The organism is Klebsiella sp. GG_Kp173, assembly GCF_040062415.1.
Lineage (GTDB): Bacteria > Pseudomonadota > Gammaproteobacteria > Enterobacterales > Enterobacteriaceae > Klebsiella > Klebsiella quasipneumoniae.
The window spans coordinates 1-56,291 of sequence record NZ_JBEAFZ010000084.1; the positions used below are offsets into that span (position 1 = coordinate 1).

The following is a 56,291-nucleotide window of genomic DNA, read 5'->3' on the forward strand; positions in this document are numbered from 1 at the left end:
TCTGATAAATTGTTAAAGAGCAGTTGCGACGCGCTTTAGCGCTCTGTCGCGAGGTCCCGTATAATACGTTTTCCTCATTCAGAGTCAAGCGCTTATTTTGCTTTTCTCTGTCGGCTTCAACGTTATTTTTCGCCGTTGAATCCTGCCGCCCCGGCGGCTTGCTTGCCGTTGTTCCGTGTCAGTGGAGGCGCATTATAGGGGGTAATTCTGAAGTGACAAGGATAAATTCAAAAAAAGAATTCAATCGCTCACTTTTCAACCAAATCAGGTATTAAGCTTTAATTCTTGCCTGGTTTTTAAACAAAAACGAGCCCGCTGGGCCCGTTTTTGTCGTTTTGTGACTTACTGCACTGCCACGATGCGGTCGTCTTTCACTACCAGCTCGACGGTTTTACCCGGAATCAGCTCACCGGAAAGGATCTGCTGGGCCAACGGGTTCTCAATCTGCTGCTGAATAGCGCGTTTCAGTGGCCGCGCGCCGTATACCGGATCGTATCCGTTGGCGCTGAGCAACTTCAGCGCCTCATCGGACATCCGCACTTCATATCCGCGCTCTTCCAGACGTTTATACAGACGCTGCAGCTGGATCTGGGCAATAGAAGCAATGTGTTTCTCACCCAGCGGATGGAAGACCACCACTTCATCGATACGGTTGATGAACTCCGGACGGAAGTTCTGGCTGACAACCCCCAGCACCAGGTCCTTCATATGTCCGTAATCCAGCTCGCCGAACCGTTCCTGAATCAAATCGGAACCGAGGTTCGAGGTCATGATGACCACCGTGTTACGGAAGTCGACCGTTCTCCCCTGGCCATCGGTGAGGCGCCCGTCGTCGAGTACCTGCAGCAGAATGTTGAACACATCCGGGTGCGCTTTTTCCACTTCATCCAACAGGATGACGGAATAAGGACGACGGCGCACCGCCTCGGTCAGGTAACCGCCCTCTTCATAACCGACGTATCCCGGAGGCGCACCGACCAGACGCGAGACGGAGTGTTTCTCCATAAACTCGGACATATCGATACGCACCATTGCGTCGTCGCTGTCGAACATAAAGTTAGCCAGCGTTTTACACAGCTCGGTTTTACCGACCCCGGTCGGACCGAGGAACAGGAATGAACCAATCGGCCGGTTCGGATCGGACAGCCCGGCACGGCTACGGCGAATAGCGTTAGATACTGCTTCAACCGCCTCATCCTGACCAATCACCCGATGATGCAGTTCCTGCTCCATACGCAGCAGTTTGTCACGCTCGCTTTCCATCATCCGGGAGACCGGGATACCGGTCCAGCGGGCCAGCACTTCGGCGATTTCAGCATCCGTTACTTTATTACGCAGCAGACGCATGGTTTTCCCTTCGGACTGAGTGGCTGCCGCCAGCTGTTTCTCCAGTTCCGGAATTTTGCCGTACTGCAGCTCGGACATCCGCGCCAGGTCACCGACGCGACGCGCCTGTTCGATGGCTATTTTCGCCTGCTCCAGCTCGGCTTTGATGGTCTGGGTGCCGGAGAGGGACGCTTTTTCCGCTTTCCACTCTTCTTCCAGCACCGAGTACTGCCGTTCTTTATCCGCCAGCTCCTCGTTGAGCATATCAAGACGCTTCAGACTCGCCTCATCAGACTCTTTCTTCAGCGCCTGCTGCTCCAGTTTCAACTGGATGATACGGCGATCGAGACGGTCCAGCTCTTCCGGCTTTGAGTCGATCTGCATACGGATGCTGGACGCCGCCTCATCGATAAGGTCGATGGCTTTATCCGGCAGCTGACGGTCGGCAATGTAGCGATGCGACAAGGTCGCCGCCGCCACGATAGCCGGGTCGGTGATCTGCACATGGTGGTGCAGTTCATAACGTTCTTTCAGACCGCGCAGAATAGCGATGGTATCTTCTACCGACGGCTCGGCGACGAACACCTTCTGGAAGCGGCGCTCCAGCGCAGCGTCTTTTTCAATGTACTGACGGTATTCGTCGAGCGTCGTCGCCCCGACGCAGTGCAGTTCACCACGCGCCAGCGCCGGCTTCAGCATGTTGCCCGCGTCCATCGCGCCGTCGGCTTTACCAGCGCCAACCATGGTATGCAGTTCGTCGATAAACAGAATGACGTTGCCTTCCTGTTTCGACAGGTCGGTCAGCACGCCTTTCAGACGCTCTTCAAACTCACCGCGGTATTTCGCCCCGGCCACCAGCGCGCCCATATCCAGCGCCAGTACCCGGCGGCCTTTCAGCCCTTCCGGCACTTCGCCGTTGACGATACGCTGCGCCAGGCCTTCGACGATAGCGGTTTTACCCACCCCGGGTTCACCAATCAGCACCGGATTGTTTTTGGTACGGCGCTGCAGTACCTGAATGGTACGGCGGATCTCTTCATCACGGCCGATAACCGGGTCCAGTTTGCCCTGTTCGGCCCGCTCGGTGAGATCGACGGTAAATTTCTTCAATGCCTGACGTTGGTCTTCGGCACCCTGATCGTTCACGCTTTCACCTCCGCGCATTTGTTCAATCGCCTGAGTCACGTTGGCGGTTGTTGCTCCGGCGGATTTTAAAAGGTCGGTCAGCGTACCGCGTGATTCAAGCGCCGCCAGAACAAACAGTTCTGACGATATAAAGTTGTCCTTTTTCTTTTGCGCCAGCTTGTCGCAAAGGTTCAGGATCCGCACTAAATCCTGAGAAGGTTGCACATCGCCGCCGGTGCCTTCCACCTGCGGTAAACGGCTCAGAGCCTGTTCGATGTCAGTGCGCAGTTTCCCGGCATTCACGCCCGCCGAGGTTAATAAAGGACGTACCGATCCCCCTTCCTGATTCAGCAAGGCGCTCATTAAATGAAGAGGTTCGATGAATTGGTTGTCGTGCCCGAGTGCAAGCGACTGGGCATCGGCAAGAGCAAGCTGGAATTTATTGGTAAGACGATCCAGACGCATAACTCCTCCCATAACAGGTCAAATTTGCTACTGGAGATTAAATGAGGTCATCCCTCAATTATTCAAGGTTAAAGACCTGAACTATGCGAAAAATAAGTTTGCCTTCTGGATCGTCTTGATTCTCTAGGTTATATCAGCCAAATGAAACTTGCCATACGACCGGTGGTCTTGTCGCGCCGGTAAGAGAAAAAATCATCCTTTTCGATTAGCGTGCAGCGATCGCCGCCGAAAATCTGCTCAACGCCGACGTTTGCCAGGCGCTGCCGAGCCAGCTGGTAGATATCAGCAAAATATTTTTCGCCTGCCGGACGAAAAGCCTGATGCGCATTCTCATCCTTAGCCATAAAAGCGTCGCGAACTTCTGGGCCCACCTCAAACGCCTGCGGACCGATGGCGGGTCCCAGCCACGCCATAATGTTTTCGGCTTTATCGGCGAAACGGGCGACCGTCTCTTCCAGAACCCCTTCGCATAAGCCGCGCCATCCCGCATGCGCCGCGGCGACTTCAGTACCGGCGCGGTTACAGAACAGGACCGGCAGGCAGTCAGCGGTCATCACCGCGCAGACAGTCCCTGGCGTACGGCTATAAGAGGCATCCGCGCGTTTCGACGGATAGGGTCCGCCGTCCAGCGTGAGCACATCGGTACCATGAACCTGCTCCAGCCAAACCGGGTAAGACGGTAAGCCGCCGGCGGCAAACATCCTCCGCCGGTTTTCTTCGACATGCTGCAGATTGTCGCCGCAATGGGCGCCCAGGTTGAGCGAGTCATAGGGCGGCAGACTCACGCCGCCGATGCGGGTAGAACTACAGGCCGCCACGCTGCCGGGCATTGGCCACTGCGGTACAATCAGTTTAGTCATAACCAGTCAATATCGTCCTTATGGGCTTCAAAATCGGCGCGCATCGCCTCGATGAGCTCGACCATATCTTGTGGGATGGGCGCGTGCCACTCCATTTCAATGCCGGTAATCGGGTGGTACAGACGTAGCATGGTGGCGTGCAGCGCCTGGCGGTCGAATTTACGCAGCGCGGTGATGAACTCCTCCGACGCGCCCTTCGGCGGACGCGGGCGGCCGCCATACACCTGGTCGCCTACCAGCGGATGGGTGATATGCGACATATGCACGCGGATCTGATGCGTACGACCGGTTTCCAGACGCAGGCGCAGGCGGGTATGGATGCGGAAATGTTCCATAATACGGTAGTGGGTCACCGCCGGTTTGCCCATCGGGTGCACCGCCATATGGGTACGCTTGGTCGGATGACGGCTGATCGGTTCTTCAACCGTACCGCCGGCGGTCATATGACCGATCGCCACCGCTTCGTATTCACGGGTGATCTCGCGCAGCTGCAGCGACTCCACCAGCCGGGTTTGCGCTGGAATGGTTTTCGCCACCACCATCAGACCGGTGGTGTCTTTATCCAGACGATGGACGATCCCCGCACGCGGCACATCGGCAATAGGCGGATAGTAGTGCAGCAGCGCATTCAGCACAGTACCGTCAGGGTTGCCCGCGCCAGGATGTACAACCAGATCGCGCGGTTTGTTGATCACGATGATGTCATCATCTTCGTAAACGATATTGAGCGGAATATCCTGCGGCTGGAAGCGCGCCTCTTCTTCGATTTCCACATCGATAGCGATGCGTTCTCCCCCCAGCACTTTTTCTTTCGGTTTATCGCCAATGGTGCCATTGACTAATACGCGTTGGTCGAGGATCCATTCTTTTATCCGCGATCGCGAATAATCAGGGAACAATTCGGCCAAAGCCTGATCTAAGCGTTGACCGAGTTGATTTTCGGTCACCGTTGCGGTGAGTTGTACTCGTTGTGCCATATACAGCTTCTTCGTTTAACGTTGGGTTTTACGGCTTTGCCGTTTAATATAGTGTGCTATTGTAGCTGGTCTTAATCGGGAGCAGGAACAGAGATTCTCCCGCATAAACATTTTGAGGAAGTCAAAACGTCATGACGCGCATGAAATACCTGGTGGCAGCCGCCACACTGAGCCTGGCTTTGGTGGGTTGCTCCGGCTCTAAGGAAGAGGTGCCTGATAATCCGCCGAATGAAATCTACGCGACCGCCCAGCAAAAACTGCAGGACGGTAACTGGAAACAGGCGATAACGCAACTGGAAGCGTTGGATAACCGTTATCCATTCGGCCCTTATTCCCAACAGGTACAGCTGGATCTGATTTATGCGTATTACAAAAACGCTGATCTGCCGCTGGCTCAAGCGGCCATCGATCGCTTCATGCGCTTGAATCCCACCCATCCGAACATCGACTACGTCATCTATATGCGCGGCCTGACCAACATGGCTCTGGATGACAGCGCCCTGCAGGGCTTCTTCGGCGTCGATCGTTCCGACCGCGATCCGCAGCACGCGCGCGATGCCTTCAATGACTTCTCCAAACTGGTACGCGGCTACCCGAACAGCCAGTATGCCACGGATGCCTATAAGCGCATGGTATTCCTGAAAGATCGCCTGGCGAAGTATGAGCTGTCGGTGGTGGATTACTATACCGACCGCGGCGCATGGGTTGCCGTCGTTAACCGCGTGGAAGGTATGATGCGTAACTATCCGGATACCCAGGCCACCCGCGATGCCCTGCCGAAGATGGAAAATGCCTATCGTCAAATGCAGATGAATGCTCAGGCGGACAAAGTCGCGAAGATTATCGCCGCGAACAGTAAGAACACCTGAGCCTGACTCATGGATCGCAAACGGCAGCCACTGGCTGCCGTTTTTTTATTCGTTATCCTGGTTAGCTGAAGCGGTTTAGCGTCGAGTTAACTCATCAAATATGGCCTGCTTTGGCAGGTTCGACAAGTAAAATCTCACTTCTTCCTGCCCTGTCTCACAAAATGAATTCGTTGACAAAAAGTGACAATAAAACGTGATTTAGATCACACATTTTGACATTAGGAAAGGTATGCTGGATTCACCAAGACGGGAAAGACAAGAGGTAAAATTTATGACAATGAACATTACCAGTAAACAAATGGAAATTACTCCGGCAATCCGCCAGCATGTCGCAGACCGTCTCGCCAAACTGGATAAGTGGCAAACTCATTTAATTAACCCGCACATCATTCTGTCTAAGGAGCCGCAGGGTTTTATCGCTGATGCAACCATCAACACGCCAAACGGCCATCTGGTTGCCAGTGCGCGTCATGAAGATATGTACGCCGCCATTAACGAATTGATCAACAAGCTGGAACGGCAGCTCAATAAAGTGCAACACAAAGGGGAAGCCCGCCGCGCCGCGACGTCGGTGAAAGAGGCAGGCTTTGTGGAAGAAGAAGAGTAATCCTTAACTTAAGTTGTGTCATGCCACGCGCCTTCGGGCGCGTTTTTTATTGACAGAGTGAAAACAGTACAGGTACTGTAATCCCCACTACTTAAAGGAATTCATCATGAAACTCGTCCCGTTCTTCTTCGCATTCTTTTTTACCTTCCCCTGACCGGGAGGCAATTCGTCGTATAAGAAAGAATGCGAAGACGAACAATAAGGCCTCCCACCCGGGAGGCCTTTTTTATTGGATAACAACAAAGGCAACATCTATGACCGAGGAAAACCCATTACTGGCGCTGCGCGACAAGATAAGCGCGCTGGATGAGAAACTGCTTGCTCTGCTGGCGGAGCGTCGCGGGCTGGCTGTTGAGGTTGGTAAAGCCAAACTGGCTTCCCATCGCCCGGTGCGTGATATTGACCGCGAACGCGATCTGCTGGAGCGTCTGATGACCCTCGGCAAGCGCCATAATCTGGACGCTCATTACATCACCCGCCTGTTCCAGCTGATTATCGAAGACTCTGTACTGACCCAGCAAACCCTGCTGCAGCAGCATTTGAATAAAATTAACCCGCATTCGGCTCGCGTGGCGTTCCTCGGTCCCAAAGGCTCTTATTCGCATCTGGCGGCGCGTCAGTACGCCGCTCGCCACTTTGAGCAGTTTATTGAAAGCGGCTGCGCGAAGTTCGCCGATATTTTTAATCAGGTGGAAACCGGCCAGGCCGATTACGCCGTAGTGCCGATTGAAAACACCAGCTCCGGCGGGATCAACGATGTCTACGATCTGCTGCAGCACACCAGCCTGTCGATCGTAGGCGAGCTGACGATCCCTATCGATCATTGCGTCCTGGTCAGCACCTCGACGGATGCCGATAAAATTCAGACCGTCTACAGCCATCCGCAACCGTTCCAGCAGTGTAGCCAGTATCTGAGTCGCTACCCGCACTGGAAGATTGAATATACCGAGAGCACCTCAGCGGCGATGGAAAAAGTCGCGCAGGCGAACGCCCCGACCGTCGCGGCGCTGGGCAGCGAAGCGGGCGGCGCTCTGTACGGTCTGCAGGTGCTGGAGCACTGCCAGGCCAACCAGACGCAGAATATTACGCGCTTCCTCGTTCTGGCGCGCAAAGCGGTGAACGTCTCCGATCAGGTTCCGGCGAAGACCACGCTGTTAATGGCGACCGGTCAGCAGGCGGGTGCCCTGGTGGAAGCCTTACTGGTGCTGCGCAATCACAATCTGATCATGACCAAACTGGAATCTCGCCCCATCCATGGCAATCCGTGGGAAGAGATGTTTTATCTCGATATTCAGGCAAACCTGGACTCGCTGCCCATGCGCAAGGCGCTGAAGGAGCTGGCGGAGATCACCCGCTCCATGAAGGTTCTCGGTTGCTACCCCAGCGAAAACGTCGTGCCGGTGGATCCGGTTTAACGTTCGCGGAACGGTAATTTCTTCATCCCTGCCACCGCCACCGGCAGGGTGAAGATGGCGCCGGACAGCGGATACTGCGCCAGCTCATCGTCCTCCATGTTTTCCCGGGTGGTGGTGATATAGAGCGTTTGCATATCCGCCCCGCCAAAGCAGACCATCGTCGGGCAACGTACCGGCATCGGGTAGGACTCCAGCTCCTCACCCTGTGGAGAGAAACGGGCGATCCGCCAGCCGTCAAACATTGCGCTCCAGTAACACCCCTCCACGTCAATCGCCGCCCCGTCCGGTATCCCTTCGCCAGGCTGAAAACGGCGAAAGACTTCGCGCCGGCCAGGCTCACCCTGCTCATCCAGCGGCGTACGGTAGATCACGGCGTTCGGCGTATCGGAGGTATACATCCAGCGCCGGTCGGCGCTAAACGCCAGACCGTTGGCGCCATGGATGTCACACTGGATCACCGTCGGCTTCAGGTCGTTATCGACCCGCATCAGCAGCGCGCCGTTATAATCCCCCGGGCCCCAGAAGGTGCCGGCATAAAAGCGCCCATCGCGATCGGTCCCGCCATCGTTAAACCGCGCCAGTTCCGGATTGCTCGGGTTATCGCAGACTTTACGCCGTAGCAGACCGTGGGCGTCGGTCAGCCAGATACCGCTGCGCAATGCAACGATAAACCCGCCCTTCTCGCGCAAGGAAAAACAGCCGACCTCCTCCGGAAATTGCAGCACCTGGTGTTCGCCGCTGCGGGTATCGTAGCGGTGAATTTCACATTCCATAATATCGGCCCAGTAGAGGGCCTGCTCTGCCTCGCTCCAGGTCGGGCATTCCGGCAGGTATCCGGTGTAGTCAAACAGCGGTTGTGGTTCAGCCATCGTTGTCATCCCTATAAAAAAAGCCAGCGGTCGCTGGCTTTATTGTATACACCTTTTTCGCTTTACTGCCGATTATCGTTCGCCTGACGCAGCAGCGTGCGGCTCTCGCTCTGGAAACGCTGGGCGTAATCGCCAAACCAGTGTTCGACTTTACGGAAGCTATCGATAAACGCCTGCTTATCGCCCTGCTCCAGCAGACCGATCGCCTCGCCAAACCGCTGGTAGTAGCGCTTAATCAGCGCCAGGTTGTTTTCCGAAGACATAATAATGTCGGCGTAGAGCTGCGGATCCTGGGCAAACAGACGGCCCACCATCGCCAGCTCCAGCCGGTAAATGGGTGACGAGAGCGCCAGCAACTGCTCAAGGCGCACATTCTCTTCCGCCAGGTGCAGCCCATAGGCGAAGGTGGCAAAGTGGCGCAACGCCTGAATAAAGGCCATGTTCTGATCGTGCTCCACCGCGCTGATGCGATGCAGGCGCGCGCCCCAGACCTGAATTTGCTCGAGGAACCACTGATAGGCCTCTGGCTGGCGGCCATCGCAGTAGACCACCACCTGCTTGGCAAGGCTGCCGCTATCCGGACCGAACATCGGGTGCAGGCCGAGTACCGGGCCCTGATGCGCCGCCAGCATCGCCTGCAGCGGCTCTGCTTTAACCGAGGCAAGGTCGACCAGAATGCAATCCGCCGGCAGCGGCGGCAGCCTGGCGATCGTCTCCACGGTGGTGTGAATCGGCACGCTGACAATGACCATGCCGGCATCGGCGACGATATCCGTCGCCCGCGCCCAGTCCTCTTTTTCCAGAATGCGCACCTGATAGCCGGACAGCGTTAACATCTTCTCAAACAGACGCCCCATCTGCCCGCCGCCGCCGACGATCACTACCGGCCGCAGATTCGGATAAAGGGTTTTGAAGCCTTTGTCGTTTTCGCTGGAATAGGATTCGCGCATCACGCGACGCAGAACGTCCTCGATCAGATCCGGCGGAACGCCGAGCGCAGCCGCCTCTTCTCGCCGGGAGGCGAGCATCGCCGCCTCGCGTTCCGGGACGTAAATCGGCAGGCCATACTGGCTCTTCACCTCGCCGACTTCGGCCACCAGTTCCAGGCGCTTAGCCAGCAGGCTAAGCAACGCTTTATCTACTTCATCAATTTGATCGCGTAACGCGGTCAGTTCAGCAACCATACTTTCCTCTTACACCAAACGGGCCGCCAGGTGGCCGCGGAGATCCTTATCCAGTTCACGCAGTAGCGCATCGGTGGTTTCCCAGCTGATGCAGGCATCCGTTACCGAAACGCCGTATTTCATCGCCTCACGCGGCTGTTCAGAGGACTGATTGCCCTCGTGGATATTACTCTCGATCATCAGGCCGATAATGGAGCGATTTCCATCTTTAATCTGCGCGACAACGGATTCAGCCACGGCCGGCTGGCGGCGGAAATCTTTATTGGAGTTCCCATGACTGCAATCTACCATCAGCGACGGCTTCAGTCCCGCCTGCGCCATCTCTTTTTCGCATTTCGCCACATCGTCCGGACCGTAGTTTGGCGCCTTACCGCCGCGGAGGATCACATGGCCGTTCGGGTTACCCTGCGTTTGCAGCAGGCAGACCTGCCCGGCCTGGTTGATACCGACGAAACGGTGCGGCATCGCCGCGGCGCGCATGGCGTTGATGGCCGTGGCCAGGCTGCCGTCGGTGCCATTTTTAAAGCCTACCGGCATGGAAAGACCAGAGGCCATTTCGCGGTGCGTCTGAGATTCCGTGGTTCGCGCGCCGATGGCGGACCAGCTGAATAGATCCCCAAGGTACTGCGGGCTGTTGGGATCCAGCGCTTCCGTCGCCAGCGGCAGTCCCATATTCACGAGCTCGACCAGCAGACGACGCGCAATCTTCAGGCCGCCTTCAACATCAAACGAACCATCCATATGCGGGTCGTTAATCAGCCCCTTCCAGCCGACGGTAGTACGGGGTTTTTCAAAATAGACGCGCATCACCAGGTAGAGGCTATCGCTGACCTCTGCGGCAAGGGCTTTAAACCGACGAGCATATTCGATCGCAGCTTCCGGATCGTGAATGGAGCAAGGACCGCAAACCACCAGCAGGCGCGGATCGCGGCCGGCGATGATATCGGAGATGGTTTCACGGGCGTGCGCGATCTGCGCTTCCTGTTCAACGCTCAGGGGGAATTCCGCCTTCAGTTGCTCCGGGGTCATTAACACATGTTCGTCGGTAATATGTACGTTATTCAGCGCGTCTTTTTGCATGATTGCGATCCTGTGTAGCTCGTTTGCGATAGGGGTTGCCTCAGCGGGCATGACGTAACGATACCATACAAAGTAAAGAATTCAATCCATATTCCGTAAATTTTACTTTACACTAATAAATTAATTGGCACTTACCACGGCATTAAACGTACAAAAATATTTACACATAGCGAAATCGCGCCAAAATTGCTCATCAGAGCCATCGGCATTACGAAAAATCCTGGTGAGATTTGTCCCAAAGCAAAGGGCGCATCTAATGACGGGTTTTGCTATCAGTGATATTCTTCGCCGGGCATCGGCAGCGGCTTTTCCCGCGCAGCGGCTTTTCCCGCGCCAGGGCGAATTTGACGGAAGCGTTAATGACAGTATTACACCGTCTTTTATTGACTGTATTTTTTCTCATCGCGGTATCTCCTGTTTTTGCTGCCGGACCTTCAGAACATGTTCGCGCGATTGTTTCCGGGATCGTGACCTATACCCGTTGGCCGTCATTAACAGGGGCGCCGAAGCTGTGCATTTTTGCCTCATCACGCTTCACCCATAGCCTGGCTCATGAAGATCCGGATGCATTGCCCTATCAACCGGTGATAGTACGTAATAGTGAAGAAGCGTTAAAAACAACCTGCGATGGTTTTTATTTTGGCAGCGAATCGCCGACCCAACAGTCGGAATTAACTCGCCGCTATGGCTCGAGGCCGCTGTTACTCATCGCAGAACAAAATACGGATTGCTCAATTGGTAGCGCGTTTTGCCTGATCATCAACGACGACAGGGTCCGCTTCTCCGTTAATCTGGACGTTCTGACGCACAGCGGGGTTCGGGTTAACCCGGACGTCCTGATGCTTGCCCGGAAGAAACCACATGAATAAGGACTTTTCACAGACATCGCGCCCGACGTTCAAACGCGCGCTGCGTCGCATTAGCGTGATAAGCGTGGTGATTTCCATGACGCTGGTCTGGCTGCTGCTGAGCACGGCCTCTATCTTCACGCTCAAGCAGTACGCGCAGAAAAACCTTGAGCTCACTGCCGCGACCATGGGCCGCAGTCTCGAAGCCGCCCTGGTGTTTGGCGACAGCGCGGCAGCAGAGGAGACCCTCGCTTCGCTGGGGAAGCAAGGGCAGATTTCCCAGGCAATCGTGCTCAACGGCCAGAAGCAGCCCTTCGCCGCATGGCGCCACGAACCGCTGGCCAACAAAGAACAAGTGAGCGGCCTTATCAGTAAATGGCTGTTTCCGGAGCCCACGGTGCAGCCCATCTGGCACCAGGGTAAACAAATCGGCGAGCTGCGACTAACCGCGCTTGATGAACTGATTAGCCACTTTCTGGGCATCTCGATTCTGGTACTGACAGGCAGCATTCTGCTCGCCTCGTTTATCGGCCTGCTGCTGACCCACTCCCTGCACCGGGGGATCGTCGCCGCCCTGCAGAGCATCACCGAGGTCGTGCATGATATTCGCGAAAACCGCCACTTCTCCCGGCGGGTGCCGGAGGAGCGTATCGAGGAGTTCCATCTGTTTGCCCAGGACTTTAACAGTCTGCTGGGGGAGATGGAGGACTGGCAGCGCCAGCTGCAGGCCAAAAATGCTCAGCTGTTGCGCAGCTCGTTACACGATCCGTTGACCGGACTGGCTAACCGCGCCGCCTTTCGCAACGCGCTTGCCGAGCTGATGAAAAATGAAGTGGATCACCAGACCTCAGCGTTACTGTTTCTCGATGGCGATAACTTCAAATTGATCAATGACAACTGGGGACATGCGGCGGGCGATAAAGTGCTGATGGAAGTCGCCAGCCGCCTGATGACTTTCGCCGGTAAACGCCATCTGGCGTGGCGTCTCGGCGGCGATGAGTTTGCCGTTCTGCTGCGCGAGGTGCGCTCGGAAGCAGAAGTCCAGGCCCTGTGCCAGGCGCTGTCTGAACAATTTCTTCCGCCATTCAATCTGCACAATGGCCATAGCGCCACGCTCTCGCTGAGCGTCGGTTATGCACTGGCGTGGGAGCACGCCACTGCGGAATCACTGCAAGAACTTGCCGATCAGAATATGTATCGGATGAAAAACCAACGTATCCAGCAGACGCTGAAATAATAAAGGACGCATTATGATCACGAAATATTTCGCCCCCGCCCTGATGGCGGCGGCGCTTTTGACAGGTTGCCAGGCTCCTCAGGGAAAATTTACCCCCGAGCAGGTGGCGGCGATGAAATCTTACGGCTTCACTGAAAGCAACGGCGATTGGTCCCTGGGCTTATCCGATAGCATCCTGTTTGACAAGAATGACTACCGACTACGTCCCGACAGCCGCCAGCAGATCACCCAAATGGCCTCGCGGCTGGCGACAACCGGGATAACGCATAGCCGCCTTGAAGGCCACACCGATAATTATGGTGAGGATAGCTATAACGAAGCCCTGTCGCTTAAGCGGGCCAACAGCGTAGCCGATGCCTGGGCGGAAGGCGCCCATATCCCGCGCAGTAATTTAGTCACCCGCGGCCTTGGCAAAAAATACCCGATCGCCAGCAACGACACCGCGGCCGGGCGCGCTGAAAACCGCCGGGTTACGGTGGTCATCAGCACGCCGTAAACGTCCGCTTAATCGCTGGACTTCGCCATCCTCATTGCCGTTGCCGCGCGCCAGCGCAGGTAGTCAACGGCAATGAACAACACCAGGCTGATGCCCATCAACGGCATGGCCAGACCCAGGGCTAACGCTATCCCCAGCACCAGCCCACGGGCAGGCCAGGCGAGCGACAGCCACGCCCGCAGCAGCGAATGCGCCGGATCCCAGACGGCCTGAGGCGGACGGCGCATCCACCACAGCCGGTACCCCACGGCGATGGTTACGCACAGCGCACAGCCAAACCCCACCAGCAGCAGTTGATTCGCCAGACCGAAGAGGATCCCCATATGGAAATCGACGCCCCAGCGGGTAAGTTTCGCCATCAGAGGAAAGTCGGCAAAATGGGTGCGATCCACCACCTCCATCGTGGCGCCATCGATCGCTACCGCATCCACCTGCGTCGGCCAGCGGCGGTCGATCTCATTCACCGTCCAGGCGCGTCCGTCTGATACCGGGGGACGGATCTCCAGCCGGCTGGCGTTCAGCCCCGCCTGACGGGCCACCGCCAGTGCCCGGTCAAACTGCGCTGGTTGATGCTGGGTCATGGCCATCGCCTCCCTGTGATGCCCGGCATGGGGATCGTGTGCCATCGGTGCCTCACCGTGCAGCAGGGTATTGACCTGCGGCGTCCACCAGCCGAAAGCCGCCCGCATTTTATCCACATTGCCGCCGGCCCATTGCGACCAGGTCAGGCCGGTGGCGGAGAAGAGCAGCATGCCCAGCAGTAAACTCCAGCCCAGCGTCACGTGCAGCCGACGATGATTCTGCAGGGCGTTACTGATCCGCCGTTTTGGACGCGTCATCGCCCACAGGGCAATGCCCCCCAGCGCGGCCACCCACATCCATGAGGCAGCCAGTTCGCTGTAGAGCCGCCCGCTGTCGCCCAACAGCAGCGAACGATGCGCATAGTCAATCCACTGACGCAGCGGCAGGATGCCGCTGGTGCCGTAGACCGTCATATCGCCCTTCACCCGCAGCGCGATCGGATCGACAAAAATGGCCCGGGATTCCGACTCCCCGAGACGCGGATCGGCAAACATAATGCGGGTGGTCTCGCCCACCGCGGGGGCCGGACGCACCGCCAGCAGCCGCAGATTACCCTGGGTTGCTTCCTCGGCCAGCGCAATCTGGGCGCTGAGCGGTTGCGGGGTGCCTTCGGGAAGGCCATACAGCGCATCGTGATAGAGCCAGTTTTCCAGTTGCGGCGTCGCCACATAAAGCGTACCGGTCAGGGCTGCGACAAAGATAAACGGTCCGATAAACAGCCCGATATAGAAATGGAGGCGACGCAGCAGGTTCAGCCATGCCGCGCGCGAGGTGCAGGTTGTCATACTTTTCCTTTTTTTAAAGCAAAAGAGGTCGTTGCGCGGTGCGCAGATTGATTTTTATGAAAGGGAAAAAGCAGACAGCCGCGGCGGGGCGCGGGTTTCGGGGTAGAGCCAGGGAAAGTAGCGCCAGTGTTTTAATACCGGGCGAGATGCCGGCAGGCGAATGCGCCGCAGGAGCATGGCGACGAACAGCGCCAGCGCGAAAATCAGCCCTGGAACATGGGCTAACAGCACGCAATAGCCACACGCTTCGGCATGGTCCAGCGGCAGTTCGTGTCCGGTAGGCGTAGCACCGTCTGTGCTGTGCATCATCGCCATATCGTGGCCGGGCATCTGCGCCATACTCGCTGGCGAGCTGTCCATCATCATGGCGTGGTGCATGCCGGGCATGGCGCTCATAGGGTCTTTTTGCAGGGAGACGGAGATCAGGGGGGCCACCACGATCAGCAGGATCGCCAACAGCGCCAGCCAGGCGGCTCGCCGTTTAGGTGTCGTTTGCTGAAAACTGTTACTGACCACCGCCCCTCCGAATAGAGGGCGTATTGTAAATGATTTACATCACGATGGTTACAACAAAGATAAAAAAAGGGCCGGCCCTGAGGCCAGCCCTTTTTGTCAGGATGTCGCGAAAGCGAATCTTAGTTAAGACGCTCTTTGATACGAGCAGACTTACCAGTGCGCTCACGCAGGTAGTACAGTTTAGCTTTACGTACAGCACCACGACGTTTAACAGCAATGCTGTCAACTACCGGAGAGTGAGTCTGGAAGACACGCTCAACGCCTTCGCCGTTGGAAATTTTGCGAACAGTGAATGCAGAGTGCAGACCGCGGTTACGAATAGCGATAACCACGCCCTCGAATGCCTGCAGACGTTTTTTGGAACCTTCAACAACCCATACTTTCACTTCCACGGTATCACCCGGACGGAAGGAAGGTACGTCCTGCTTCATCTGTTCTTGTTCAAGTTGCTTAATAATGTTGCTCATAATTTAATCTCTTATCCTGGGTAAACTGATATTGGGGGCTCACGCCTGCCCATCATGTTTATGCTGCTGTTGCGCGTGTTCAGTTTTGAACTCCGCCAGCAGCTTTGCTTGCTCTTCAGTCAGAGCCAGGTTTTCCAGAAGTTCAGGTCTTCTAAGCCAGGTGCGGCCCAGCGACTGCTTCAGACGCCAGCGACGTATCTCAGCATGGTTTCCCGACAGCAATACTGGCGGTACTTCCATCTCTTCTAACACTTCAGGACGGGTATAGTGGGGGCAATCCAGCAACCCATCAGCAAAGGAATCTTCCGTTGCCGATGCTTCATGGCCCAGTACTCCCGGAATGAACCGGGAAACGGAGTCAATCAGCGTCATTGCCGGTAACTCACCACCGCTGAGAACGTAATCGCCGATTGACCATTCTTCGTCAATTTCGGTTTGGATTACGCGCTCATCTATCCCTTCGTAACGACCACACACCAGAATCAGTTTCTGATTCGTTGCCAGTTCGCTGACGCCCGCTTGATCAAGCTTGCGTCCCTGAGGTGACAGATAAATCACCTTCGCGCCTTCACCTGCCGCGGCTTTTGCTGCATGAATGGCATCCCGTAAGGGTTGCACCATCATTAGCATCCCCGGTCCGCCGCCGTAAGGACGATCGTCCACGGTACGGTGCCGGTCATGCGTGAAGTCACGAGGACTCCAGCTTTCGATGCTCAGCAGGCCATTTTTTACTGCCCGGCCAGTTACCCCGTAATCGGTAATTGCGCGGAACATTTCAGGAAACAGGCTAATTATGCCAATCCACATAGCGCCGTCTTTTACCGTTTATCCGGAGAATTTAAAAACCAGGATCCCAATCTACTTCGATAGTACGCGTAGTGAGATCGACTTTCTTGATAACCTGCCCATCGAGGAACGGAACCAACCGCTCCTTGATACCAAATGCATCTTTCAGGTTTGCCTTGATGACGAGCACGTCATTAGACCCGGTTTCCATCATATCGATGACTTTACCGAGGCTATAGCCTTCCGTCGTCACTACCTGGCAGCCCATCAGGTCTTTCCAGTAGTAGTCACCCTCTTCCAGCTCCGGCAACTGCGATGAATCCACGATAATTTCGCAATTAGTCAGTAGATTCGCGGCATCACGATCGTCAACGCCTTTCAGCTTGATGATGATGTCCTGATTGTGGTGGCGCCAGCTTTCCAGCTCAACAACCTGCCACTGACCCGCCTTCTGGATTAACCAGGGCTGATAGTCAAAAATGCTTTCGGCGTCTTCGGTGGAGGAAAACACTCTGAGCCAACCACGGATACCGTAGGAAGAACCCATTTTCCCCAATACGATCGGATCAACAGGTGCTTGTGCGGTGTGTTGCTTGCTCATCATGACCACCGTGACAGATTAAGCTGCTTTGTTAGCGGCTTTGATCAGCGCGGCAACGCGATCGGAAACAGTAGCGCCCTGGCCAACCCAGTGAGCGATACGATCCAGATCCAGGCGAGTTTCTTCTTCCGCACCGTTAGCGATCGGGTTGAAGAAACCAACGCGCTCGATGAAGCGACCGTTGCGTGCATTACGGCTGTCGGTGACAACAACCTGGTAGAACGGACGCTTTTTAGCGCCGTGACGTGCTAAACGAATAGTTACCATAACATCCTCTTGTGTGAATAAAACAACCGGGCCCCATCGAGGAACGGAGCCCGGTGTCATATTAAAAGCCCGAAAATTTTACTGATTTCTGTGCAAAAATCAATTCAAAACTACATACGCTAAATAATTCGAGTTGCAGGAAGGCGGCAAGTGAGTAAATCCCCGGGAGCGTACACAAGTACGTGACCGGGGTGAACGAACGCAGCCAACGCATCTGCGGCTTGAATTATGACGCGTATTAACGGCCCGGGAAGCCTGGAGGCATCATCCCTTTCATCCCGCGCATCATCTTCATCATGCCGCCTTTCGACTTCATCTTCTTCATCATGCGCTGCATGTCGTCGAACTGCTTGAGCAGACGGTTCACATCCTGCACCTGCATCCCGCAGCCGGCGGCGATACGGCGCTTACGTGAACCTTTGATGATTTCCGGCTTAGCGCGCTCTTTCAGGGTCATCGAGTTGATGATCGCTTCCATACGCACCAGCACTTTGTCGTCCATCTGCGCTTTGACGTTGTCCGGGATCTGGCCCATACCCGGCAGCTTGCCCATCAGGCTGGCCATGCCGCCCATGTTTTTCATCTGGCGCAGCTGCTCCAGGAAGTCGGTGAGGTCGAAACCGTCGCCTTTCTTCAGCTTGGAGGCCAGCTTCTCGGCCTGCGCGCGGTCGACTTTACTCTCGATATCTTCGATCAGCGACAGCACGTCGCCCATGCCGAGGATGCGGGAGGCGACGCGGTCCGGATGGAACGGTTCCAGCGCTTCGGTTTTCTCGCCGACGCCGAGGAATTTAATCGGCTTACCGGTAATATGGCGAATCGACAGCGCCGCGCCGCCGCGGGCGTCACCGTCCACTTTGGTCAGCACCACGCCGGTCAGCGGCAGCGCTTCGTTAAAGGCTTTAGCGGTATTCGCCGCATCCTGGCCGGTCATCGCATCGACGACGAACAGGGTTTCAACCGGATTAATGGCGGCGTGGACGTGCTTAATTTCGTCCATCATCGCTTCGTCAACGTGCAGACGACCGGCGGTATCCACCAGCAGCACGTCGTAGAATTTGAGCTTCGCTTCTTTCAGCGCCGCGTTGACGATATCAACCGGCTTCTGCCCGACGTCGGACGGGAAGAAGTCGACGCCGACCTGCTCGGCCAGGGTCTCCAGCTGTTTAATCGCCGCCGGGCGGTAAACGTCCGCGGAGACCACCAGCACTTTCTTCTTGTGCTTCTCGCGCAGGAATTTCCCCAGCTTACCGACACTGGTGGTTTTACCGGCACCCTGCAGGCCCGCCATCAGCACCACCGCCGGCGGCTGCGCCGCCAGGTCGAGGGTCTGGTTCTCTTCGCCCATCGCCGCCACCAGCTCGTTGCGGACGATTTTGACGAACTCCTGACCCGGGGTCAGGCTTTTATTGACTTCATGGCCGACCGCGCTCTCTTTGACGCGGCTGATGAAGTCCCGTACCACCGGAAGCGCAACGTCCGCTTCCAGCAGCGCCATGCGCACTTCGCGCAGGGTGTCTTTAATATTGTCTTCTGTAAGGCGTCCGCGGCCGCTAATGTTGCGCAGCGTACGCGACAAACGATCGGTTAAATTATCAAACATTGTCTCTCGCCTGAGGTGGAAACGGTCGGTCGCCGCAGCGACACACAAAACGAATGTGGCGGAGTATAACACGACATCAATCTGAATGTGCTGCAACGGTTGGAGCAGAGGCCTGCTGACGTTATACTGCTTCTCTTTCTTATTTAGCCAACAGCCGACACCTATGCCTGTTTTTGCTCTACTCGCCCTTGTCGCCTACTCCGTCAGCCTCGCGCTGATTATCCCCGGCTTGCTGCAAAAAAACAGCAGCTGGCGGCGAATGGCGATTTTATCTGCGACTATCGCGTTGATCTGCCATGCTTTTGCGCTGGAAGCACGGATATTCCCCGGCGGCGAGAGCGGGCAAAACCTCAGCTTACTGAACGTCGGGTCGCTGGTGAGCCTGATGATCTGTACGGTGATGACTATCGTGGCCTCGCGCAATCGCGGCTGGCTGCTGCTGCCTATCGTCTATGCCTTCGCGCTGATCAACCTGGCCTTCGCCACCTTCGTGCCTAACGAATATATCACCCACCTGGAAACCACTCCGGGGATGCTGGTGCATATCGGCCTGTCGCTCTTCTCGTACGCCACGCTGATCATTGCCGCGCTGTATGCGCTACAGCTGGCGTGGATCGACTACCAGTTAAAGAACAAAAAGCTGGCCTTCAGCAGCGAAATGCCGCCGCTGATGAGCATTGAGCGCAAAATGTTCCACATCACTCAGGTCGGCGTAGTGCTGCTGACTCTGACGCTGTGCAGCGGCCTGTTCTATATGCACAATCTGTTCAGCAGCGAAAACATTGATAAAGCGGTGCTGTCGATTATTGCGTGGTTCGTCTATATCGTCCTGCTGTGGGGCCACTATCATGAAGGGTGGCGCGGACGTCGCGTGGTCTGGTTCAGCGTCGCTGGCGCCGGTCTGCTGACGCTGGCCTATTTTGGTAGCCGCGTGCTGCAACAGTTCGTGAGCTAAGTCTTTTAAGGAATCCTACGTGGAACATATCTCCACCACCACGCTGATCATAACGCTGATCGTCATGGTGATTATCTCTGCCTATTTCTCCGGCTCCGAAACCGGCATGATGACGCTGAACCGCTACCGGCTGCGTCATATGGCGAAACAAGGCAACCGCCCCGCCAAGCGCGTGGAGAAGCTGCTGCGCAAGCCGGACCGCCTGATTAGCCTCGTGCTCATCGGTAATAACCTTGTCAACATTCTCGCCTCGGCGCTGGGCACCATCGTCGGCATGCGCCTGTACGGCGATGCCGGCGTCGCGATCGCCACTGGCGTACTCACCTTTGTGGTGCTGGTATTTGCCGAAGTCCTGCCGAAAACCATCGCCGCCCTCTATCCGGAAAAAGTTGCCTACCCCAGCAGCTTCCTGTTGGCGCCCCTGCAGGTGCTGATGATGCCGCTGGTGTGGCTGCTGAATACCATCACCCGCATACTGATGCGCATGATGGGCATCCGCACCGATACCGTCATCAGCAGCGCCCTGAGCAAAGATGAACTGCGCACGATTGTGAATGAATCCCGTTCACAAATCTCACGACGCAATCAGGACATGCTGCTGTCGGTGCTGGACCTGGAGAAGGTCAGCGTTAACGACATCATGGTGCCGCGCAATGAGATTGTCGGCATCGACATCAATGACGACTGGAAATCTATCGTCCGCCAGCTGACCCACTCCCCACACGGCCGCATTGTGCTCTACCGCGATTCGCTGGACGATGCCATCAGCATGCTGCGCGTCCGCGAAGCCTACCGACTGATGACGGAGAAGAAAGAGTTCACAAAAGAGATCATGCTGCGAGCGGCAGATGAGATCTACTTTGTTCCTGAAGGGACGCCGCTCAGCACCCAGCTGGTGAAATTCCAGCGTAATAAAAAGAAAGTCGGTCTGGTTGTCGATGAATACGGCGATATTCAGGGGCTGGTCACCGTAGAAGATATTCTTGAAGAGATTGTCGGCGACTTCACCACCTCCATGTCACCCACCCTGGCGGAGGAAGTGACCCCGCTCAACGACGGCACCGTGATAATCGACGGCAGCGCCAACGTTCGCGAAATCAACAAAGCGTTCAACTGGCACCTGCCGGAAGATGAAGCGCGCACCATCAACGGTATCATCCTTGAAGCGCTGGAAGAGATCCCGGTCCCGGGCACCCGCGTGCGCATTGAGCAGTATGATATTGATATTCTCGACGTGCAGGACAACATGATCAAACAGGTGAAAGTGATGCCGGTGAAATCATTACGCGAGAGCGTCGCGGAGTAGCACGAGCGAAGGAATTAACCTCACGGTGGGCTGCGGCCCGCCGTTTTTTTTATCTCGCGCCGGGGAGCGATGACATAAAAAACGGCCGCCCGCGGGCAGCCGTTGAGCAAGGCAGCAAACGTTATTTCGCTTTTGCTACCGTCACCATCGCGGCGCGAATGGTGCGGCCGTTCAGGGTGTAACCTTTCTGCATCACGGCCAGCACGTTGCCCGCCGCCACGTCTTCAGACTCGACCATCGCAATGGCCTGGTGGACGTTCGGATCCAGCGGAACGTTGGTGTCGGCGATCACTTCCACGCCGAACTTACGCACTACGTCCAGCATAGATTTGAGGGTCAGTTCGATCCCTTCCACCATCGGCGCCAGCTCCGGGTTAGCCTTGTCGGCCACTTCCAGCGCGCGGTCCAGGCTGTCGATCACCGGCAGCAGTTCATTGACGAATTTTTCCAGCGCGAATTTGTGCGCTTTCTCGATATCCTGCTCGGTACGACGACGCAGGTTATCTTCGTCGGCTTTGGCACGCAGCATCACTTCACGTTCACGTTTCTGCGCTTCAGCCAGCTGGGCTTCCAGATTCGCAATTTTTTCATCGCGCGGATCCACCTGCTCAGCCGAAACTTCAGGCTCTACCGCCTCAACGTCGTCGTGCTGCTCCGTGATAATTTCTTCCGGGGCTTGCCCCTCAGGCGTTTTCTGTTCTTTACTACTCATGAATTTCTCCGCGTTTTTTTCGCATTCATCTCGCTAACTTCGCTTATTATGGGGATCAGTTTCCGGGTTTCAAGGGAAGCGGACAGATTGTCACTATTTCATTTAACGCAAGGACATCCAGATCATGAAGAACCATTTCAAGTGTATCGGCATTGTGGGACATCCTCGTCACCCCACCGCCCTGACCACACATGAAATGCTCTGGCGCTGGCTGTGCAGCAAAGGGTATGAAGTGCTGGTTGAACAGCAGATCGCCCATGAACTCCAGCTCAGCAACGTGAAAACCGGCACGCTGGCGGAGATTGGCCAACAGGCCGACCTCGCGGTGGTCGTGGGCGGCGACGGCAATATGCTCGGCGCGGCGCGGACTCTGGCCCGTTATGACATTAACGTCATCGGCATTAACCGCGGCAACCTCGGCTTTCTCACCGACCTGGACCCGGACAACGCCCTGCAGCAGCTCGCCGACGTGCTGGAAGGCCACTACATCGCCGAGAAACGCTTTCTGCTGGAAGCCCAGGTGTGCCAGCAGGATTGCCAGAAACGCATCAGCACCGCCATCAACGAAGTGGTGCTGCACCCCGGCAAAGTGGCGCATATGATTGAGTTCGAAGTCTATATCGATGAAGTCTTCGCCTTCTCCCAGCGCTCCGATGGTCTGATAATATCCACCCCGACCGGCTCAACAGCCTATTCGCTGTCGGCCGGCGGCCCGATCCTCACCCCGTCGCTGGACGCCATCACCCTGGTGCCGATGTTCCCGCACACCCTCTCGGCGCGACCGCTGGTGATCAACGGCGACAGCACCATCCGCCTGCGCTTCTCTCACCGCTGCAGCGATCTGGAGATCAGCTGCGACAGTCAGATTGCCCTGCCGATCCAGGATGGCGAAGATGTCCTCATCCGCCGCTGCGATTACCACCTCAATCTGATTCATCCCAAAGACTACAGCTATTTCAATACATTAAGCACCAAGCTCGGCTGGTCGAAAAAATTGTTCTGATTTACATCGCTGCCTCTTTACTGGATAAAAAACCAGTCTATACTGTACGAAAACACAGTATTGGTTTTTCATACAGGAAGGCAGCTATGTTGGCGCAACTCACCATCAGTAATTTTGCTATCGTTCGTGAACTGGAAATTGATTTCCACAGCGGTATGACCGCCATCACCGGGGAAACCGGCGCCGGGAAATCCATTGCCATCGACGCGCTGGGGCTGTGCCTCGGCGGCAGAGCGGAAGCCGACATGGTGCGTCGCGGCGCTACCCGTGCCGACCTGTGCGCGCGCTTCGCGCTGAAAGATACCCCAGCCGCCCAGCGCTGGCTGGAAGAGAACCAGCTGGAGAGCGGGCGTGAGTGTTTACTTCGCCGGGTGATCAGCGCCGACGGCCGCTCGCGCGGCTTCATCAACGGCACCGCCGTTCCGCTCTCGCAGCTGCGCGAACTGGGCCAACTGCTGATCCAGATCCATGGCCAGCATGCGCACCAGCTGTTGACCAAACCCGAACACCAGAAAACGCTGCTCGACGGCTATACCGGTGAGTATGCGCTCACTCAGCGTATGGCCGAGCACTATCGCCAGTGGCACCAGAGCTGCCGCGAGCTGGCCCAGCATCAGCAGCAGAGCCAGGAGCGCGCCGCCCGCGCCGATCTGCTGCAGTACCAGCTTAAAGAATTGAATGAATTTAACCCGCTGGCGGGAGAGTTTGAGCAGATTGACGAAGAGTACAAGCGCCTGGCCAACAGCGGGCAGCTGCTCAGCACCTGCCAGCATGCCCTGACGGTACTGGCGGACGGCGAAGAGGCCAATCTGCAGAGCCAGCTTTATACCGCGAAGCAGCTGGTCAGCGAGCTGGTGGGTATGGACAGCAAGCTTTCCGGCGTGCTGGATATGCTGGAAGAGGCGGCCATTCAGCTCAGCGAGGCCAGCGACGAGCTGCGCCACTACCATGACCGTCTGGACCTTGATCCTAACCGTCTGTTCGAACTTGAGCAGCGGATTTCCCGGCAAATCGCGCTGGCGCGTAAACACCAGGTGATGCCGGAAGAGCTGCCGGCGGTTTATCAGGCGATGCTCGAAGAGCAGCGCCTGCTGGACGACAGCGCCGGCTCGCTGGAATCCCTCAGCCAGCAGGTGGTCGAACATCATCAGCTGGCGCTGGAGACCGCGCGTCAGCTGCACGCCCTGCGCCAGGCCAGCGCCGACGAGCTGACCCAGCTTATCACCGAGAGTATGCACTCACTTTCGATGCCGCATGGGGTCTTCGCGATTGAGGTCGCTTTTGATGAACGCCATCTCACCGCCGACGGCGCCGATCATATTGAGTTCCGCGTCACCACTAACCCGGGTCAGCCGCTGCAGCCGATCGCGAAAGTGGCCTCTGGCGGCGAATTGTCGCGTATTGCGCTGGCGATTCAGGTGATCACCGCGCGTAAAATGGAAACCCCGGCGCTCATCTTCGACGAAGTGGACGTCGGCATCAGCGGCCCGACCGCTGCCGTGGTCGGCAAGCTGCTGCGCCAACTGGGCGAGTCCACGCAGGTGATGTGCGTGACCCACCTGCCGCAGGTCGCAGGCTGCGGCCACCATCATTTCTTCGTCTGCAAAGAGACCGATGGCGAGATGACCGAAACCCATATGCAACCGCTGGATAAGCGTGCTCGTCTGCAGGAGTTGGCTCGCCTGCTGGGCGGCAGCGAGGTCACGCGCAACACCCTGGCAAACGCGAAAGAGTTGCTTGCGGCGTAAACTTTTTGATTTTCACAGGGTCATAGTGAACAGCAAATTGCCTGCTGACCGCAGCCGGAGGTTTCCATCGGCGCGAAGGTCTATTATTATCGGCATATTACAGATGAGCCACGTACTGCTCGGGCCCAAAAAGGAATCAAATCACTATGCGCTGTAAAACGCTGACTGCTGCCGCAGCGGTTCTTCTTATGTTGACCGCAGGCTGTTCCACTCTGGAACGAGTGGTTTACCGTCCTGACATCAACCAGGGTAACTATCTGGCACCTAACGATGTAGCAAAAATTCGTGTCGGTATGACGCAACAGCAGGTTGCTTATGCTCTCGGAACGCCAATGATGTCGGATCCGTTCGGCACCAACACCTGGTTCTATGTATTCCGTCAGGAGCCGGGCCACGAGAAAGTGACTCAGCAAACCCTAACCCTGACCTTCAACAATGGCGGCGTGTTAACCAACATTGATAACAAGCCCGCGCTGACCAGTCAGTAAGGCCCCCGGAAAAGCAAAAAGCGCTCAGTGAGCGCTTTTTTTATGGCTGATAGCCGGTCTGCTGCTGCGGGTTACTTCGCGGCGTTTTTCTCCGCCCGCTGGCGACGCAGCTCTTTAGGGTCTGCGATCAGCGGGCGATAGATTTCTACCCGGTCGCCGTCGTGAACTTCGTCATGCAGCTTAACCGGACGACTGTAGATACCCAGCTTGTTTTTCGCCAGATCGATATCATCACGCAAGGCCAATAGCCCGCTGGCGATAATCGCCTGCTCGACCGTCGCTCCCTCATCCAGGGTGACCCGCTGCAGGTACTGCTTTTCAGGCAGCGCGTAAGCGACCTCAACACGAATATTAGCTGGCACTGTAGACCTCTTTGGCGCGCGAAGTGAACGCCTGCACCATGTTGGCGGCCAGTTCCTTGAAGACCCGGCCAAAGGCCATCTCAATCAGCTTATTGGTAAACTCAAAATCGAGATGGAACTCGATTTTGCACGCCTCCGGGCTCAGCGGAATAAACTTCCAGCCGCCAATCAACTTCTTGAACGGGCCATCCACCAGGCTCATCAAAATGCTCTGGTTGCTGGTCAGTGTATTCCGGGTTGTGAAGGTCTTACTGATGCCGGCTTTGGACACATCAACCGCCGCCGTCATTTGCGTCGGCCCGAATTCCAGCACGCGGCTACCGGTGCAGCCTGGCAGAAAATCAGGATAGGACTTCACATCGTTTACCAGTTGATACATCTGTTCCGCGCTGAAAGGCACCAGCGCAGTACGGCTAATCTGAGGCATAGCAGGTTCCACATTTAAACACAGTGCAAATAATATCATTTATCTGCTGCTAAAAAAAACGCTGTGCCGCAACTCGTGCTAAGATGCGCAGTACACCTCGCAGGATGCGATCGAGGTAACTGTGTATAAGACGATGACTTCAGGACATTATGACTAAGAAAAAAGCCCACAAACCTGGATCAGCCACCATTGCGCTGAATAAACGCGCCCGTCACGAATACTTTATCGAAGATGAATACGAGGCTGGTCTCGCCCTGCAGGGCTGGGAAGTCAAATCCCTGCGTGCAGGCAAAGCCAACATCGGCGATAGCTATGTCATCCTGAAGGATGGCGAAGCCTTCCTGTTCGGCGCCAACTTTACGCCCATGGCCGTGGCTTCCACCCACTATGTCTGCGACCCGACGCGCACCCGTAAGCTGCTGCTCAACCAGCGCGAACTCGACACGCTGTACGGCCGTATTAACCGCGAAGGTTATACCGTTGTCGCCCTGTCGCTGTACTGGAAGAACGCCTGGTGCAAAGTGAAAATCGGCGTCGCCAAAGGTAAGAAACAGCACGACAAGCGTACCGACCTGAAGGATCGTGAATGGGCGCTGGATAAGGCGCGTATTATGAAGCACGCCGGACGCTAACCCCCTCCCCTGAGGGCCAGCTTTCGCTGGCCCTTACGCTATATCTTTGTTGATGCTGCTTTTTCGTCCACCCTTGCTGAAATAATCCTGCGTGATGGGGCTGGTAACGACATTCACAAATCTGTTATACTTGACTTACACATTGGGGCTGATTCTGGATTCGACGGGATTTGCGAAACCCAAGGTGCATGCCGAGGGGCGGTTGGCCTCGTAAAAAGCCGCAAAAAATAGTCGCAAACGACGAAAACTACGCTTTAGCAGCTTAATAACCTGCTCTGAGCCCTCTCTCCCTAGCTTCCGCTCTTAAGACGGGGATCAAAGAGAGGTCAAACCCAAAAGAGATCGCGTGGATGCCCTGCCTGGGGTTGAAGCGTTAAATCTAATCAGGCTAGTTTGTTAGTGGCGTGTCTGTCCGCAGCTGGCAAGCGAATGTAAAGACTGACTAAGCATGTAGTGCCGAGGATGTAGGAATTTCGGACGCGGGTTCAACTCCCGCCAGCTCCACCAAAATTCTCCATCGGTGATTACCAGAGTCATCCGATGAAGTCCTGAAAGCCCGCACGGCGCAAGCCCTGCGGGCTTTTTTGTGCCCTCAATTTGTCCCGCGCAGTCCAAAGAAAACTCATTAAATCCGAACCTTTTAGGCCTATTGATAGGCACAACGAAAAGCTCTGGTATTTTCACGTTACCGATACCCCGCTAGCCCCTCTCTCAGGATAAGACCACTCGCGACATCTCGCACAACCCTTGCACACTCCGGCCGCGTCCGCGGCCGGAGGGATAGATTTACCCCTTGGCAGAATACGCGTCCAGCATGGCTAGGACCGCCCGACGCGCCGCATCGTCTGCGATATTGTCAGGCAGCGCATCAGCCCGCAGAGTGACATAAGCATCAGCAGCCCTTCGAATGGCAATCCCGACAGAGTGACGATCGTGCGTTGCCAGGGTGGAAGTCAGCAGGCCATCGGGATCAATGCCGAGGGCTTCTATTCGGCGAACGCCGCGTTGCGGTAGATTGGCGCGACGGAACAGCATCGGTCCCAGCACTTGTTCCCGGAAGAAAGACAGCATCCCCAGCGCTTCGAAGAGTTCGCCCCTGCCCAGTTTAACCCCGGCATAATGCAGCCAGATCCAGGCTCGGGACTCAAACCACTCCGGCGTCATGTTCGGCCAGTGCGCGCTAAATTTTGCCAGCTGCCGCTCGAGAGCATCGTTATCTCGGGTAAATAGCACGGCAGGCTCTTCAACGCGCTGAGTGAGCATGTCCAGGATGATAAATTTCAGATCGACATGCAGAAGTTGCGGGCCAAACAGGCAGATCAGCAGGCGAGGCTCACCGACGTGTTCCCCGGTGAAAGCATGTAACAGATGGCCGAGGGTTCCGGCGAACGCCATACGCTGAGCCATGATTTCGTCATAATAGAGAGGGTCGACCACCACCACGAAATCCAGATCGGAGTATTGATCAAACCCGCCATGGATAAACGAGCCGCCGGCGAGAAGGGAGTGGATCCGCGAATCAGACTGTAATTTAAGCTTCAGTTGCTCTGCAAAACTTCTGTGTAAATCGGGTAGCGTATTCAGCATACTTTTTCCTGTTCACAAAAAAGACAAAGCATTACAGAATATCGAGCGATTGATCGGCAGACCAGATATTTCTGCTGGAACCCTCCCCTCCCTGGCGAGGCTCCCGACGCGCTATATCGTAAGCAATACCTCCCTCAAACCACCTCGCTCATCCACTCAGCAAACGCCCGCACGGCGGGAGAGAGAAAACGCTGGTGCGGATAGAGCAAAGTGATGGGTACCGGGGGCGGCTGCCAGTCCGTCAGCACTTCCACCAGCCTCCCCTCCCGCAGGTGGTCAGCAACGATATTCTCCGCCAGCTGCGCCAGCCCAAATCCTGCCAGGCACATTTTTATATAGAGCCCCGTTTCATTCACCGCGGCGGTGCCGCTGACGGGTACAGAAAAAGTCTCGCCGTGGCGAACGAAGCGGAACTCATCGGCCCGCCTCGCCTGGCCGGAGAAATAATGCACCGCCCGGTGCTGAGAGAGCGCCTCCGGTGACGGCGGCACGCCATATTCCCGAAGATAGTCCGGTGACGCGCAGGTCACCCAACGAAAGCGGCCCAGAGGCCGGGCCACCAGGCTGGAGTTGTTCAGCTCTCCCGTGCGTATCACGCAGTCGATGCCTTCCTGAATGAGATCGACCGGCCGATCGCTGACGCCGATCATCAGGTAGATGTCAGGGTAGCGTCGGTAAAAGTCTTGCAGATGGGGCATGACGATGAAATGCGCGATGCCCGCGGGCATATCAACCCGCAGGCGCCCCTGAGGCCGCGCCACAGACTCGCTCAGGCTGGATTCGCTATGTTCGATGAGGGCGAGAATTTCCCGGCACTGCGCCAGATACTGCATCCCTTCCGGAGTCAGGCTCACCCGCCTTGTGGTCCGGTTCAGCAGCCGCACCTTCAGGTATTTCTCAAGGTTTTTAATGGTACTGGTGACAGTGGAGGCTGGCAGGGAAAGGGTTTCCGCGGCACGCACGAAGCTCCCTGCCTCCGCGACGCGCACAAACATCTGCATAGCCTGGATACGATCCACCTTCTTTCTCTCCTGTAGCGAGCAGCTTACCGACAGATGGCATGATTATTCGTTGATTATGAATAATGAAAACAATTTACGCATCTTTTTGCGCTTAATCGCCTGGCGTATCGTTGCACGGTGGATGACGAATGAGGGGTTGAAAACGACCATAGCCTCAACAAATATCCATACAATCAACAAATTAAATAACACGTATAAAGGAAAAATCATGTCCGTTCAGGCTGTCGAATTACGTAAGGCCTATCGTTTATTGCAGGTCGGGTCCACCACCATGATTTCCGCAAAATATGATGGCGTCGAAAATGTCATGTCAGCCGCCTGGGTTGGGCTGGCAGGCGAGCGAAAAGTGGTGGCCTATATCGGCACCCAGGCCTTCACTCGTCAGCTGGTGGAAAAGAGCGGCTATTTCGTCGTGCAGATCCCCGTAGTCAGCCAGATGGCAACCGTCCTCTACGCTGGCGGGCGCAGCTATGCCGATGCGCCGGATAAAAATGACACCATCCCCTTCTTTTATCAGCCGGAGTTCGATCTCCCCCTTGTGGCAGGCTGCGCGGGCTGGCTGGTGTGTAAAGTGATGCCTTACCCGGACATCCAGCAACAGCACAATCTGTTTATGGGCGACATCGTCGCCGCCTGGAGCGATGACCGGGTATTCCGTAACGGGCACTGGATTTTTGATGATGCGCCGGACGAGCTGCGGACCGTTCACTATGTCGCTGGCGGGCAGTTCTATGCCATCGGCAAAGGCAGCAAATTCGATCATGGACCGGGTAAGGACTGACCCTCCCCGGTCATGAAGATCACTGACGAGATGTCTGCGCGGCAGAGCGGCTGATACTCCGGCGCCAGACGCCGGGCGCCTGGCCATACTGGCGCTTGAAGCTGCGGTTGAAGGACTGCTGGGAGTCAAAGCCGAGGGCGATCGCCACGTTGAGGATCGGCTCGTTGCTGTGGGCTAAGCGTTCAACCGATTTTTGCAGCTTTTGCGCCCGGATATACTCCCCGAGGGGGTGCCCGGTATGTTCTTTGAAGATCCGCTGCAGGTGCCACTTCGAATAGCCGGCTCGCCGGGCAACGGTATCAATATCCAGACGGCTATCAAGATGGTTGTCGATCCAGTCGATCAGATCCTGAATGATGGCGCCAGTGTTCATCATATTTCCCCCTCGCGGCCGGTTAAAAGCATCTTTAACAGTTGCATTAAAAGGTGGCCTGGTTTTACACAAAATGCAAGTTTTATTGTTGCATTTAAAACCCTGCCAGGATCGCGCCTTTTTTCTCCGGTGAGGATCGCACATAAAGTGCAACAATTATTCTTGCACTTAGTTAAGCGCCTTCCTACAATCGCCGCGATAGTGTATTCGAAATTGTTACAATTTTGTGGCGATGATCGACACAAATGGCCTTAAGCCAGCCCGGACAAAGGAAGTGGCGCAGCCTCTCAGGCTGCGTCTTGCCCGGCGGCTACAATGACTGGAATAAAAATAATGAGCCTGCAAAAAACCTGGGGAAACATTCACCTGACCGCGCTCGGCGCGATGATGCTCTCCTTTCTGCTCGTCGGCTGCGACGACAGCGTCGCACAAAACGCCGCGCCGCCCGCGCCGGCCGTCAGCGCCGCTAAGGTGTTGGTGAAGTCGATCAGTCAGTGGGATAGTTTTAACGGTCGCATTGAAGCGGTGGAGAGCGTTCAGCTCCGCCCCCGCGTCTCGGGATATATTGATAAAGTGAATTATACCGACGGCCAGGAGGTGAAAAAGGGCCAGGTGCTGTTCACGATAGACGACAGAACCTATCGCGCCGCGCTGGAGCAGGCGCAGGCGACGCTGGCGAGAGCCAAAACGCAGGCCAGTCTGGCGCAAAGCGAGGCGAACCGCACCGATAAATTAGTTCATACCAACCTCGTCTCCCGTGAAGAGTGGGAGCAGCGTCGGTCAGCCGCGGTTCAGGCCCAGGCCGATATTCGCGCCGCGCAGGCGGCGGTGGATGCCGCGCAGCTTAACCTCGACTTCACCAAAGTGACTGCCCCTATCGACGGCCGCGCCAGCCGCGCGCTGATCACCAGCGGCAACCTTGTCACGGCGGGCGACACCGCCAGCGTGCTCACCACCCTGGTCTCGCAGAAGACGGTGTATGTCTACTTTGACGTCGACGAGTCAACCTACCTGCACTATCAGAATCTCGCCCGCCGCGGGCAAAGCGCCTCCAGCAATAATCAGGCGCTTCCGGTGGAGATTGGCCTGGTTGGCGAGGAGGGCTACCCCCATCAGGGAAAAGTGGATTTTCTCGATAATCAGTTAACGCCGAGCACCGGCACCATCCGCATGCGCGCCCTGCTGGATAACTCGCAGCGGCTGTTCACGCCGGGGCTGTTTGCCCGCGTGCGTCTGCCGGGCAGCGCGGCGTTCCAGGCTACGCTTATCGACGACAAAGCGGTGCTCACCGATCAGGACCGCAAATATGTCTATATCGTTGATAAAGATGGCAAAGCGCAGCGACGTGATATCACGCCGGGGCGGCTGGTCGACGGTTTACGCATCGTGAAACAGGGTCTGAAGCCTGAGGATAGCGTCATCGTCGAAGGCTTACAAAAAGTGTTTATGCCGGGTATGGCGGTTAACGCCAAAACCGTTGCCATGACCCCCAGCGCCGCCCTCAACTGATCCCTTATCAGAGAATCCAAGACATGGACTTTTCCCGCTTTTTTATCGACAGGCCCATTTTCGCCGCAGTGCTGTCGATTTTAATTTTTATCACCGGGTTAATCGCCATCCCGCTGCTGCCGGTGAGCGAATATCCTGACGTCGTGCCGCCCAGCGTGCAGGTGCGCGCGGAGTATCCCGGCGCCAACCCGAAAGTGATCGCCGAGACCGTGGCGACGCCGCTGGAGGAAGCGATCAACGGCGTTGAAAACATGATGTACATGAAATCGGTCGCCGGCTCCGACGGCGTGCTGGTGACCACCGTGACCTTCCGCCCGGGTACCGACCCGGATCAGGCGCAGGTTCAGGTGCAGAACCGGGTCGCGCAGGCCGAGGCGCGTCTGCCGGAGGATGTGCGCCGTCTGGGGATCACCACCCAGAAACAGTCCCCGACGCTGACCCTGGTGGTACATCTGTTTTCGCCTAACGGTAAGTACGACTCGCTGTATATGCGCAACTACGCCACGCTGAAGGTGAAGGATGAGCTGGCGCGCCTGCCCGGCGTCGGCCAGATCCAGATATTTGGCTCCGGCGAATACGCGATGCGCGTCTGGCTGGATCCCAACAAGGTGGCCGCCCGCGGTCTGACGGCCTCGGATGTGGTGACGGCGATGCAGGAGCAAAACGTCCAGGTCTCCGCCGGTCAGCTTGGCGCCGAGCCGCTGCCGCAGGAGAGCGACTTCCTGATCTCGATTAACGCCCAGGGCCGTCTGCATACCGAAGAAGAGTTTGGCAATATCATTCTGAAAACGGCGCAGGACGGCTCGTTGGTCCGCCTGCGCGACGTGGCGCGCATCGAGATGGGTTCCGGTAGCTATGCGCTGCGCTCCCAGCTCAACAATAAGGATGCGGTCGGGATCGGTATCTTCCAGTCCCCGGGGGCTAACGCCATCGATTTGTCGAACGCCGTGCGTGCCAAAATGGCCGAGCTGGCCACCCGTTTCCCGGAAGATATGAAATGGGCGGCGCCGTACGACCCGACGGTTTTCGTCCGCGACTCCATCCGCGCGGTGGTGCAGACGCTGCTGGAGGCGGTCGTGCTGGTGGTGCTGGTGGTGATCCTGTTCCTGCAGACCTGGCGCGCATCGATTATCCCGCTGATCGCGGTGCCGGTATCGGTGGTCGGTACCTTCAGCATTCTCTATCTGCTGGGCTTCTCGCTGAATACCCTGAGTCTGTTCGGGCTGGTACTGGCGATTGGTATCGTGGTGGATGACGCCATCGTGGTGGTGGAAAACGTCGAGCGCAATATCGAAGAGGGGCTTGCGCCGCTTGCCGCGGCGCATCAGGCGATGCGAGAGGTCTCCGGGCCGATTATCGCTATTGCGCTGGTGCTGTGCGCGGTGTTCGTGCCAATGGCGTTTCTCTCAGGCGTTACCGGTCAGTTCTACAAGCAGTTTGCGGTGACCATCGCCATCTCCACGGTGATCTCGGCCATCAACTCGCTGACGCTCTCCCCGGCATTGGCGGCCCTGCTGTTAAAGCCGCACGGCGCGAAAAAAGATCTCCCTACCCGGCTGATCGATCGTCTGTTTGGCTGGATTTTCCGTCCGTTTAACCGCTTTTTCCTGCGCAGCTCGAACGGCTATCAGGGACTGGTGAGTAAAACCCTCGGTCGCCGTGGCGCAGTGTTTGTGGTGTACCTGCTGCTGCTCTGCGCCGCAGGGGTGATGTTTAAAGTCGTCCCCGGCGGGTTTATTCCCACCCAGGACAAACTGTACCTGATTGGCGGCGTGAAGATGCCGGAAGGTTCGTCGCTGGCGCGCACCGATGCGGTGATCCGCAAAATGAGCGAGATTGGGATGAATACCGAAGGGGTCGATTATGCGGTCGCCTTCCCCGGTCTTAACGCGCTGCAGTTCACCAACACGCCGAATACCGGGACGGTCTTTTTTGGCCTGAAACCGTTCGACCAGCGCAAACACTCGGCGGCGGAAATCAATGCGGAAATCAACGCTAAAATCGCGCAAATCCAGCAGGGCTTTGGCTTCTCCATCCTGCCGCCGCCGATTTTAGGACTGGGTCAGGGCTCCGGCTACTCCCTTTACATCCAGGATCGCGGTGGGCTGGGCTATGGCGCGCTGCAAAGCGCGGTGAATGCGATGTCCGGGACGATTATGCAGACGCCGGGGATGCACTTCCCGATCTCGACCTACCAGGCTAACGTGCCGCAGCTGGACGTGCAGGTCGATCGCGATAAGGCGAAAGCGCAGGGTGTATCGCTGACCGATCTGTTCGGCACGCTGCAGACCTATCTCGGCTCGTCTTATGTCAATGACTTTAACCAGTTCGGGCGTACCTGGCGCGTGATGGCCCAGGCTGACGGACCATACCGCGAGAGCGTGGAAGATATCGCCAATCTGCGCACCCGCAATAATCAGGGCGAAATGGTGCCGATCGGCAGTATGGTGAATATCAGTACCACCTACGGGCCGGATCCGGTGATCCGCTACAACGGTTATCCGGCGGCGGACCTGATTGGCGATGCCGATCCGCGCATTCTCTCCTCCTCGCAGGCGATGACGCTGCTGGACGCCATGTCTAAACAGGTGCTGCCGAATGGGATGAATATTGAATGGACGGATCTCAGCTTCCAGCAGGCCACCCAGGGCAACACGGCGCTGATCGTCTTCCCGGTGGCGGTGCTGCTGGCGTTCCTCGTGCTGGCGGCGCTGTATGAAAGCTGGACCCTGCCGCTGGCGGTGATCCTTATCGTGCCGATGACGATGCTCTCCGCGCTGTTTGGCGTCTGGCTGACCGGGGGCGATAACAACGTCTTTGTGCAGGTGGGGCTGGTGGTCCTGATGGGCCTGGCCTGTAAAAACGCCATTCTGATCGTCGAGTTTGCCCGCGAGCTGGAGATTCAGGGCAAAGGCATCATGGAGGCCGCGCTGGAGGCGTGCCGCCTGCGTCTGCGCCCGATTGTGATGACCTCCATCGCCTTTATCGCCGGGACCATTCCGCTGATCCTCGGCCACGGCGCAGGAGCGGAAGTTCGCGGCGTCACCGGGATCACGGTGTTCTCCGGGATGCTGGGGGTGACGCTGTTCGGTCTGTTCCTGACACCGGTGTTTTACGTGACGCTACGGAAACTGGTGACCCGCAGTAAGCCGATCCAGGAGGATCTGCCCGCCTAGCCTGCAGCAGATAACAAAAAACCGCCTTCACAATTTGAAGGCGGTTTTTTTTCGTCACCAGAAAATGATTAATGCGCTTTTTTAAACCGGGCGATCATTTCCGGTACCGGGTCGCAGCCGCTGGTATCGGCGTTTTTGAGCGCCTCCAGCGCGCTGGCCACGGTATGGCGAGCGAGGACGTTCAGCGAAGCCTGCTCCGCTTCGTCAGCGACCGATTTGAAGTACCAGCAGGCGTTGGCGCTGACCACGCAGCGGGCCGGGACCTCAGGACGCGACGCCCACAGTTTTTTATCTTCGATAACGGAAAGGTAGATATCACGCAGAGTGATTTTGTCCGCCGGGCGGCCAAGATGAATAGAGCCGTTGCGGCCAAGCGTGGAGACAATGATGCCGTCACGGGTGAGCGGAACCATTAATTTGCGGATAAAGCTCGGGTTGGCTTCCAGGCCGTAGGCCAGAATCGCACTCGTTGAACGTTCACCCATCTGCTCCGCCATTGCTACGCTGAGAACCATCTGCAAAGCTGTCGGGAAGCGGTAATCTAACATGGTTTTGTCCTGGGTTGCGGTGAATCTTGTTCTTTTTGGCACCGCAGAGGTGAGTAATCAATGAACAACAATATAACAAATACGGGAATTTTTTTGAAGCAATCTGCGGTTAGCCTGCGAAGTAAATTTTCTGATTTCGTCCGCAAAGACGGGCTGAGAAACCGCGCTCTTCCGTACCGGTTTTACTGAACGGCAATCTCCTCACCGTTTCCCAGTGACTGCCCCCTGCGTTAAAGAAATCCGCTGCCAGAACGGCAGCGGATCCTGCAGGGTGTTATGCCGTTAATTCCAGCTCGGTTTCAAAGGTGGTCACCGGCACAAACGGCAGATAGGAGATCCGCAGCCTCTCGGCCACCTTCAGGCGATGCCAGCCGGCCGGCAGGCCACCGGGTTTGAGCACCGTGATGGTCGCCTTTTCACCGAAGTTCCACCGGTCGTCGTAGACGCTCTCCAGCTCGTCGAGCGTCCACTCCCGGCCGCGCAGCGCCAGGCGGATCGCCTGCCGCGGGATGGCTTCGCCGTTGAGGGTCACGGCGATATCTTCCACCATCGACAGACCCAGACCGCGGTAGTAAGGCAGACGGGCCAAAAAGCACACACCGATAACTTCTCCGTCGCGGGTGACGTTACTGAAACCTTCGCGGCAGATAATATGCTGATCAAACATGATAATGCTCCTTACTGGCCCAGCAGCGCCGGGGGTGGGGTTTCATCTAACAGGCGACAGAACATCAGCTGCTGGCGGCGGACCTGCTCCAGGCTGTCCACCTCCTGCGCGTCTTCCACCCAGCGGTTGCCTTCATACTCGGAGCACACATACCCCTCATAGCCGCCCTTCTGCAGCACGCGGAAGATCTCATCGTAGGGAATCGACCACTCGCTTATCTCATCGGTCATCTCATAGAATTTGGCATGAATGTTGTGGATCCGCGGCATAAAATCGAGCATCCGCTTCGGCTCGAACGCCGCGTTGTGGCGCAACGTTTCCGCCATCGCCAGCTGCGGGCCCGGTCCCCATTTTTGCATCACATCCAGGATAACGTATTCGCTGAGCGTCCGCTCCTCATAGGCTTTCTCGATAAAATCCGCTGCCGCCTGTGGGCAACCGTTACGAATAAAGCGCTCTTTCCACACCCGCGGGAAGCGGGCTAAAAACATTCCCATATCCGGCAGGAAGCCCAGCGCCCGGGTATTGGCTTTTTCATAGGCTTCGGCATGACGAATAATCCACGGATGATCGAAATGCAGCGGGGCGTGCACTTCCAGCAGAATGGTGATCCCTTTGTCTTCCGCATACGGCGCCGCCGCCACCAGCACCTCCGGCGCCACGGAAACCAGAGAGCGGATAAAGCGCATGCCCAGCCGGGCGGCAAAATCGATGTCGTTTTGCACGCTACGCACCTGCTCGTCAAACGGCATCGGCCGGTCTTTATAACGCTTATAGTCGAGCATAAAGTCATGGCACACCGGCACCGTGTCATGGCGCTGCATCAGACGGTGCCAGTCGGCGATCGCCGCCTCCGGCATGCCGCACTCCGGCCAGCCGGCGAAGGTCTGTTCGCCGACGACTTCAATGCCGCGGGCGCCGAACGCCGCGCAGTGACCGATCGCCTGATCGAGGGACATCTTGCCGAGATAGGTCTCATTCTGAAAACTGTACAGACTGACGCCGCGTTTTATTTTCTGAGTCATAAAAGTACCAGGTAAGTTGGTTAACAGGATAAGCCGGTCGCTTCGCGGGCGCGGGCCACCGAGGCCGCTGCGGGCAGCGACGGTTTATACTCCAGGCCAATGGCCCCGTTGTAGCCCAGGCGTTGCAGCCGGGCGATCACGTCGGGCCACTCGCCGCTGCGCGGATCCGGTTCGTTACGATCCGGCGCCTGCGCTATCTGCACGTGCCCCACCCGATGCATTCTGCCGCCGAGCACCTCCTCCATCTCCTCTTCCATCACCATCGAGTGATAGACGTCAAACAGCAGCTGCAGCCGCGGGCTGTCGACCGCCTCGATAATGTCCAGCGCCAGCCGGGTGTTGTTTAAGAACATCCCCGGATGATCGATGCGGGTGTTGAGCGGCTCCAGCAGCAGAGTGACCCCGGCGGCTTCCGCCAGCGTCGCCGCCTGGCGCAGGATGTGGATCGCCTGCGCCTGCTGTTCGGCGATAGCCACCCCTTCGCGGCTGAAGCCGGAGGCCACCACCAGCGGCGGCGACCCTAGCTGGCGCGAGACCGCCAGGCTGTCGCTCACTGCCGCCAGAAACTGCTCATGCTCCGCCGGATCCACCAGGCTGCGCCGGGGCTCCACCACGAAGCTCGACAGCGTCACGCCGGTCTCCTCCAGCGCCTGCGCCAGCGCCGCCAGCGGTTTATCACGCCAGAGATGAAACTCAACATGGCTGAATCCCTGCGCTTTCGCTGCCCGGACCCGATCGCTGAAATCGGGATACTCTTCACGAAACAGCCATTCAATACATGCGGACAAATACATCCGACCCCCTTCTCTACTTGCCAGAACAAAACAAACAAAATTAGAATAAGAATTCTTATTCTGTTTCGAAGCGGCAGTGTGACGCCTTCCCTTCTGGCGTCGCGGTCAACAGCAGGATCCAACGCGGCATAACCAGAATGAGTGCTCTAATTCTAATCTCTGGTTGCTATAAATTGTCAACATCATTTAACAAGTTTTTAACCAAATTTGAAGGTACATCATGCTCAATAACGCTTCGGCGGCCACGGTTCAGGCGCCTCCCTATACCAGCGAGCGGCAGCGCACGCTGGCCACGCTGGTGGTTTCGATAGCGCTGGTGCTGGAGATCATCGACGTCTCGATCATTAATGTCGCCATCCCGGTGGTACAGCGGGATCTGCTCGCCAGCCCGCGGCAAATTGAATGGGTGGTCACCGGCTACCTGTTCTTTTTCTCCATTCTGCTGCTCACCGGCGGTCGGCTCGGCGATCTGTATGGCTACCGGCGGCTGTTTATCAGCGGCCTGCTGGCGTTTGGTGCCGCATCGGCCGGCTGCGGACTGGCCGCCAGCCCGGAGATGCTGGTGGCGATGCGTATTGCGCAGGGGGCCAGCGGGGCAATGATGGGCCCGCAAATTCTCTCCCTGATGCAGGTGCTGTATCGCCCGCACGAGCGTTTCCGGGTGATGAGTATTTTCGGCCTGCTCGGCGGCGCCGCCGGGATCCTCGGCCCAGTGCTCGGCGGGATCATCATCGAAAGCAATCTGTTCGGCCTCAGCTGGCGGCCGATCTTTCTGATCAACGTGCCGGTGATCGTTGTCGCCGTCGCTCTTGCCTGGCGGGCGCTGCCGGCGGTGCGCAGCCCGGAGGCCAAAGGTATCGATCCGCTGGGAACCCTGCTGGCGGTGGTGGGCGGCGGCGCGCTGCTGCTCACCCTGATCGAAGGCCCCGCCCTGCGCTGGCCGCTATGGATGGCGCTGCCGCCGCTGCTGTCGCTCATCACGGTGTCACTCCTCTGGCGTCATCTGCTGGGCCGTGAACGCCGGGGCGGCACACTGCTGTTGCCCCCCGCGGTGCTGCGCGACCGCTTCTTTCGCGCCGGGATCGTCATCACCCTGCTCTATCAGCTGACCACCGCCTCGCTGCTGCTGGCCACCGCGCTGATGCTGCAGAGCGGACTGGGCTTCAGCCCGTTCCATACCGCCCTGCTGCACATCCCCTTCGCCCTTGGGGCGATGTTTTCCATCGCCGTCGCCGGCCGCCGGCTATCGCCTCTCCTTGGGCGTAACGTGACGCTGGTCGGGGTGGCCGTGCAGATGAGCGGCCTGCTGCTGATGGGCTACGGGATCGCCACGGCGCCGGGGACGCTGGCGCTGACCGCGCTTGGTCTAGGGTTCGGCCTGTGCGGCTGTGGGATGGGGCTTATCTCCGCCCCGCTGCCGGCCTTTGCCATGGCGGCGATACCGGTGGCCCACGCCGGCGCGGCGTCGGGGTTATTTCGCACCGGCCAGCAGTTTGGCGCCGCCCTCGGCATGGCGACCCTCGGCGGCTTCTATCTGGCGCAAAGCGCCTCCGCACCGGATGCCTGGCGCGGGGCCTTTATCACCCTGCTGACCCTTGGCACCCTGATCCTGCTACCGATTGCCGCCGTCAGCCGCCTGCTGCCCGCCTCAGTGCTTCCCCCGGCGGGTAAGGCATGACCTATCGCGTCCGGCAATGGCTGCTATCATGAGGAACCATTTATCAGGACGCACCAGGCTGTAGTACCTATTTTCTGTACACCTGCAACGGGCATACGCCCGGAGAACAATAAAAGGTAAGAACTGATATGGATGAAAACATCGATGTACTGATTATTGGCAGCGGCCCGGTGGGCGCCGCCTTTGCCCGCCGAATTGCCGATCGCCGCGCCGCGCGGATCCTGGTGGTGGAAGCCGGCGAAGCGCTGACGTCCGCGACCGGGGTTAATATCCGCAACCTGGCGCCAGCGCAGCGGGAAACGGCCTACGACCGCGCCCGGGCGTTTCCGCTGGCCGCCCTGCCGGAGAACCTGCCGGCAGACGCCCTGCAGGCACGGCCCGGCACCCACCTTCTCGACCCGGCGGCGCCCCACAGCGGCATGCCGGCCGCCGCGCTCTCCACTAACCTCGGCGGCATGGGCGTCCACTGGACCTGCGCCTGTCCGCGACCGGGCGGCAGCGAAGTCATTCCCTTCCTCGATCCGCGGGAGATGGCCGACGCCTGGGAGTCGGCTGAGCATTATCTGCAGGTGACCCGCGAAGGATTTCCGTCCACCGCCATCGGCCGGCAAATCGTCGATGCCCTTAATCAGCACTTCGCCAGCGACCGTCCGCCGGCGCGGCTGGCGCAGCCTATGCCGCTGGCCTGCGCCGCGACGCCGGAGGGCAAGCCACGCTGGTCCGGCGTCGACGCGGTGCTTGGCGAGCTGGCGGAGGAAGAGACCCGCCGCCAGCGCGGGGTGGAGATCCGTACCGCCACCCTGTGCACCCGGATCCTCAGTGAGGACGGCGTCGCCTGCGGGGCGGAGCTGCGCGATCTGCGTACTGGCAAGCAGTACGTAGTGACGGCCAAAGCGGTAGTGGTCGCCGCCGATGCGCTGCGTACCCCGCAGCTGCTGTACGCCTCGGGCATCCGTCCGCGGGCGCTGGGGCGCTGGCTCAACGACCAGCCGCAGGTGATTGCCCTGATTGAAGTGGACGCCCCGCCGGCCGCCGCCGCGCCGACCTCCCCGCTGCGCGACGGACGGGACAATGTCTCCGGCGTCACCTGGCTGCCGTTCCATGAGCCTGATTTCCCGTTCCACGGTCAGCTGATGCAGATGGATACTTCGCCGATCGCCTTTACCCAGCCGCCGGGGACTCCGACGAAGCCGGTGGTGGGCCTGGGGCTGTTTCTCGCCAAGGAGCTGCGCGAGGAGGATCGAATCGTCTTCAGTGATGACACCGACGCCGTAGGGCTGCCGAAAATGCAGCTTAACTATCAGTTAACCGACGGCGATCGCCGGCGTTTACAGCAGGCGGTGGCGGTGACCGAACGCGTCGGCGCCGCACTGGGCCGCGTCGCGCCTGGCGGTGAGGCCATTATCCTGCCGGCGGGCACCTCGCTGCATTACCAGGGAACTTGTCGCCTGGGAGAAGCGAACGACGGCACCAGCGTGGCCGACCGCCGCTCGCGGGTGTGGGGTTTTCACAATCTGTACGTCGGCGGCAACGGCGTGATCCCCACCTCAACCGCCTGCAACCCGACGCTGACCAGCGTCGCGCTGGCGATCCTCGCCGCTGACGATATCGTGGCGCGCCTGCTGTAGCGCCTCTGGCTTACCGGGGCAAAAGCGGCCCCGGCTCCTCGCGAAAGGCGACATCGGTCGCCTTTTTATTGCCGCAAAACCCACATAAAACCAATGGTATTTTTGTTTGTGATGGATCACATACGTAATCACAATTTTTCCCCGCGCCGTTCCTGCTCCTACTCTTAAATCCGCGGCTATTCCCGCCGCCACCTGTATCCCTGACCTGCATACTAAAAAACCGCGCCGCCGCCAACGACAGGCGACCCGCGCGATAAAAGGAGAACGTCGTGAGCCATAGCCTGAATCCGCCCCACGCGCCACAAGCCGGCGCGATCCAGGGCATCATCATCGCCCTGACCGCCTTTCTGCCCATCCTGGCGATCGTTTCCCTGGCGCCGGCGGTCCCGACGCTGATCCAGCACTTTGCCGGGGTGCCTTATGTCGAAACCCTGGTGCCGCTGATGCTGACCGCGCCCGGACTGGTGATCGCCATCGCCGGGCCGTGCACCGGCTGGCTGGCGGATAAATTTGGCCGCCGTAAACTGCTGCTCAGCGCCACGCTGTTGTATGGCATCTGCGGCACTATGCCGCTGTACATCACCTCCCTGACCGGCATCTTTTGCAGCCGCCTCGGCGTCGGGCTGGCGGAGGCGGTGGTGTTGACCATCGCTAACACCATGCTGATCGATTACTTTGACGACAAACAGCGCCGCTTCTGGCTGACGGTGCAGGGAGTGATTGGCCCGGCGCTGGCGGTGCTGGTGCTGGCCAGCTCCGGCTATCTGACCGCCCTGCGCTGGAACGGCGCCTTTATGATCTACTTTGTCGCCATCCTGCTGTTCCTGGCGATGTACTTCTGGATGTTCGAACCGGCTCAGGCGGCCCGTCCGCAGCACGCCGCCCAGGCGGCGCAGCATAATCCGTTTCCGTGGCCGCGAGTGATCGCCCTCAGCGTGCTGACCTTTGTCTGCGCCATCATTTATTACGTGTACACCATCAATGGCGCCAACGCCTTTCATACCCTGCAAAACGCCAGCCCGCAGCGTATTGGCCTGATTATGTCGCTGGTCAGCCTCGCCGTGCCGGTCGGTTCGCTGCTGTTCGGTCTGGTCTCCCGCCGCTATACGCCGGAGCGCGTGCTCGCCATCATGCTCTGCCTGATGGGGATCGGGATGCTGGTGGTGGGTGAATCAAGGACGGCGATCGCCATGGGGATCGGCTCCGCCATCCAGCAGCTGGGAGCCGGCATGGCGATTAACGCAATGATTTACTGGGTAGGGTCGCTGATTCCGCCCGCCTACTGCGGCCGGGCGATGGGCGCCTGGTCCGGGGCCTTCTTCGCGGGCATGTTTGTCAGCCCGATCATCGTTGGCGCGATCCGCCTGCGGGCCGGGAACGATGTGCTGAGCGCCTTCCTGACGCTCGGCATCGCGGCGCTGGTGCTGGCCGCCGCGATATTTCTTTATACTTTCTCCCGCCATAGCCAGCGCCTGCGTCAGCACAAGCAGGCCAGCGCCTGGCAGTTAGCGAAGTAAAATCCCGCGGCTTAGCCGGCCTCGACGGGGGTAATCAGATAGCTCAGACACATCATGCCCAGATGGCGTTTGAGCTGTTCCCAGTCGCCCTCACCGGCGGCTTCCGCCGCCGATCCCAGGCCGAGGAAGCGCGCCAGCGCGGCATACGAAACCGTAAAGCAGAAGCGGGCGGCCTGCTCTGGCTCCGGGTGGCGGATCTCCGCCGCGGCATCGAGCAGCTGGTCGATAAAGGTCTGCTCGTTTTTCTGGTAAGCGGCTTTCCCAATTCCCGCCACGCGCTCATCATCCGCCCGCGCCATAAACGGCCGCAGGATCCCGGCATGGCGACGCAGATACTCCGCCTGGACATCCATCAGCGCCGGAAGCCGCTGGCGCAGCGGCAGGTTGCGCGCGTGCAGCTGCTGGATCAGCTGCTGCCATTCGGCGTCCAGCTCCTGCATCACCTCCATCATGACGGCGATAAACAGATCTTCTTTGCCGCCGAAGCGGGCATAGATCGAGCCGACAGAAACGCCCGAGCGTTTACTGATTTCAGCAATGGTCAGCAGCTCAAAGGTGCCTTCATGCAGGATTTCACGGCTGGCGGCCATCAGCCGCTCCAGCGCCACCCGGCTCCGGTCCTGTTTCGGCTGGCGCATCGCGGGAAGATCGGTCATCGCAGTTCTCACCTCTTTATCCATAGAAAACCCCCGCAGTGTATTGCAGTTAGCGACCGCGCTGCAAATTGCCCACCCGACTCCCCCGTCGGCGATGTGACAAAAGTGTGATGGCGGTCATTTTCATTCTTTGATAAACAACTAGAATCATAATTCTAGTTCTATTTAATAATAACAACCACCACACAACCCAGGAGTTGCTATGCGTTTCTCTGTTTTCCTCGTCGGCCGTTCCACCGCCCCCGAGCAGGATCGTTTTGTCATGCAGTCGCTGATCGAACATGCGCGCCAGGCTGAAGATCGCGGCTTCGATGCGGTCTTTATGCCAGACCATCACTTCACCGGCTATGCGCCGATGTCCAGCGATCCGTTTGTCTTCGCCGCCTACCTGGCCGGCCAGCTGAAAAAGATCCATTTCGGCATGTCGGTGACTACCGTCCCGCTGCACCACCCGGTGCGCTTCGCCGAGCGCGTTAACCTGCTGGATCAACTCACCGAAGGCCGCCTGCTGGTGGGCATCGGCAGCGGCACCACGCCGGAAGAGATGATCGGCTTTGGCGTGAACTATAAGGACGCCTCCAGCCTGCTGCAGGAGAACCTCGATCTGGTCCAGCGGCTGTGGGAGAAAAATATTGAAGACGATCCGATCATCTTCGAAACCGGCCACTATAAGGGCGCGGTGGTCCAGCGCATCGTTCCTGCCCCCTGGCAAAAACCCTTCAACCGCATTATGCCGGTGGCGCTGCGTGAAACCAGCATGCAGCGTGCCGCCGACAACGGCTGGCCGGCCTTTATTCCCGCGTTTACGCCGCCGATCCCGGCCAGCAACGATCCGTTTGGCCAGCTGACCCACTATTTCACCCGCTACCGCGATGCCCTGCTCAACGCCGGCCATAGCGACGAGGTGGTGAACCACTGCCTCTCGTGGACCACCCACACCTGGCAGTGCGTCCATATCGCCCCCACCGACGAGCAGGCCCGCGAGGAGATGCTGCAGATCATGGGCTGGTACCAGCAGGCCATCGACCGGGAATATGAGTACAACAAGCGAGCGGAAGAGTTTAGCGGCGTTACGCTGCACCGCCATCCGGACTGTTTCAGCGAAGAGTGGATCAAAACCTGGTGCCTGTACGGCAGCCCGGAGACCGTCGCCGAGGAACTGGAACGCCATCAGCGGCTGGGCATCGGCAACGTGCTGCTCGGCTTCACCAACGGCCCGCTGACCGAGGAGCGCCTGCGCCTGAGCCAGCAGTCGATCACGTTGTTCGCGGACCAGATCCTGCCGCGCTTTCGCTAATCCAACCGGGAGATCCTGCTATGAATAAGCCTGCTTTCTCACGCCCGCCGCAGCTGATCGGCATCGGCGGCACCACCCGCCCGGGCTCCAGCACCGAGCGCGCCCTCGCCGCCGCGCTGGCCCACGCCCGCACGCTCGGCGCGCAGACCCAGCTGTTCGGCGGCGCTGAACTGGCGGCCCTGCCGCCGTTTAATCCGGAAGTGACCACCCGCACGCCGCAGGAGACGGCATTTGTGGAAGCCGTGCGCCAGGCCGACGGCATTCTGCTGGCCTCGCCGGGCTACCACGGCGGGGTGTCTGGCCTGGTGAAGAACGCCATCGACCTGCTGGAAGATTTGCGCGGCGACAGCCGGGTCTATCTTGATGGCCGGGCAGTGGGCTGCATCGTCACCGCCGCCGGCTGGCAGGGTTGCAACACCACCCTCGGCGCCATGCGAGGGATCGTTCATGCCCTGCGCGGCTGGCCGACCCCGCTGGGGGTCACTCTCAACACCGCCGGCGTGTCGCTGTTCGACAGTGAGGGCCGCTGCACTGACGACGCGGTCCAGCGCGCGCTGGCCACCGTAGCCGAACAGGCGCTGGCCTTCGCCCCCGCCGCCCCCTTACGGAGACAAGCCGATGCCTTCGCTCAGTCTGTCGCTTAGCGTTGCCGAAAAAGCGCGGCTCACCGCCGGGATGGGGATGTGGTCCACCCACCCTATCCCCCACTCCACGCTGGGTTCAGTCACCCTGTCCGATGGCCCGATGGGGATCACCGGCGGCCGGGTGGACGAGCGGGATATTGCCCTGCTCAGCCCCTGCGGACTGGCGCTTGGCGCCAGCTGGGACCGCCAGCTGGTCAGCCGGGTTGGCGGCGTCATCGGCGAGGAGGCGCTGCGCACCGGAACGCAGGCGCTGCTGGCGCCTAACCTGAACCTGTTGCGCAGCCCCCTTGCCGGCCGCGCGTTTGAGCTTTTCGGCGAAGACCCACGGCATATCGCCGAGCTGGGCGCGGCGTGGATCGACGGCGTCCAGCGCCAGGGGGTGGGCTGCATCGTCAAACATATGGTTTGTAACGATTCAGAAACCGATCGGCGGACCATGAACGTCGTCGTCGATGAAGCCACCCTGCGCGAAGTCTATTTCTGGCCGTTCGAAGTGGCGGCCAGCCGCGGCGTCTGGGGCATGCTGACCGCCTATAACCGGGTGAACGGGATCTATTGCGCCGAGCAGCATCAGGCCATCAGCCAGTGGCTGAAGCGCGATCTCGGCTGGGACGGGCTGGTGATGTCCGACTGGTTCGGCACCCAGAACGGCCCGGCCAGCTTCCGCGCCGGGCTGGATCTGGAGATGCCGGGCCCGGCCCGCCATATGGGCGAGCGCCTGCTGCCCGCGCTGATGGATACCGACAGCGACGCCCGGCGTCTTGACGATGCCGCCGCCCGGCTGGCGCGGCTGGCCGAACGGGTCAGCCATCCTCTGCCCTGGGATGGCTCTGCCTCCGCCCAGGCGCAGCGGCGTCACACCCTCGAAGAGGCGGCGGCGGCGGGCTTTGTCCTGCTGCACAATCGCCAGCGGCTGCTGCCCCTCGCCGCGCAGGCGGGACAGCGGCTGGCGGTGATTGGCCCCAACGCCACGACGCCCTGCTTCCAGGGCGGGACCTTTGCCAGAGTGGCGCTGATGCCGGGACTGATCTCTCCTCTGGAGGCCATTCGCCAGCGCTTTTCCGCCGCTGGGGTCGAAATAAGCTATGCCCAGGGGGTGGAGAGCGATTACCGCATCCCACCTCTGCATCATTTGCCGCTGCGCACCGCCGCCGGCGAGCGCGGCCTGGACGTTGCCTACGCCACCGCTGACGGGGGCGTGGTTCATCAGGAGGTGCGCGACGCCTCCTCGCTGATCTGGTTCCGCGATATGCCGGGCGTCGGCGACATGCTGCGCCTGACCGAACGCGCCACCGTGACGGTAAGCTGCCAGTTCACCGCGCCGGTGAGCGGCCGCTACGGCTTCTGGATCGGCGGCACCGGGGAGATCGCCCTCCAGCTGAACGGCGAGCGCGTGGCGACCTTCAACGGCGAGGCGCTGGAGGGGGATATCATGGGCAAGCTGATGCAAGCCCCGCATACCCGTCTTGAATTTCCGCTGCAGGCGGGGGAAAACCTGACCTTCCGGGCCGAGATGGCGCTGGGCAGCAGTATCGCCCACGGCATCTGGTTCGGCTGCCAGCCCCCGCAAACCATCGACCTGCTGCAGCAGGCGGTCGACCATGCCCGGGCGGCCGACAGCGTGGTGCTGGTGATAGGCGAAACGGCCGATGCCGGTCTGGAGAGCATCGACCGGGACGCTACCGCGCTGCCGGCGCATCAGGTTGCCCTGATCCGCGCCGTCTGCGCGGCGAACCCGCGGACGGTGGTGGTGCTGAATGTCGCCCATCCGGTGGATACCGGGTGTCTGGCTGACGCGGCGGCGGTGATGGTCGTCTGGTATCCTGGCCAGGAGTTTGGCCCGGCGCTGGCCTCGGTGCTGGCCGGGGATCGTGAGCCTGGCGGTCGCCTGCCGGTCACCTTCGCCCAGCGCCTGGACGACTATCCGGTACGCAGTCTGACGCCGGACGCCGCGGGGGATCTCTGGTATCACGAGCGCCAGCAGGTAGGCTATCGCTGGTTTAACGCCCGCGAACGCCCCGCCGCCTGGGCCTTCGGCCACGGTCTGGGATATGCTGATATCACCCTGAGCGCCGCTGCGCTGACAGGCGACGAGGTGGATGCTCTGCAGCTGCGCTGCCGGTTGGAAAACCGCGCCGCCCGCGCCGGGAAAGCAGTGGTCCAGCTCTACCTGCGGGGGCCGGAGACGGCCTGGTCGGCGCTGGCGGAGTTTGCGGCGGTCAGCGTCCCGGCGCACGACGAGGCAGCCCTGACCCTTGTCCTGCCGCGTCACGCGCTGCAGCGTTGGCAGGCACCTGCCCAGGAATGGCACCTGGCCAGCGGCCCCTGGCAGCTGGCGGTGGGTTTCGCCAGCGACGATATCCGGGCAACCTTTGACTTCGTGCTAACTCCCGACGGGAAAATCAGCCACCGGGGCTAAGCCCGGACCGATGGCAAAGAGGGTCGGCAACGTGCCGGCCCTCTTTTTTTGTTCCTGCGCCAGCCGGTTCGCGATAAAAAAACCGCCCGGCGGCAGCGTACCGACGGGCGGGATTAAAATCCTCGGGCGGTCTGTGTCAGAAGTTCCAGTACATCGAGGACTGCCAGAGGACCGCCGACTCATGCTTCGGCACCAGCGTCGGGTTATCCTGCCAGGTGATACCGTTGATCCAGTAAATACCTTTCGTCACGCGCAGGGCGTGCGACAGGGAGATGGCGTTGATGCTCTGCGGCGCCTCCATTCCCGCCTCGCCGACATAATCGCGGAACTTCTTACTGATAAAGGAGCGGGTGTAGCCCAGCGAGGTCATATCCTGCTCGCGGCCGGGAAACAGGCCGATGTCAAAGAAGGTCACCTGGAAGTCGCTGGTGTAAGCATTGCGATCGTCCGGAGCATAGTCCGCTTTCACATCGAGATACAGCCCCAGCGGAAGCCCCTTTTTCGGCTGGGTCAGCTGCATGGTGTTGGCGACGTAGAACGCATAGTTACTGCTGCTGTCGCCGGGCTGGTCAAAATACTGGTAGTGCGAGGTATTATAGATAGCCCCGGCGCGGAACCACAGCGAGCGCTGCGACTCGCCCGCCGCCTGCTTAAAGCCAAACTCGTTTACCAGGATCGGGTTGGCGCCATCGACGTGCCATTTCAGCCCCGAGGGGTTCTGCTCCACGTCGTCGAGGTGTCCGGCAGGCGACATACTGCGGCTGACGGCAAAGTTGTTATAGAATTTCTTATCGCTGTCGCGGACGATGGCGGTGAAGGTCGGCGTCGGCGCATTGAGGCTGATCCCCACCTGCACCGGTATCACGCTGGTCGGCCCCAGCGCGGCTGAGGAGGAGTTGCCCCCCAGCACCATGCCGTAAAACTGACGAATTAACGGATAAAAACCATACTGCAGCTCCAGCTGGCCGTTTAATAAGGGCTGGTTCACCGCCAGCACCGCAATATTATGCAGTTCCGGATAGCTGTCATGATAATTCGAGGTCGCCCACTGGGGAGAAAAAGTAAATTGCGCGTCTTTGCTAAAACCAATTCGACTTAAATCATAGGTGACGTTCAGCGACATATTTTGTGACCAGGTAAAATTCTGCCCGGCATATTGTTGCGGGTCGGCGGACTGGCCTTTCAGATCGTACATCACCATCGGGTTCCAGCTTAACTGGACACCCCAGCCACGGTCGGCCAGCGCGCTGCGAAAGCCGCCAATATCGCCGATGAGCGATTCGCAGGTCGACGGAGGGCTGACAACCTGCGCTGAGCGGGTATTCAGTTTATCCAGTTGCTCACAGGTCCAGGTATCGGCCAGCGCGGTGCTGGAGAATATCGCCAGCGTCAGCGCCGAAAGTGGAAAAACTATTTTCTTACTTACGTCGGTACAGCAGAGACTCATAATAAACCCTCATTTTTATTTTTTGCAGGTAAGATGCGCCATATCGTGAAAAATAAATTGGTCACAATATGTTTATTAACAGGGATTAATTAGGCTGAAAGTTAACGCTAAATAAGGTGTACACTTTTTCTAAATAATGGCCTCCCCTTCCCGCCGGAAGACCGGCGGGCGTGTGGTAATGATGTCGTCAGGTGAAATTAACGAGCCAGCGCGCGGCGGCCCCCCATCCGGGCGCTGGCGATACCCGTCGCGCCGGCGATAGCCAGCGTCAGCAGCGCAAACAGCAGCAGGCTGTCCTGCATGCTGCCGGTCATGCCATTCAGCAAGGTCATCAGAACCGGGCTGATGAACATGCCGAGGAAAAAGAAGGTGTGCCAGATGCCGATCCCCGTCGCCCGGTGCGGCGCCGGCAGGGCTTTCATCATCCAGGCCAGCATCAGAGGGATCAGCATTCCGTTACCGACCTGCGCAACGAACGCTGCCGCCACGCCGGCCAGCGGATTGTGGGCCACGGCGATAAACAGCAGCCCGAGGCCAAAAATGGCGTAAAAAAGGAAAAACTGCCTGTCGACGCGCTGCCTGGCGTTGCGGCCATACAGCCAGGCGCCCAGCGGCACGCCGACGCCGGCAACGGCGGTAGCGATGCCAATCTGGCTGCTGGAGGTCAGCCCGAGCTGACTGAACACCTGGCTTATCTGCAGCGGTTCGAGAAAATAGAGGATCGCGCTGGCGAGGGTAATCAGGCCGATCGCCGCCATTTTGCGTCGTGGAAAAGCGACAGCCTCCTCGCCAGCGACACTGTCCACGCGACGGCGCGTCGCCGGCTCTGCGGTGAACAGACACAGGCCGATAAAGACCGGGATCGCCAGAGCATACAGGTAGATCGGACCATACCAGCCCAGGGTTCCCAGCAGGCCAGCGCCCAGCACGATCAGCGTCGACAGTATCGAACCAATGCCGCTCTGCACCGCCAGCCATTTGCTGCGCGCCTCGCCGGTAAAGTAGTCGCCAATCAGCGCATTGGCGGTGGTAAGAATAAAGGCGTCGGCAATACCCATCACCAGCCGCGCCAGCAAAATGGCATACAGATCGTCGAGCATCACCGGCAGCAGGCCAAACCCTGCGTACAGAGCGGTGGCGGCAATCAGCAGGCGGCGACGGCTCAGGCGATCGCCTACCATCCCCGCCAGCGGAGCCAGCAGCGCCATGCTCGCCGCCGGTATGGTGATGATCATCGGCACCAGCAGCTGGGCGTGCGGCTGCGCGGCAAAATGACTGAACAGGAGCGGCATCACCGGCAGCATGGTCAAGGTCCCCATGATCGGCAACAGTGCCGCCAACATCAGTAACATCGCCTGTACGGCCCCCGCCTCGCGCGGGGTTGCTGAAACCTTGTGCATCACCATCTTCCGCTCTCCGTCACTGCTCTTTATTTAGAATATGAATTACAGTTCTATTTTTTATCGGTAAAGAAAGGCGTTTTACGCCCCGGCTTAATGGCTGGAAACGCATCAGCGAACTCAGCACATATACCGTTCTACCCTACCGGATGCAGGTGGCATGGACTGCGATTGCTATCACAATTAATACAATGCATTCACATTAAATTAACATAATCATCGACGCCTTCAGGCGTCGACAATCGCCACCGCGCGAATAAACCCAGCCGAGCCGCGGCGGATCTTGTAGGGAAAACAGCTCACCCAGAAGCCGTGGTCGGGAAGCTGCTCCAGGTTACTCAGCTTCTCCATTTGCCCATAGGCGATCTCCCTGCCGGCTTTATGCCCCTCCCAGATCAGCCCGGCGTCGCCGCTGGCCTGAAAGCGTTCGCGGGTAAAGTGGAAGGGTGCATCCCAGCTCCAGGCGTCGGTGCCAACCACCCGTACCCCCTGCTCCAGCAGCCACAGCGTCGCCGCCCGGCCAATGCCGCAGCCGCGCTGCAGGTAATCCGGCTGGCCGTAGCGGGCGCCGGCCGCGGTATTGATCAACACAATATCCAGCGGCGACAGGCAATAGTCTATTCGCGCCAGCTCGCGCTGCAGATCCTCCGGCTGCAAGATCGCCCCATCGGCGACATGGCGAAAATCCAGCCGGACGCCGGGGCGCAGGCACCACTCCAGCGGCAGCTCATCGATGCCAAACGCCGGTTCGCCGCCGTTGGTGGTCGAGCTGTAGTGCCAAGGGGCATCCATATGGGTGCCATTGTGCGGCGTCACGGTCAGGCGCTCCGAGGCCCAGGCCTCCTCTCCCGGCATCTGCGCTTTTTCCAGCCCCGGGAACATCGCCGCCATTTCCGGCCATCCCTGCTGATGATCCTGATACTCAATGTTCGGCAGCAGCGGCGGCGGATCGGTCCAGGGATTGTTGTCCAGGGTGACGGAGAGGTCGACCAGCCGACGCCCCTGTAAAAGATTGATCATGGTTTACTCCGTTAACATCACAACGTGTTGATCCAGTACGCCAAACAGCGGCCGGCCATCGGGGGCGTGGGCTTCCATCGTCACCCGCTCCCCTGGGGATAAAAACGGCGTGCGCGGCTCGCCGAAGGCCAGCATCTCTATGGCCCGCACCTCGGCGATACAGCTGGCGCCGCGGCTGGCGTCCGGCCCGGACACCGTGCCGGAACCCACCACCGTCCCGGCGCGCAGACGGCGGGTCTGCGCCGCATGGGCAATCAGTTCGCCAAAATGGAAATGCATCTCGCTACCCGACTGGCAGCCAAACGGCTTGCCATTGCGGGTCACCTGCAGCGTCAGCGCCGCCCGCCCGTGCTGCCAGGCCTGCCCCAGTTCATCCGGGGTAAGGGCCACCGGTGCAAAGGCCGAGGCGGGTTTGGCGTGAATAAAACCAAACCCGGTCTGCATCTCGCGCGGCGCCAGCGCCCGCAGACTGATATCGTTAAGCAAGACGATCAGGCGGATACAGCTCAGCGCCTGTTGCGGCGAGCAGCCCTGCGGCACCTCGTCGACGACTACCGCGAACTCGCCCTCAAAGTCGAGGCCATCCTCGACCCGGCGGCAGACTATCCCGGCGTGGGGGGCAAGAAAGTCGTCCCCGCTGCCCTGATACATCAGCGGCGTCTGGTCGGCGCCGGCAATCGGCGGCAGGTGAAAGGCCCGCTGCATACGCTCGCCATGGCTCAGGAAGGCCGAACCGTCCAGCCACTGCCACGCCCGGGGCAGCGGCGCCAGCAGGCGCCGGGGATCATAGGGCTGCGCCGCCGGATAGCGGCGCGCATTGAGCGCCTGATAGCGCGCCTGCAGCGCAGGCCACACCCGCGCGGCCTGCTCCAGCGCCTGCTGAAGCGTCGGAGCGATATCCGCCGCATCGGCCATCAGCGTCAAATCGCCCGAGACCACCACCAGGCAGCCGTCGCGTTCACCGTTATCTCGTGTTGCCAGTTTCATGACCTGCGTCCTCCAGCAGACATAGCCAGCCGTCGGCGTCCACGTCGCCAGCCAGCGGACTCAGACGTTGGCCAGCGCAGGCGCCCTGCACGCAGAGGCCGCTGTCCGGCATAAAAATCGCCCCGTGGGCGAAGCAGACCAGCCGGTCGCCCCGGGCGTTGAGAAAAGCGTCCTGCCGCCAGTTCATCGGGGTATCGAGATGCGGACAGCGGTTGCGCCACAGATAGAGCGTTCCCTGATAGCGGCAGGCAATCACCGTCGCCTGCCCGCTGCCCGTGGGGTCAAATCCCCGCGCCTGGCCCTCAGCCAGGCTGTCGGCACGGCACAGGCGAACCATCAGCGGGCGTTATCCGGACCGGGAGCCCACTTCTCGCGATACCCCAGCAGGAAATATTGCGAGTTATCGGCCCCCGGCAGCGCTTCGCGCGGCTGCCAGTGGTCATCGTGCTGATCCATATCGGCGTCGTATTCGATATGACACCCGAGCGGGCTGTTGAAGTACCAGAACCAGTTCGATCCCAGCTGATGGCGCCCCGGTCCCCAGAAGGTCTGATACCCCTTCTGCTGAAAGCGGCTGCCGGCCATCATCAGCTCGGTGGGTCCGCCGAGGTGGAAGGTAAAGTGTTCAATGCCGGTCATAAACGGCGGGGCCTGGATCAGAAACAGGGTATGGTGATCCTGGGTGCCGGCGGGTCGCAGGAAGGGGCCGACGTGGGTGAAGCGATCGGTACAGACAAAGCCCAGCCGTTGATAAAAGGCTTCCGCACGCGCGGCGTCCGGCACAAAATAGACCACATGGGAGAGCGAACGCGGCTCTGCCGCCATGTCGGCGCTGGCCCCGGTCTGATTGACCGGCCGCCCGGCGCGATCCCCCGGAGCGTTGATTTTCTCACCTTCCCGCTGCAGCGGCTGGCGCTGGCTGACGCGAAACCCGAGGGCAAAGCCGGCATCATCGACGCAGCGCAGCACGCCGTCGGCGCCAAGTTTCACCTCGCGATCGCGGCGCAGCGTCTCGGCAATAGCCTCAAGCGTGGCGCTATCCGCCACGCCATAGACGGTTTCCCGCAGCTGGCTGCCGCTGGGCAGCGCCGCGGGCAGCGACGGATCGTCACGTCCCCGCAGCAGCACCCCGGTGCCATCCAGCGCGCTAAAGAAACCGTTCTCCTGCTCGCGTAAACCGTAGTCGATAAGAAACTGTCGACAGCCCGCCAGGTCATCGACGCCAAATACCAGATAATCCGGACCAAGAATATTCATCGCGGTTGTTCCTTATGCGTGTTCAGGCCACCCGGCCGCCGAGGGCTTCCGCCACCCAGTCAGCGATGTAGTGCCCGGCGTTAATTGAGTTGTCGAAGCTGGAGTGCTGCACACCGCCCTCGCGGTCAGTGAAAATTTTCAGCTCGCGGCGCGGGCTGTTCACCAGCTGGTCGTAGGTGCGCTGCGCCCATTTCACCGGGATCTGCGAGTCCTTTTCACCATGGGTGACGAGAAAAGGCACCCGTATGCGATCAAGAATGCCGTCGAGATGGACGTTCTCCGCGATGCGCATAAAAGCGTCGATATCCTCGCCGCCCCACACCCAGCGCACGTGCTGCCAGTAGTGCGGTACCGGAAAATCCCCTTCGCGTTCGCGGCGGCGCTGCTGCACCTCTCGCCAGTCGTGATTGGCGCCCCATACCACGCCGCAGGCGAAGCGCGGCTCAAACGCCACCGCCCGCGGGCAGTAATAGCCGCCCAGCGAGACCCCTTCCATGCCGATGCGCCCGGCATCCACCTCCGGGTGCTGTTCCAGCCAGTCAACGATGCGGCTGGCCCAGTGCTCGCTGTCATAGCGGGCCTGCATGTCGTGAAGACGTAGCGCTTCGCCGGTTCCCGGCTGGTCGACCACCAGCGAGGAGACGCCGCGCCGCGCCAGCCACTGCGGCAGCCCAACCAGATATTTCATCTCTTTGGTGGAGTCGAGACCGTTGACCTGCACCAGCAGCGGCGCGCGGCCGGTCATCCCTTCGGCGCGGACATAAAGCGCCGACAGGGTTTTGCCCTCGTAGGGGATAGTCACCCGCTGACAGTTAGCATGGGTATGGTGCAGCCCGGCGGCAAAGACATCGAGAAAGCGGCGGTACAGCGCCTCGCGGTCCGGCGCGCCATGCGCCTGCAGGCGCTCGCAGGTCAGGTAATAGTTGGCCGCCCGAAGATACTTCTCGCCTGCCGACAACCGCCGTCCCCGCGCTTCATCTTCGCCCGCCAGCGCGCATAATTTATCGGCCATGCGGGACCAGGTTTCCCGGAACGCGCGGGTGCCTTCGGCGTCGGGATGCTCGGACGCGGCCAATAGCGGCGCGCACATCTCTTCGATCTCACCGATGCGGGCGCCCATCTCGATGGAGAGATCCACCGACAGGTTCCAGACATAGTTTTTAGGGAAATAGCGAAACATAGGGTCATCCTTCAACATTCAGTCGCAATCGCTGTAGCGCAGGCACTGTCACATAAAGCACCTGCAGGCGACCAATCATGTCTCAGGATGTCAGGTATCGACGGGAACAATACCAGTGGGTTAGCGTGCGCTGGCGACGATTTTCGCTTTCAGCCAGCCGAAGATAGGATCGTTATCCAGCGAGCGGTGCCAGCCGATAAATTCGCGCATCACCGGCAGCGTCACCGGGACCGGGAAAAGACGCAGCGGCAGCATCGCCGCATACTGCTCCGCCAGCCGCCGGTGCAGCGTGGCGATCCGCGAGGTGCCGATCAGCAGCTGCGGAACGCAGTGGTAGCTGTGGGTCACCACCTCGATACGGCGGCTGAGCCCCGACTCGGCAAACAGATTGCCCTCCAGCCCCGGCTGCCGCTCGCGGCCAAAGACCACCGACACGTGCCCCAGCTGTTGCCAGGCATCGAGGGTCAGCGCCTCGCCGGTGTGGGGATTGTCCGCCCAGGCCAGGCAGACAAACTCTTCGTCAAACAGCGCTTCGGCGGGATGGTCGGCGGCCATAAAACGCTCCGGCGCCACGATGATATCCAGCTCGCCGCGGTTGAGCATGCCGGTGGACTGGGCGTCCGGCGAGAAAAACTCAAAGGTCATATTCGGCGCCTGCAGGTGCACCGTTTGCAGCGCATCCTTCAGCATCACGTTGATCACGTAATCCGAGGCCATAATGCGGAAATGGCGCTTGCTGGTTGCCGGCTCATCCACCGGCCGGCGGGCAATGGAGGTCTGAATTTTCATCAGCACGTCGCGGACCGGCTCCCGCAGTTCTTCCGCCAGCGGCGTGGGCCGCATCTTTCTGCCCACCTGGGTGAGCAGATCGTCCTCAAAGTAGGTGCGTAACCGGTTGAGCACCCCGCTGGTGGCTGACTGGGTCATATGCAACCGGCCCGCGGCGCGGGTGATGTTCTGTTCGTCAAGTAACACATCTAGTGCCACCAGTAAGTTCAGATCAAGATGTTGGTAACGCATGGGTCCCCCGGCGAGAAATGGCGTGCTTATCCTGTGGCTGAATTTAACTTTTCTGCAACTT

54 protein-coding genes, 1 other RNA gene and 1 other annotated feature are annotated in these 56,291 nt (G+C 59.0%); of the genes, 23 read left to right on the forward strand and 32 right to left on the reverse strand.

Going from position 1 to position 56,291, the window contains the following annotated elements; genetic code table 11:
- Positions 1-342: 342 nt before the first annotated feature.
- The 3 genes from clpB to rluD all read right to left on the reverse strand — a co-directional run bounded on the left by clpB (position 343) and on the right by rluD (position 4,753).
- Positions 343-2,916: an ATP-dependent chaperone ClpB gene (gene clpB / locus ABLU50_RS19750; protein WP_004206837.1), complete on the reverse strand. Its 2,574-nt coding sequence runs from the start codon at positions 2,914-2,916 to the stop codon at positions 343-345.
- Positions 2,917-3,044: 128 nt separating this feature from the next.
- The gene (gene yfiH, locus ABLU50_RS19755; RefSeq protein WP_087832462.1) at positions 3,045-3,776 is read right to left on the reverse strand and encodes a purine nucleoside phosphorylase YfiH; all 732 of its coding nucleotides are present in this window, start codon (positions 3,774-3,776) and stop codon (positions 3,045-3,047) included.
- Positions 3,773-4,753 (reverse strand): 23S rRNA pseudouridine(1911/1915/1917) synthase RluD, encoded by a 981-nt coding sequence (gene rluD / locus ABLU50_RS19760; RefSeq protein WP_004206840.1) that lies wholly within the window; start codon positions 4,751-4,753, stop codon positions 3,773-3,775. The genes yfiH and rluD overlap by 4 nt, the downstream gene beginning before the upstream one ends.
- Positions 4,754-4,884: 131 nt before the next feature.
- Between rluD and bamD the strand changes: the two genes are divergently transcribed.
- From bamD to pheA, 4 genes are all read left to right on the forward strand, one after another.
- Positions 4,885-5,622: an outer membrane protein assembly factor BamD gene (bamD, locus tag ABLU50_RS19765; protein WP_004145664.1), complete on the forward strand. Its 738-nt coding sequence runs from the start codon at positions 4,885-4,887 to the stop codon at positions 5,620-5,622.
- A gap of 271 nt (positions 5,623-5,893) precedes the next feature.
- A complete protein-coding gene (gene raiA, locus ABLU50_RS19770; protein ID WP_002914111.1) occupies positions 5,894-6,229 on the forward strand; it encodes a ribosome-associated translation inhibitor RaiA in 336 nt (111 codons plus the stop codon).
- A gap of 105 nt (positions 6,230-6,334) precedes the next feature.
- Positions 6,335-6,459 (forward strand) — a sequence feature (Phe leader region).
- Positions 6,336-6,383 (forward strand): pheA operon leader peptide PheL, encoded by a 48-nt coding sequence (gene pheL / locus ABLU50_RS19775; RefSeq protein ID WP_100250063.1) that lies wholly within the window; start codon positions 6,336-6,338, stop codon positions 6,381-6,383. (Overlaps the previous feature by 48 nt.)
- 24 nt (positions 6,460-6,483) lie before the next feature.
- Positions 6,484-7,644 (forward strand): bifunctional chorismate mutase/prephenate dehydratase, encoded by a 1,161-nt coding sequence (pheA, locus tag ABLU50_RS19780; protein ID WP_023318895.1) that lies wholly within the window; start codon positions 6,484-6,486, stop codon positions 7,642-7,644.
- Here pheA and ABLU50_RS19785 read toward each other — a convergent pair.
- From ABLU50_RS19785 to aroF, 3 genes are all read right to left on the reverse strand, one after another.
- Complete coding sequence (locus ABLU50_RS19785) at positions 7,641-8,513, reverse strand: SMP-30/gluconolactonase/LRE family protein (RefSeq protein WP_004206842.1); 873 nt, start codon at positions 8,511-8,513, stop codon at positions 7,641-7,643. The genes pheA and ABLU50_RS19785 overlap by 4 nt on opposite strands.
- 62 nt (positions 8,514-8,575) lie before the next feature.
- The gene (gene tyrA / locus ABLU50_RS19790) at positions 8,576-9,697 is read right to left on the reverse strand and encodes a bifunctional chorismate mutase/prephenate dehydrogenase (RefSeq protein WP_004206843.1); all 1,122 of its coding nucleotides are present in this window, start codon (positions 9,695-9,697) and stop codon (positions 8,576-8,578) included.
- A 9-nt stretch (positions 9,698-9,706) separates the two neighbouring features.
- A complete protein-coding gene (gene aroF / locus ABLU50_RS19795) occupies positions 9,707-10,777 on the reverse strand; it encodes a 3-deoxy-7-phosphoheptulonate synthase AroF (RefSeq protein ID WP_004206844.1) in 1,071 nt (356 codons plus the stop codon).
- A 359-nt stretch (positions 10,778-11,136) separates the two neighbouring features.
- Between aroF and ABLU50_RS19800 the strand changes: the two genes are divergently transcribed.
- From ABLU50_RS19800 to ABLU50_RS19810, 3 genes are read left to right on the forward strand one after another with little or no spacing between them, the layout of a single operon-like run.
- The gene (locus tag ABLU50_RS19800) at positions 11,137-11,646 is read left to right on the forward strand and encodes a YfiR family protein (RefSeq protein WP_017900644.1); all 510 of its coding nucleotides are present in this window, start codon (positions 11,137-11,139) and stop codon (positions 11,644-11,646) included.
- Complete coding sequence (dgcN, locus tag ABLU50_RS19805) at positions 11,639-12,862, forward strand: diguanylate cyclase DgcN (RefSeq protein WP_004206845.1); 1,224 nt, start codon at positions 11,639-11,641, stop codon at positions 12,860-12,862. The genes ABLU50_RS19800 and dgcN overlap by 8 nt, the downstream gene beginning before the upstream one ends.
- Before the next feature lie 13 nt (positions 12,863-12,875).
- Complete coding sequence (locus tag ABLU50_RS19810; protein WP_017900643.1) at positions 12,876-13,358, forward strand: OmpA family protein; 483 nt, start codon at positions 12,876-12,878, stop codon at positions 13,356-13,358.
- Positions 13,359-13,366: 8 nt separating this feature from the next.
- On the opposite strand, the gene ABLU50_RS19815 is transcribed toward ABLU50_RS19810, so the two are convergent.
- The 7 genes from ABLU50_RS19815 to ffh form a co-directional block, all read right to left on the reverse strand.
- Positions 13,367-14,725: a PepSY-associated TM helix domain-containing protein gene (locus ABLU50_RS19815; RefSeq protein WP_004206847.1), complete on the reverse strand. Its 1,359-nt coding sequence runs from the start codon at positions 14,723-14,725 to the stop codon at positions 13,367-13,369.
- Between the two features lie 54 nt (positions 14,726-14,779).
- Complete coding sequence (locus ABLU50_RS19820) at positions 14,780-15,241, reverse strand: DUF2946 domain-containing protein (RefSeq protein WP_004206848.1); 462 nt, start codon at positions 15,239-15,241, stop codon at positions 14,780-14,782.
- A 119-nt stretch (positions 15,242-15,360) separates the two neighbouring features.
- A complete protein-coding gene (rplS, locus tag ABLU50_RS19825; RefSeq protein WP_002914145.1) occupies positions 15,361-15,708 on the reverse strand; it encodes a 50S ribosomal protein L19 in 348 nt (115 codons plus the stop codon).
- Positions 15,709-15,747: 39 nt separating this feature from the next.
- Positions 15,748-16,515 (reverse strand): tRNA (guanosine(37)-N1)-methyltransferase TrmD, encoded by a 768-nt coding sequence (gene trmD / locus ABLU50_RS19830; protein ID WP_002914147.1) that lies wholly within the window; start codon positions 16,513-16,515, stop codon positions 15,748-15,750.
- Positions 16,516-16,546: 31 nt separating this feature from the next.
- Positions 16,547-17,095: a ribosome maturation factor RimM gene (gene rimM, locus ABLU50_RS19835; RefSeq protein ID WP_004150977.1), complete on the reverse strand. Its 549-nt coding sequence runs from the start codon at positions 17,093-17,095 to the stop codon at positions 16,547-16,549.
- A gap of 18 nt (positions 17,096-17,113) precedes the next feature.
- Positions 17,114-17,362, reverse strand: a complete 249-nt coding sequence (rpsP, locus tag ABLU50_RS19840; protein WP_002914149.1) for a 30S ribosomal protein S16 — start codon at positions 17,360-17,362, stop codon at positions 17,114-17,116.
- Positions 17,363-17,600: 238 nt separating this feature from the next.
- A complete protein-coding gene (gene ffh / locus ABLU50_RS19845) occupies positions 17,601-18,965 on the reverse strand; it encodes a signal recognition particle protein (protein ID WP_002914152.1) in 1,365 nt (454 codons plus the stop codon).
- Positions 18,966-19,128: 163 nt separating this feature from the next.
- Here ffh and ABLU50_RS19850 point away from each other — a divergent pair, with 163 nt between their 5' ends.
- Positions 19,129-19,920, forward strand: a complete 792-nt coding sequence (locus tag ABLU50_RS19850; RefSeq protein WP_002914153.1) for an inner membrane protein YpjD — start codon at positions 19,129-19,131, stop codon at positions 19,918-19,920.
- A 19-nt stretch (positions 19,921-19,939) separates the two neighbouring features.
- The gene (locus ABLU50_RS19855) at positions 19,940-21,226 is read left to right on the forward strand and encodes an HlyC/CorC family transporter (RefSeq protein ID WP_023318900.1); all 1,287 of its coding nucleotides are present in this window, start codon (positions 19,940-19,942) and stop codon (positions 21,224-21,226) included.
- Between the two features lie 121 nt (positions 21,227-21,347).
- On the opposite strand, the gene grpE is transcribed toward ABLU50_RS19855, so the two are convergent.
- Positions 21,348-21,938 carry a nucleotide exchange factor GrpE gene (grpE, locus tag ABLU50_RS19860; protein WP_004174800.1) on the reverse strand — a complete coding sequence of 197 codons (591 nt, stop codon included), beginning with the start codon at positions 21,936-21,938 and terminating at the stop codon, positions 21,348-21,350.
- A gap of 124 nt (positions 21,939-22,062) precedes the next feature.
- Here grpE and nadK point away from each other — a divergent pair, with 124 nt between their 5' ends.
- The 3 genes from nadK to bamE all read left to right on the forward strand — a co-directional run bounded on the left by nadK (position 22,063) and on the right by bamE (position 25,177).
- Positions 22,063-22,941 (forward strand): NAD(+) kinase, encoded by an 879-nt coding sequence (gene nadK, locus ABLU50_RS19865; RefSeq protein WP_002914158.1) that lies wholly within the window; start codon positions 22,063-22,065, stop codon positions 22,939-22,941.
- An 86-nt stretch (positions 22,942-23,027) separates the two neighbouring features.
- Positions 23,028-24,689: a DNA repair protein RecN gene (gene recN, locus ABLU50_RS19870; protein ID WP_004206849.1), complete on the forward strand. Its 1,662-nt coding sequence runs from the start codon at positions 23,028-23,030 to the stop codon at positions 24,687-24,689.
- Between the two features lie 146 nt (positions 24,690-24,835).
- Complete coding sequence (gene bamE, locus ABLU50_RS19875) at positions 24,836-25,177, forward strand: outer membrane protein assembly factor BamE (protein WP_004206850.1); 342 nt, start codon at positions 24,836-24,838, stop codon at positions 25,175-25,177.
- A gap of 71 nt (positions 25,178-25,248) precedes the next feature.
- Here bamE and ABLU50_RS19880 read toward each other — a convergent pair whose 3' ends face one another.
- Entirely contained in the window at positions 25,249-25,539 is a 291-nt protein-coding gene (locus ABLU50_RS19880) for an RnfH family protein (protein ID WP_004206851.1), read from the reverse strand.
- Positions 25,529-25,966 (reverse strand): type II toxin-antitoxin system RatA family toxin, encoded by a 438-nt coding sequence (locus tag ABLU50_RS19885; protein ID WP_008806099.1) that lies wholly within the window; start codon positions 25,964-25,966, stop codon positions 25,529-25,531. Before ABLU50_RS19885 ends, ABLU50_RS19880 begins: the two co-directional genes overlap by 11 nt.
- Positions 25,967-26,115: 149 nt before the next feature.
- Between ABLU50_RS19885 and smpB the strand changes: the two genes are divergently transcribed.
- Positions 26,116-26,598, forward strand: coding sequence for an SsrA-binding protein SmpB (gene smpB, locus ABLU50_RS19890; RefSeq protein ID WP_002914164.1), 483 nt, complete (start codon positions 26,116-26,118; stop codon positions 26,596-26,598).
- A 144-nt stretch (positions 26,599-26,742) separates the two neighbouring features.
- Positions 26,743-27,105: a transfer-messenger RNA gene (gene ssrA, locus ABLU50_RS19895) on the forward strand.
- Positions 27,106-27,384: 279 nt separating this feature from the next.
- Here the strand turns inward: ssrA and ABLU50_RS19900 are convergent.
- The gene (locus tag ABLU50_RS19900) at positions 27,385-28,185 is read right to left on the reverse strand and encodes a hypothetical protein (RefSeq protein ID WP_087832464.1); all 801 of its coding nucleotides are present in this window, start codon (positions 28,183-28,185) and stop codon (positions 27,385-27,387) included.
- Positions 28,186-28,319: 134 nt separating this feature from the next.
- Positions 28,320-29,204 carry a LysR family transcriptional regulator gene (locus ABLU50_RS19905; protein ID WP_087832465.1) on the reverse strand — a complete coding sequence of 295 codons (885 nt, stop codon included), beginning with the start codon at positions 29,202-29,204 and terminating at the stop codon, positions 28,320-28,322.
- A 211-nt stretch (positions 29,205-29,415) separates the two neighbouring features.
- Here ABLU50_RS19905 and ABLU50_RS19910 point away from each other — a divergent pair, with 211 nt between their 5' ends.
- Complete coding sequence (locus ABLU50_RS19910) at positions 29,416-29,988, forward strand: flavin reductase (RefSeq protein ID WP_048295370.1); 573 nt, start codon at positions 29,416-29,418, stop codon at positions 29,986-29,988.
- A 19-nt stretch (positions 29,989-30,007) separates the two neighbouring features.
- Here the strand turns inward: ABLU50_RS19910 and ABLU50_RS19915 are convergent, their stop codons facing one another.
- Positions 30,008-30,361: a helix-turn-helix domain-containing protein gene (locus tag ABLU50_RS19915; RefSeq protein ID WP_004205765.1), complete on the reverse strand. Its 354-nt coding sequence runs from the start codon at positions 30,359-30,361 to the stop codon at positions 30,008-30,010.
- Between the two features lie 333 nt (positions 30,362-30,694).
- On the opposite strand from ABLU50_RS19915, the gene oqxA reads away from it, so the two are divergent.
- On the forward strand, positions 30,695-31,870 hold the full coding sequence (gene oqxA, locus ABLU50_RS19920; RefSeq protein ID WP_087832466.1) for a multidrug efflux RND transporter periplasmic adaptor subunit OqxA: 1,176 nt from the start codon (positions 30,695-30,697) through the stop codon (positions 31,868-31,870).
- 23 nt (positions 31,871-31,893) lie between these two features.
- Positions 31,894-35,046 (forward strand): multidrug efflux RND transporter permease subunit OqxB, encoded by a 3,153-nt coding sequence (gene oqxB / locus ABLU50_RS19925; RefSeq protein ID WP_106479223.1) that lies wholly within the window; start codon positions 31,894-31,896, stop codon positions 35,044-35,046.
- A 68-nt stretch (positions 35,047-35,114) separates the two neighbouring features.
- Here oqxB and ABLU50_RS19930 read toward each other — a convergent pair whose 3' ends face one another.
- From ABLU50_RS19930 to ABLU50_RS19945, 4 genes are all read right to left on the reverse strand, one after another.
- Positions 35,115-35,594, reverse strand: coding sequence for an Rrf2 family transcriptional regulator (locus tag ABLU50_RS19930; protein WP_004205761.1), 480 nt, complete (start codon positions 35,592-35,594; stop codon positions 35,115-35,117).
- A 274-nt stretch (positions 35,595-35,868) separates the two neighbouring features.
- Entirely contained in the window at positions 35,869-36,261 is a 393-nt protein-coding gene (locus ABLU50_RS19935; protein WP_087832468.1) for a DUF6379 domain-containing protein, read from the reverse strand.
- A gap of 11 nt (positions 36,262-36,272) precedes the next feature.
- The gene (locus ABLU50_RS19940) at positions 36,273-37,286 is read right to left on the reverse strand and encodes a TIM barrel protein (RefSeq protein ID WP_023290705.1); all 1,014 of its coding nucleotides are present in this window, start codon (positions 37,284-37,286) and stop codon (positions 36,273-36,275) included.
- A gap of 20 nt (positions 37,287-37,306) precedes the next feature.
- A complete protein-coding gene (locus ABLU50_RS19945; RefSeq protein ID WP_053810053.1) occupies positions 37,307-38,080 on the reverse strand; it encodes a TIM barrel protein in 774 nt (257 codons plus the stop codon).
- A 220-nt stretch (positions 38,081-38,300) separates the two neighbouring features.
- On the opposite strand from ABLU50_RS19945, the gene ABLU50_RS19950 reads away from it, so the two are divergent.
- The 3 genes from ABLU50_RS19950 (at position 38,301) to ABLU50_RS19960 (ending at position 42,903) form a co-directional block, all read left to right on the forward strand.
- On the forward strand, positions 38,301-39,758 hold the full coding sequence (locus ABLU50_RS19950) for an MFS transporter (RefSeq protein ID WP_087832469.1): 1,458 nt from the start codon (positions 38,301-38,303) through the stop codon (positions 39,756-39,758).
- Between the two features lie 128 nt (positions 39,759-39,886).
- A complete protein-coding gene (locus tag ABLU50_RS19955) occupies positions 39,887-41,386 on the forward strand; it encodes a GMC oxidoreductase (RefSeq protein WP_087832470.1) in 1,500 nt (499 codons plus the stop codon).
- 269 nt (positions 41,387-41,655) lie between these two features.
- Entirely contained in the window at positions 41,656-42,903 is a 1,248-nt protein-coding gene (locus ABLU50_RS19960; protein ID WP_043521380.1) for an MFS transporter, read from the forward strand.
- Positions 42,904-42,914: 11 nt separating this feature from the next.
- Here ABLU50_RS19960 and ABLU50_RS19965 read toward each other — a convergent pair whose 3' ends face one another.
- Entirely contained in the window at positions 42,915-43,559 is a 645-nt protein-coding gene (locus ABLU50_RS19965) for a TetR/AcrR family transcriptional regulator (protein WP_048325409.1), read from the reverse strand.
- 202 nt (positions 43,560-43,761) lie between these two features.
- Here ABLU50_RS19965 and ABLU50_RS19970 point away from each other — a divergent pair, with 202 nt between their 5' ends.
- Genes ABLU50_RS19970 through ABLU50_RS19980 form a run of 3 tightly spaced genes read left to right on the forward strand, consistent with a single transcriptional unit; the run spans position 43,762 to position 47,919 of the window.
- Complete coding sequence (locus ABLU50_RS19970; RefSeq protein ID WP_087832471.1) at positions 43,762-44,856, forward strand: LLM class flavin-dependent oxidoreductase; 1,095 nt, start codon at positions 43,762-43,764, stop codon at positions 44,854-44,856.
- Between the two features lie 20 nt (positions 44,857-44,876).
- On the forward strand, positions 44,877-45,500 hold the full coding sequence (locus ABLU50_RS19975; RefSeq protein WP_087832472.1) for an NADPH-dependent FMN reductase: 624 nt from the start codon (positions 44,877-44,879) through the stop codon (positions 45,498-45,500).
- On the forward strand, positions 45,475-47,919 hold the full coding sequence (locus tag ABLU50_RS19980; RefSeq protein WP_087832473.1) for a glycoside hydrolase family 3 protein: 2,445 nt from the start codon (positions 45,475-45,477) through the stop codon (positions 47,917-47,919). The genes ABLU50_RS19975 and ABLU50_RS19980 overlap by 26 nt, the downstream gene beginning before the upstream one ends.
- A 136-nt stretch (positions 47,920-48,055) precedes the next feature.
- Here the strand turns inward: ABLU50_RS19980 and ABLU50_RS19985 are convergent, their stop codons facing one another.
- From ABLU50_RS19985 to ABLU50_RS20020, 8 genes are all read right to left on the reverse strand, one after another.
- Positions 48,056-49,366, reverse strand: coding sequence for a carbohydrate porin (locus tag ABLU50_RS19985; protein ID WP_043521376.1), 1,311 nt, complete (start codon positions 49,364-49,366; stop codon positions 48,056-48,058).
- A 197-nt stretch (positions 49,367-49,563) separates the two neighbouring features.
- A complete protein-coding gene (locus tag ABLU50_RS19990; protein WP_227665620.1) occupies positions 49,564-50,766 on the reverse strand; it encodes an MFS transporter in 1,203 nt (400 codons plus the stop codon).
- 228 nt (positions 50,767-50,994) lie between these two features.
- Positions 50,995-51,786 (reverse strand): cyclase family protein, encoded by a 792-nt coding sequence (locus ABLU50_RS19995; RefSeq protein ID WP_057213233.1) that lies wholly within the window; start codon positions 51,784-51,786, stop codon positions 50,995-50,997.
- A gap of 3 nt (positions 51,787-51,789) precedes the next feature.
- Positions 51,790-52,773 (reverse strand): fumarylacetoacetate hydrolase family protein, encoded by a 984-nt coding sequence (locus tag ABLU50_RS20000; RefSeq protein WP_060656647.1) that lies wholly within the window; start codon positions 52,771-52,773, stop codon positions 51,790-51,792.
- Entirely contained in the window at positions 52,751-53,110 is a 360-nt protein-coding gene (locus ABLU50_RS20005; protein ID WP_087832474.1) for a Rieske 2Fe-2S domain-containing protein, read from the reverse strand. The genes ABLU50_RS20000 and ABLU50_RS20005 overlap by 23 nt, the downstream gene beginning before the upstream one ends.
- Complete coding sequence (locus ABLU50_RS20010; protein WP_043521370.1) at positions 53,110-54,030, reverse strand: VOC family protein; 921 nt, start codon at positions 54,028-54,030, stop codon at positions 53,110-53,112. The genes ABLU50_RS20005 and ABLU50_RS20010 overlap by 1 nt, the downstream gene beginning before the upstream one ends.
- Positions 54,031-54,052: 22 nt before the next feature.
- The gene (locus tag ABLU50_RS20015) at positions 54,053-55,210 is read right to left on the reverse strand and encodes a prolyl oligopeptidase family serine peptidase (protein WP_048295393.1); all 1,158 of its coding nucleotides are present in this window, start codon (positions 55,208-55,210) and stop codon (positions 54,053-54,055) included.
- Positions 55,211-55,330: 120 nt separating this feature from the next.
- Complete coding sequence (locus ABLU50_RS20020) at positions 55,331-56,230, reverse strand: LysR family transcriptional regulator (protein ID WP_043521365.1); 900 nt, start codon at positions 56,228-56,230, stop codon at positions 55,331-55,333.
- Between the last annotated feature and the right edge of the window lie 61 nt (positions 56,231-56,291).

Excerpts from the sequence above, each read along its gene's own strand:
- raiA (WP_002914111.1), top strand. The coding sequence starts at position 5,894 with ATGACAATGAACATTACCAGTAAACAAATGGAAATTACTCCGGCAATC.
- ABLU50_RS20000 (WP_060656647.1), bottom strand. The coding sequence starts at position 52,773 with ATGAAACTGGCAACACGAGATAACGGTGAACGCGACGGCTGCCTGGTG.
- ABLU50_RS19800 (WP_017900644.1), top strand. The coding sequence starts at position 11,137 with ATGACAGTATTACACCGTCTTTTATTGACTGTATTTTTTCTCATCGCG.
- ABLU50_RS19850 (WP_002914153.1), top strand. The coding sequence starts at position 19,129 with ATGCCTGTTTTTGCTCTACTCGCCCTTGTCGCCTACTCCGTCAGCCTC.
- tyrA (WP_004206843.1), bottom strand. The coding sequence starts at position 9,697 with ATGGTTGCTGAACTGACCGCGTTACGCGATCAAATTGATGAAGTAGAT.
- ABLU50_RS20015 (WP_048295393.1), bottom strand. The coding sequence starts at position 55,210 with ATGTTTCGCTATTTCCCTAAAAACTATGTCTGGAACCTGTCGGTGGAT.
- ABLU50_RS19970 (WP_087832471.1), top strand. The coding sequence starts at position 43,762 with ATGCGTTTCTCTGTTTTCCTCGTCGGCCGTTCCACCGCCCCCGAGCAG.
- grpE (WP_004174800.1), bottom strand. The coding sequence starts at position 21,938 with ATGAGTAGTAAAGAACAGAAAACGCCTGAGGGGCAAGCCCCGGAAGAA.
- bamD (WP_004145664.1), top strand. The coding sequence starts at position 4,885 with ATGACGCGCATGAAATACCTGGTGGCAGCCGCCACACTGAGCCTGGCT.
- nadK (WP_002914158.1), top strand. The coding sequence starts at position 22,063 with ATGAAGAACCATTTCAAGTGTATCGGCATTGTGGGACATCCTCGTCAC.
- ABLU50_RS20010 (WP_043521370.1), bottom strand. The coding sequence starts at position 54,030 with ATGAATATTCTTGGTCCGGATTATCTGGTATTTGGCGTCGATGACCTG.
- dgcN (WP_004206845.1), top strand. The coding sequence starts at position 11,639 with ATGAATAAGGACTTTTCACAGACATCGCGCCCGACGTTCAAACGCGCG.
- yfiH (WP_087832462.1), bottom strand. The coding sequence starts at position 3,776 with ATGACTAAACTGATTGTACCGCAGTGGCCAATGCCCGGCAGCGTGGCG.
- ABLU50_RS19950 (WP_087832469.1), top strand. The coding sequence starts at position 38,301 with ATGCTCAATAACGCTTCGGCGGCCACGGTTCAGGCGCCTCCCTATACC.
- ABLU50_RS19815 (WP_004206847.1), bottom strand. The coding sequence starts at position 14,725 with ATGACAACCTGCACCTCGCGCGCGGCATGGCTGAACCTGCTGCGTCGC.
- aroF (WP_004206844.1), bottom strand. The coding sequence starts at position 10,777 with ATGCAAAAAGACGCGCTGAATAACGTACATATTACCGACGAACATGTG.
- ABLU50_RS19910 (WP_048295370.1), top strand. The coding sequence starts at position 29,416 with ATGTCCGTTCAGGCTGTCGAATTACGTAAGGCCTATCGTTTATTGCAG.
- rluD (WP_004206840.1), bottom strand. The coding sequence starts at position 4,753 with ATGGCACAACGAGTACAACTCACCGCAACGGTGACCGAAAATCAACTC.
- ABLU50_RS19810 (WP_017900643.1), top strand. The coding sequence starts at position 12,876 with ATGATCACGAAATATTTCGCCCCCGCCCTGATGGCGGCGGCGCTTTTG.
- ABLU50_RS20020 (WP_043521365.1), bottom strand. The coding sequence starts at position 56,230 with ATGCGTTACCAACATCTTGATCTGAACTTACTGGTGGCACTAGATGTG.
- ABLU50_RS19785 (WP_004206842.1), bottom strand. The coding sequence starts at position 8,513 with ATGGCTGAACCACAACCGCTGTTTGACTACACCGGATACCTGCCGGAA.
- ABLU50_RS19975 (WP_087832472.1), top strand. The coding sequence starts at position 44,877 with ATGAATAAGCCTGCTTTCTCACGCCCGCCGCAGCTGATCGGCATCGGC.
- rimM (WP_004150977.1), bottom strand. The coding sequence starts at position 17,095 with ATGAGCAAGCAACACACCGCACAAGCACCTGTTGATCCGATCGTATTG.
- ABLU50_RS19915 (WP_004205765.1), bottom strand. The coding sequence starts at position 30,361 with ATGAACACTGGCGCCATCATTCAGGATCTGATCGACTGGATCGACAAC.
- ABLU50_RS20005 (WP_087832474.1), bottom strand. The coding sequence starts at position 53,110 with ATGGTTCGCCTGTGCCGTGCCGACAGCCTGGCTGAGGGCCAGGCGCGG.
- ABLU50_RS19935 (WP_087832468.1), bottom strand. The coding sequence starts at position 36,261 with ATGTTTGATCAGCATATTATCTGCCGCGAAGGTTTCAGTAACGTCACC.
- ABLU50_RS19980 (WP_087832473.1), top strand. The coding sequence starts at position 45,475 with ATGCCTTCGCTCAGTCTGTCGCTTAGCGTTGCCGAAAAAGCGCGGCTC.
- ABLU50_RS19900 (WP_087832464.1), bottom strand. The coding sequence starts at position 28,185 with ATGCTGAATACGCTACCCGATTTACACAGAAGTTTTGCAGAGCAACTG.
- recN (WP_004206849.1), top strand. The coding sequence starts at position 23,028 with ATGTTGGCGCAACTCACCATCAGTAATTTTGCTATCGTTCGTGAACTG.
- ABLU50_RS19955 (WP_087832470.1), top strand. The coding sequence starts at position 39,887 with ATGGATGAAAACATCGATGTACTGATTATTGGCAGCGGCCCGGTGGGC.
- ABLU50_RS19990 (WP_227665620.1), bottom strand. The coding sequence starts at position 50,766 with ATGCACAAGGTTTCAGCAACCCCGCGCGAGGCGGGGGCCGTACAGGCG.
- ffh (WP_002914152.1), bottom strand. The coding sequence starts at position 18,965 with ATGTTTGATAATTTAACCGATCGTTTGTCGCGTACGCTGCGCAACATT.
- oqxA (WP_087832466.1), top strand. The coding sequence starts at position 30,695 with ATGAGCCTGCAAAAAACCTGGGGAAACATTCACCTGACCGCGCTCGGC.
- oqxB (WP_106479223.1), top strand. The coding sequence starts at position 31,894 with ATGGACTTTTCCCGCTTTTTTATCGACAGGCCCATTTTCGCCGCAGTG.
- pheA (WP_023318895.1), top strand. The coding sequence starts at position 6,484 with ATGACCGAGGAAAACCCATTACTGGCGCTGCGCGACAAGATAAGCGCG.
- ABLU50_RS19995 (WP_057213233.1), bottom strand. The coding sequence starts at position 51,786 with ATGATCAATCTTTTACAGGGGCGTCGGCTGGTCGACCTCTCCGTCACC.
- clpB (WP_004206837.1), bottom strand. The coding sequence starts at position 2,916 with ATGCGTCTGGATCGTCTTACCAATAAATTCCAGCTTGCTCTTGCCGAT.
- ABLU50_RS19930 (WP_004205761.1), bottom strand. The coding sequence starts at position 35,594 with ATGTTAGATTACCGCTTCCCGACAGCTTTGCAGATGGTTCTCAGCGTA.
- ABLU50_RS19940 (WP_023290705.1), bottom strand. The coding sequence starts at position 37,286 with ATGACTCAGAAAATAAAACGCGGCGTCAGTCTGTACAGTTTTCAGAAT.
- rpsP (WP_002914149.1), bottom strand. The coding sequence starts at position 17,362 with ATGGTAACTATTCGTTTAGCACGTCACGGCGCTAAAAAGCGTCCGTTC.
- rplS (WP_002914145.1), bottom strand. The coding sequence starts at position 15,708 with ATGAGCAACATTATTAAGCAACTTGAACAAGAACAGATGAAGCAGGAC.
- ABLU50_RS19965 (WP_048325409.1), bottom strand. The coding sequence starts at position 43,559 with ATGACCGATCTTCCCGCGATGCGCCAGCCGAAACAGGACCGGAGCCGG.
- ABLU50_RS19885 (WP_008806099.1), bottom strand. The coding sequence starts at position 25,966 with ATGCCTCAGATTAGCCGTACTGCGCTGGTGCCTTTCAGCGCGGAACAG.
- bamE (WP_004206850.1), top strand. The coding sequence starts at position 24,836 with ATGCGCTGTAAAACGCTGACTGCTGCCGCAGCGGTTCTTCTTATGTTG.
- smpB (WP_002914164.1), top strand. The coding sequence starts at position 26,116 with ATGACTAAGAAAAAAGCCCACAAACCTGGATCAGCCACCATTGCGCTG.
- ABLU50_RS19945 (WP_053810053.1), bottom strand. The coding sequence starts at position 38,080 with ATGTATTTGTCCGCATGTATTGAATGGCTGTTTCGTGAAGAGTATCCC.
- ABLU50_RS19985 (WP_043521376.1), bottom strand. The coding sequence starts at position 49,366 with ATGAGTCTCTGCTGTACCGACGTAAGTAAGAAAATAGTTTTTCCACTT.
- trmD (WP_002914147.1), bottom strand. The coding sequence starts at position 16,515 with ATGTGGATTGGCATAATTAGCCTGTTTCCTGAAATGTTCCGCGCAATT.